The 55596-nt window shown below is 65.4% G+C and carries 57 protein-coding genes and 1 pseudogene (2 of these 58 only partly in view); 22 read left to right on the top strand and 36 right to left on the bottom strand.

The genetic code is table 11. The features are described from left to right. Together ACIBCN_RS26560 and ACIBCN_RS26555 are read right to left on the bottom strand one after the other, a co-directional pair. A protein-coding gene (locus ACIBCN_RS26560) for a lipase family protein (protein ID WP_396994354.1) crosses the window boundary here: on the bottom strand, positions 1-294 show its 5' end (the start). 906 nt of this gene lie to the left of the window's left edge; 294 of the gene's 1200 nt are visible here — the first part of the coding sequence; it begins with the start codon at positions 292-294; the stop codon falls past the left edge of the window. Between the two features lie 424 nt (positions 295-718). After that, entirely contained in the window at positions 719-1597 is an 879-nt protein-coding gene (locus ACIBCN_RS26555; protein ID WP_396994353.1) for a LysR family transcriptional regulator, read from the bottom strand. Positions 1598-1781: 184 nt separating this feature from the next. Between ACIBCN_RS26555 and ACIBCN_RS26550 the strand changes: the two genes are divergently transcribed. Together ACIBCN_RS26550 and ACIBCN_RS26545 are read left to right on the top strand one after the other, a co-directional pair. Then, positions 1782-2621 (top strand): SDR family oxidoreductase, encoded by an 840-nt coding sequence (locus ACIBCN_RS26550; RefSeq protein ID WP_396994352.1) that lies wholly within the window; start codon positions 1782-1784, stop codon positions 2619-2621. A gap of 111 nt (positions 2622-2732) precedes the next feature. Further along, positions 2733-3596, top strand: a complete 864-nt coding sequence (locus ACIBCN_RS26545) for a 3-hydroxyacyl-CoA dehydrogenase (protein ID WP_396994351.1) — start codon at positions 2733-2735, stop codon at positions 3594-3596. 95 nt (positions 3597-3691) lie between these two features. Here ACIBCN_RS26545 and ACIBCN_RS26540 read toward each other — a convergent pair whose 3' ends face one another. Continuing rightward, positions 3692-4174 carry a VOC family protein gene (locus ACIBCN_RS26540; RefSeq protein ID WP_396994350.1) on the bottom strand — a complete coding sequence of 161 codons (483 nt, stop codon included), beginning with the start codon at positions 4172-4174 and terminating at the stop codon, positions 3692-3694. Positions 4175-4493: 319 nt separating this feature from the next. Here ACIBCN_RS26540 and ACIBCN_RS26535 point away from each other — a divergent pair, with 319 nt between their 5' ends. Continuing rightward, complete coding sequence (locus tag ACIBCN_RS26535; RefSeq protein ID WP_396994349.1) at positions 4494-4631, top strand: hypothetical protein; 138 nt, start codon at positions 4494-4496, stop codon at positions 4629-4631. Positions 4632-4708: 77 nt separating this feature from the next. Here the strand turns inward: ACIBCN_RS26535 and ACIBCN_RS26530 are convergent, their stop codons facing one another. Further along, the gene (locus ACIBCN_RS26530) at positions 4709-5755 is read right to left on the bottom strand and encodes a hypothetical protein (protein ID WP_396994348.1); all 1047 of its coding nucleotides are present in this window, start codon (positions 5753-5755) and stop codon (positions 4709-4711) included. Between the two features lie 287 nt (positions 5756-6042). Here ACIBCN_RS26530 and ACIBCN_RS26525 point away from each other — a divergent pair, with 287 nt between their 5' ends. Next, entirely contained in the window at positions 6043-6447 is a 405-nt protein-coding gene (locus ACIBCN_RS26525) for a winged helix-turn-helix transcriptional regulator (RefSeq protein ID WP_396994347.1), read from the top strand. Positions 6448-6962: 515 nt separating this feature from the next. On the opposite strand, the gene ACIBCN_RS26520 is transcribed toward ACIBCN_RS26525, so the two are convergent. Both ACIBCN_RS26520 and ACIBCN_RS26515 read right to left on the bottom strand, forming a co-directional pair. Then, positions 6963-7238, bottom strand: coding sequence for a hypothetical protein (locus ACIBCN_RS26520; RefSeq protein ID WP_396994346.1), 276 nt, complete (start codon positions 7236-7238; stop codon positions 6963-6965). Positions 7239-7243: 5 nt separating this feature from the next. Further along, positions 7244-7516, bottom strand: a complete 273-nt coding sequence (locus ACIBCN_RS26515; protein WP_396994345.1) for a hypothetical protein — start codon at positions 7514-7516, stop codon at positions 7244-7246. A 107-nt stretch (positions 7517-7623) separates the two neighbouring features. Between ACIBCN_RS26515 and ACIBCN_RS26510 the strand changes: the two genes are divergently transcribed. Continuing rightward, a complete protein-coding gene (locus ACIBCN_RS26510; protein ID WP_396994344.1) occupies positions 7624-8142 on the top strand; it encodes a hypothetical protein in 519 nt (172 codons plus the stop codon). A gap of 770 nt (positions 8143-8912) precedes the next feature. Here the strand turns inward: ACIBCN_RS26510 and ACIBCN_RS26505 are convergent. Further along, positions 8913-9101: a hypothetical protein gene (locus ACIBCN_RS26505; protein WP_396994343.1), complete on the bottom strand. Its 189-nt coding sequence runs from the start codon at positions 9099-9101 to the stop codon at positions 8913-8915. A 49-nt stretch (positions 9102-9150) separates the two neighbouring features. Further along, complete coding sequence (locus ACIBCN_RS26500; protein WP_396994342.1) at positions 9151-9396, bottom strand: hypothetical protein; 246 nt, start codon at positions 9394-9396, stop codon at positions 9151-9153. A 214-nt stretch (positions 9397-9610) separates the two neighbouring features. On the opposite strand from ACIBCN_RS26500, the pseudogene ACIBCN_RS26495 reads away from it, so the two are divergent. Together ACIBCN_RS26495 and ACIBCN_RS26490 are read left to right on the top strand one after the other, a co-directional pair. Next, a pseudogene (locus ACIBCN_RS26495) lies at positions 9611-9817 on the top strand (DUF4172 domain-containing protein); the annotation flags it as partial. Positions 9818-9964: 147 nt separating this feature from the next. Then, the gene (locus tag ACIBCN_RS26490) at positions 9965-10729 is read left to right on the top strand and encodes a Fic family protein (protein ID WP_396994401.1); all 765 of its coding nucleotides are present in this window, start codon (positions 9965-9967) and stop codon (positions 10727-10729) included. A gap of 135 nt (positions 10730-10864) precedes the next feature. On the opposite strand, the gene ACIBCN_RS26485 is transcribed toward ACIBCN_RS26490, so the two are convergent. The 17 genes from ACIBCN_RS26485 to ACIBCN_RS26405 form a co-directional block, all read right to left on the bottom strand. Then, the gene (locus ACIBCN_RS26485) at positions 10865-11371 is read right to left on the bottom strand and encodes an O-acetyl-ADP-ribose deacetylase (protein ID WP_396994341.1); all 507 of its coding nucleotides are present in this window, start codon (positions 11369-11371) and stop codon (positions 10865-10867) included. A gap of 52 nt (positions 11372-11423) precedes the next feature. Next, positions 11424-12641 carry a CynX/NimT family MFS transporter gene (locus tag ACIBCN_RS26480; RefSeq protein WP_396994340.1) on the bottom strand — a complete coding sequence of 406 codons (1218 nt, stop codon included), beginning with the start codon at positions 12639-12641 and terminating at the stop codon, positions 11424-11426. Beyond that, entirely contained in the window at positions 12638-13642 is a 1005-nt protein-coding gene (locus ACIBCN_RS26475; RefSeq protein ID WP_396994339.1) for a diiron oxygenase, read from the bottom strand. Before ACIBCN_RS26475 ends, ACIBCN_RS26480 begins: the two co-directional genes overlap by 4 nt. Before the next feature lie 2 nt (positions 13643-13644). Next, the gene (locus tag ACIBCN_RS26470) at positions 13645-17346 is read right to left on the bottom strand and encodes an alpha/beta fold hydrolase (protein ID WP_396994338.1); all 3702 of its coding nucleotides are present in this window, start codon (positions 17344-17346) and stop codon (positions 13645-13647) included. Beyond that, positions 17343-18521 carry an acyl-CoA dehydrogenase family protein gene (locus tag ACIBCN_RS26465; protein WP_396994337.1) on the bottom strand — a complete coding sequence of 393 codons (1179 nt, stop codon included), beginning with the start codon at positions 18519-18521 and terminating at the stop codon, positions 17343-17345. Before ACIBCN_RS26465 ends, ACIBCN_RS26470 begins: the two co-directional genes overlap by 4 nt. Further along, the gene (locus ACIBCN_RS26460) at positions 18518-19564 is read right to left on the bottom strand and encodes a C45 family autoproteolytic acyltransferase/hydolase (protein WP_396994336.1); all 1047 of its coding nucleotides are present in this window, start codon (positions 19562-19564) and stop codon (positions 18518-18520) included. The genes ACIBCN_RS26465 and ACIBCN_RS26460 overlap by 4 nt, the downstream gene beginning before the upstream one ends. Beyond that, the gene (locus ACIBCN_RS26455; protein WP_396994335.1) at positions 19561-20175 is read right to left on the bottom strand and encodes a GNAT family N-acetyltransferase; all 615 of its coding nucleotides are present in this window, start codon (positions 20173-20175) and stop codon (positions 19561-19563) included. The genes ACIBCN_RS26460 and ACIBCN_RS26455 overlap by 4 nt, the downstream gene beginning before the upstream one ends. Before the next feature lies 1 nt (position 20176). Further along, a complete protein-coding gene (locus ACIBCN_RS26450; protein ID WP_396994334.1) occupies positions 20177-20437 on the bottom strand; it encodes a hypothetical protein in 261 nt (86 codons plus the stop codon). After that, positions 20430-21917, bottom strand: a complete 1488-nt coding sequence (locus ACIBCN_RS26445) for an AMP-binding protein (RefSeq protein ID WP_396994333.1) — start codon at positions 21915-21917, stop codon at positions 20430-20432. Before ACIBCN_RS26445 ends, ACIBCN_RS26450 begins: the two co-directional genes overlap by 8 nt. Beyond that, complete coding sequence (locus ACIBCN_RS26440; RefSeq protein ID WP_396994332.1) at positions 21917-23932, bottom strand: class I tRNA ligase family protein; 2016 nt, start codon at positions 23930-23932, stop codon at positions 21917-21919. Before ACIBCN_RS26440 ends, ACIBCN_RS26445 begins: the two co-directional genes overlap by 1 nt. Next, complete coding sequence (locus ACIBCN_RS26435) at positions 23929-25008, bottom strand: NAD(P)/FAD-dependent oxidoreductase (RefSeq protein ID WP_396994331.1); 1080 nt, start codon at positions 25006-25008, stop codon at positions 23929-23931. Before ACIBCN_RS26435 ends, ACIBCN_RS26440 begins: the two co-directional genes overlap by 4 nt. Then, the gene (locus tag ACIBCN_RS26430) at positions 25005-26324 is read right to left on the bottom strand and encodes a lysine N(6)-hydroxylase/L-ornithine N(5)-oxygenase family protein (RefSeq protein WP_396994330.1); all 1320 of its coding nucleotides are present in this window, start codon (positions 26322-26324) and stop codon (positions 25005-25007) included. The genes ACIBCN_RS26435 and ACIBCN_RS26430 overlap by 4 nt, the downstream gene beginning before the upstream one ends. A 482-nt stretch (positions 26325-26806) precedes the next feature. Next, a complete protein-coding gene (locus tag ACIBCN_RS26425) occupies positions 26807-27742 on the bottom strand; it encodes a ParB N-terminal domain-containing protein (protein WP_396994329.1) in 936 nt (311 codons plus the stop codon). A 540-nt stretch (positions 27743-28282) separates the two neighbouring features. Next, positions 28283-29131, bottom strand: coding sequence for an LLM class flavin-dependent oxidoreductase (locus ACIBCN_RS26420; protein WP_396994328.1), 849 nt, complete (start codon positions 29129-29131; stop codon positions 28283-28285). Positions 29132-29166: 35 nt separating this feature from the next. Then, the gene (locus tag ACIBCN_RS26415) at positions 29167-29433 is read right to left on the bottom strand and encodes a hypothetical protein (protein WP_396994327.1); all 267 of its coding nucleotides are present in this window, start codon (positions 29431-29433) and stop codon (positions 29167-29169) included. Further along, a complete protein-coding gene (locus tag ACIBCN_RS26410; RefSeq protein ID WP_396994326.1) occupies positions 29430-29888 on the bottom strand; it encodes an epoxide hydrolase N-terminal domain-containing protein in 459 nt (152 codons plus the stop codon). Before ACIBCN_RS26410 ends, ACIBCN_RS26415 begins: the two co-directional genes overlap by 4 nt. A gap of 4 nt (positions 29889-29892) precedes the next feature. Beyond that, positions 29893-30345, bottom strand: a complete 453-nt coding sequence (locus ACIBCN_RS26405; RefSeq protein ID WP_396994325.1) for an SRPBCC family protein — start codon at positions 30343-30345, stop codon at positions 29893-29895. A 171-nt stretch (positions 30346-30516) separates the two neighbouring features. Here ACIBCN_RS26405 and ACIBCN_RS26400 point away from each other — a divergent pair, with 171 nt between their 5' ends. The 3 genes from ACIBCN_RS26400 (at position 30517) to ACIBCN_RS26390 (ending at position 32605) form a co-directional block, all read left to right on the top strand. Beyond that, entirely contained in the window at positions 30517-31002 is a 486-nt protein-coding gene (locus ACIBCN_RS26400) for a MarR family winged helix-turn-helix transcriptional regulator (protein WP_396994324.1), read from the top strand. 203 nt (positions 31003-31205) lie between these two features. Continuing rightward, on the top strand, positions 31206-31814 hold the full coding sequence (locus ACIBCN_RS26395) for a nuclear transport factor 2 family protein (protein WP_396994323.1): 609 nt from the start codon (positions 31206-31208) through the stop codon (positions 31812-31814). Beyond that, a complete protein-coding gene (locus tag ACIBCN_RS26390) occupies positions 31781-32605 on the top strand; it encodes an AraC family transcriptional regulator (protein ID WP_396994322.1) in 825 nt (274 codons plus the stop codon). The genes ACIBCN_RS26395 and ACIBCN_RS26390 overlap by 34 nt, the downstream gene beginning before the upstream one ends. A 29-nt stretch (positions 32606-32634) precedes the next feature. Here ACIBCN_RS26390 and ACIBCN_RS26385 read toward each other — a convergent pair whose 3' ends face one another. After that, a complete protein-coding gene (locus tag ACIBCN_RS26385; protein ID WP_396994321.1) occupies positions 32635-33543 on the bottom strand; it encodes a class I SAM-dependent methyltransferase in 909 nt (302 codons plus the stop codon). A 318-nt stretch (positions 33544-33861) separates the two neighbouring features. Between ACIBCN_RS26385 and ACIBCN_RS26380 the strand changes: the two genes are divergently transcribed. From ACIBCN_RS26380 to ACIBCN_RS26365, 4 genes are all read left to right on the top strand, one after another. Next, positions 33862-34977, top strand: coding sequence for an FAD-dependent monooxygenase (locus ACIBCN_RS26380; RefSeq protein ID WP_396994320.1), 1116 nt, complete (start codon positions 33862-33864; stop codon positions 34975-34977). 60 nt (positions 34978-35037) lie between these two features. Beyond that, a complete protein-coding gene (locus tag ACIBCN_RS26375) occupies positions 35038-35661 on the top strand; it encodes a TetR/AcrR family transcriptional regulator C-terminal ligand-binding domain-containing protein (protein WP_396994319.1) in 624 nt (207 codons plus the stop codon). Positions 35662-35709: 48 nt separating this feature from the next. Further along, positions 35710-36552, top strand: a complete 843-nt coding sequence (locus tag ACIBCN_RS26370; protein WP_396994318.1) for a helix-turn-helix domain-containing protein — start codon at positions 35710-35712, stop codon at positions 36550-36552. 69 nt (positions 36553-36621) lie between these two features. Then, the gene (locus ACIBCN_RS26365) at positions 36622-37230 is read left to right on the top strand and encodes a dihydrofolate reductase family protein (protein WP_396994317.1); all 609 of its coding nucleotides are present in this window, start codon (positions 36622-36624) and stop codon (positions 37228-37230) included. A gap of 63 nt (positions 37231-37293) precedes the next feature. Here ACIBCN_RS26365 and ACIBCN_RS26360 read toward each other — a convergent pair whose 3' ends face one another. After that, the gene (locus ACIBCN_RS26360; RefSeq protein WP_396994316.1) at positions 37294-38232 is read right to left on the bottom strand and encodes an undecaprenyl-diphosphate phosphatase; all 939 of its coding nucleotides are present in this window, start codon (positions 38230-38232) and stop codon (positions 37294-37296) included. A 315-nt stretch (positions 38233-38547) separates the two neighbouring features. Between ACIBCN_RS26360 and thrS the strand changes: the two genes are divergently transcribed. Next, entirely contained in the window at positions 38548-39765 is a 1218-nt protein-coding gene (gene thrS / locus ACIBCN_RS26355) for a threonine--tRNA ligase (RefSeq protein WP_396994315.1), read from the top strand. A gap of 141 nt (positions 39766-39906) precedes the next feature. Here thrS and ACIBCN_RS26350 read toward each other — a convergent pair whose 3' ends face one another. Both ACIBCN_RS26350 and ACIBCN_RS26345 read right to left on the bottom strand, forming a co-directional pair. After that, positions 39907-41409 (bottom strand): peptidoglycan DD-metalloendopeptidase family protein, encoded by a 1503-nt coding sequence (locus ACIBCN_RS26350; protein WP_396994314.1) that lies wholly within the window; start codon positions 41407-41409, stop codon positions 39907-39909. 447 nt (positions 41410-41856) lie between these two features. After that, positions 41857-42333 (bottom strand): DUF3237 domain-containing protein, encoded by a 477-nt coding sequence (locus ACIBCN_RS26345; RefSeq protein ID WP_396994313.1) that lies wholly within the window; start codon positions 42331-42333, stop codon positions 41857-41859. A gap of 166 nt (positions 42334-42499) precedes the next feature. Here ACIBCN_RS26345 and ACIBCN_RS26340 point away from each other — a divergent pair, with 166 nt between their 5' ends. Continuing rightward, positions 42500-43090: a hypothetical protein gene (locus tag ACIBCN_RS26340; RefSeq protein ID WP_396994312.1), complete on the top strand. Its 591-nt coding sequence runs from the start codon at positions 42500-42502 to the stop codon at positions 43088-43090. A gap of 91 nt (positions 43091-43181) precedes the next feature. Here ACIBCN_RS26340 and ACIBCN_RS26335 read toward each other — a convergent pair whose 3' ends face one another. Beyond that, positions 43182-43721 carry a hypothetical protein gene (locus ACIBCN_RS26335; RefSeq protein ID WP_396994311.1) on the bottom strand — a complete coding sequence of 180 codons (540 nt, stop codon included), beginning with the start codon at positions 43719-43721 and terminating at the stop codon, positions 43182-43184. Between the two features lie 173 nt (positions 43722-43894). Beyond that, positions 43895-44794: an esterase/lipase family protein gene (locus ACIBCN_RS26330; protein ID WP_396994400.1), complete on the bottom strand. Its 900-nt coding sequence runs from the start codon at positions 44792-44794 to the stop codon at positions 43895-43897. 316 nt (positions 44795-45110) lie between these two features. On the opposite strand from ACIBCN_RS26330, the gene ACIBCN_RS26325 reads away from it, so the two are divergent. Both ACIBCN_RS26325 and ACIBCN_RS26320 read left to right on the top strand, forming a co-directional pair. Next, positions 45111-45704 carry a hypothetical protein gene (locus tag ACIBCN_RS26325; protein WP_396994310.1) on the top strand — a complete coding sequence of 198 codons (594 nt, stop codon included), beginning with the start codon at positions 45111-45113 and terminating at the stop codon, positions 45702-45704. A 67-nt stretch (positions 45705-45771) separates the two neighbouring features. Next, positions 45772-46596, top strand: coding sequence for a GNAT family N-acetyltransferase (locus ACIBCN_RS26320; RefSeq protein WP_396994399.1), 825 nt, complete (start codon positions 45772-45774; stop codon positions 46594-46596). A gap of 45 nt (positions 46597-46641) precedes the next feature. Here the strand turns inward: ACIBCN_RS26320 and ACIBCN_RS26315 are convergent, their stop codons facing one another. Then, positions 46642-47994 carry an FAD-binding protein gene (locus ACIBCN_RS26315; protein ID WP_396994309.1) on the bottom strand — a complete coding sequence of 451 codons (1353 nt, stop codon included), beginning with the start codon at positions 47992-47994 and terminating at the stop codon, positions 46642-46644. Positions 47995-48330: 336 nt separating this feature from the next. Between ACIBCN_RS26315 and ACIBCN_RS26310 the strand changes: the two genes are divergently transcribed. Then, the gene (locus ACIBCN_RS26310; RefSeq protein WP_396994308.1) at positions 48331-48774 is read left to right on the top strand and encodes a hypothetical protein; all 444 of its coding nucleotides are present in this window, start codon (positions 48331-48333) and stop codon (positions 48772-48774) included. A gap of 48 nt (positions 48775-48822) precedes the next feature. On the opposite strand, the gene ACIBCN_RS26305 is transcribed toward ACIBCN_RS26310, so the two are convergent. Both ACIBCN_RS26305 and ACIBCN_RS26300 read right to left on the bottom strand, forming a co-directional pair. Then, positions 48823-49797, bottom strand: coding sequence for a GlxA family transcriptional regulator (locus ACIBCN_RS26305; protein WP_396994398.1), 975 nt, complete (start codon positions 49795-49797; stop codon positions 48823-48825). After that, entirely contained in the window at positions 49794-50432 is a 639-nt protein-coding gene (locus tag ACIBCN_RS26300) for an HD domain-containing protein (RefSeq protein ID WP_396994307.1), read from the bottom strand. Before ACIBCN_RS26300 ends, ACIBCN_RS26305 begins: the two co-directional genes overlap by 4 nt. 203 nt (positions 50433-50635) lie before the next feature. Between ACIBCN_RS26300 and ACIBCN_RS26295 the strand changes: the two genes are divergently transcribed. Continuing rightward, positions 50636-51805 (top strand): alpha/beta hydrolase fold domain-containing protein, encoded by a 1170-nt coding sequence (locus tag ACIBCN_RS26295; protein WP_396994306.1) that lies wholly within the window; start codon positions 50636-50638, stop codon positions 51803-51805. On the opposite strand, the gene ACIBCN_RS26290 is transcribed toward ACIBCN_RS26295, so the two are convergent. Continuing rightward, complete coding sequence (locus ACIBCN_RS26290) at positions 51755-52852, bottom strand: ABC transporter permease (RefSeq protein WP_396994305.1); 1098 nt, start codon at positions 52850-52852, stop codon at positions 51755-51757. The two genes, ACIBCN_RS26295 and ACIBCN_RS26290, sit on opposite strands and share 51 nt — an antisense overlap. A 122-nt stretch (positions 52853-52974) precedes the next feature. Between ACIBCN_RS26290 and ACIBCN_RS26285 the strand changes: the two genes are divergently transcribed. Together ACIBCN_RS26285 and ACIBCN_RS26280 are read left to right on the top strand one after the other, a co-directional pair. Beyond that, on the top strand, positions 52975-53454 hold the full coding sequence (locus ACIBCN_RS26285; RefSeq protein WP_396994304.1) for a MarR family winged helix-turn-helix transcriptional regulator: 480 nt from the start codon (positions 52975-52977) through the stop codon (positions 53452-53454). Then, positions 53451-54671 carry an epoxide hydrolase family protein gene (locus ACIBCN_RS26280; RefSeq protein WP_396994303.1) on the top strand — a complete coding sequence of 407 codons (1221 nt, stop codon included), beginning with the start codon at positions 53451-53453 and terminating at the stop codon, positions 54669-54671. The genes ACIBCN_RS26285 and ACIBCN_RS26280 overlap by 4 nt, the downstream gene beginning before the upstream one ends. Here ACIBCN_RS26280 and ACIBCN_RS26275 read toward each other — a convergent pair. Beyond that, on the bottom strand, positions 54648-55596 hold the 3' portion of the coding sequence (locus ACIBCN_RS26275; RefSeq protein ID WP_396994302.1) for a cation:proton antiporter. Its footprint extends 311 nt past the window's final position; the window shows 949 of its 1260 coding nt (coding positions 312-1260); the start codon falls outside the window, past its right edge; its stop codon occupies positions 54648-54650. The genes ACIBCN_RS26280 and ACIBCN_RS26275 overlap by 24 nt on opposite strands.

The raw sequence follows: 55596 nt of genomic DNA, 5'->3' as shown, positions 1-55596 counted from the left end.
GCCGGAGGCGTCCTCGAACGGTTGCACCGACACCAACGGCCGGTCCGGTGCCACGTTATCGGGCAGGATCACCGTGGTGACCGTGACATCGGGACGGTCGAACATGTCGGTGGTGCGATACAGCAGCTGCCAGGACCGGGCCTGGCTGGGGAAGTTCAGCTCGATCGGCCGCGTCCGCAGCACGGTGCCCGGCGCTGCGGCCTCGAAATTCGGCGGCGGCTCGTAGAACGGGTCCTGATACGGCAGCAATGGTGCCGCAACAGCCGGGACCGGTTCAGCCAGCGACACCAACATCAATGCCATCACAGCCGTAGCTACCCCGATTCCCAGGCGGCCGACCTTTCCTTGTCGGCTTGTAGCAGTGAAGATCTCGCGCTCCTGCCCGACCCGCCAATCCCATGGCGCTACCATGAGCAGCAGGTCCGATTCAGTGGTGAGCCGCTCGAGTGCAGCGACCTCGGTCCGCGACCAATATCGACAGCATCCTCCCAGCAACAGTCGAGGTCCAGTACTGTCCCCTCGCGCGTTGATATGTGCGCACATGTCCCAGACGCTGCGGCGGTCGGAGCAATACGCAGCCGTGGCTTCACGGTGTCTTCGAGTGGAGCGCGATCTTGGAGGCATGAGGAAGAGAAACCTGCTCTGCCCGATCCGACGCCCGCACCGCAGCATAGAAGAACGTTCTGTGCGTTGCCGGGACAGGGACGATGTCGGGTGATCAGGCTGTCGGTAAGGGGTTGGTCGAGTAGGCGGCGACTACCGGGGTGAGCCAGGTGTCCGCGTTGCGGTGTAGCAGGTAGGTGGTCATCGTCGCGTCGAGGTCGGGTAGGGCGAGGATGGCGAAGTTGCGGCGGTCGACGTATTCGGCCATGTCCCAGTTCGGCATGACAATCGAGAATCGCTTTCGGCCTTGAAGGAGCAACTGCATGCCGGCGTGGTCGGCGACGCGAAGCCCTGGGTCGACGCTGATTCCGACGTCGGCCAGCTTGTGCTGGATTTCCGGTGCGACGGACCAGCTTTTGGAGCCCGGAATGTAGGTGAAACCGCGTAGTTCGCGGTATTCGAGCGCTGTGCGATCGGGGAAGTGGGTGGTGTCGAGGATGGCGGACATGGCTTCGGTGTAGAGGGTGGTCGTGGTGATTTCGGGATGGTTGGCAGGGACGTGAGAGATCGCGATGTCGACGTTGTGCGACAGCAGTTGGGCTGCCATACCGGTGGAGGGCAGTTGCTGGACTTCGAGGGCGTAGCCGGCGGACAGCGCGCGGTTGACCTGGAGCAGTTGGCGCCAGTGCTGCGGATTGAGCAGGTCGGGGATCGCCAGACGCAGCGGCGTTGGCGCCTCGGAGGTGCGCAATAGCGCGGGCAGCGCGTCGAACTCCGCGACGAGTGTGGTGGCCAGCGGCAGGAGTGTCTCCCCGGCCCTGGTCAGCCGGGTGTGGTGGGTGGATCGATCGAAAAGTTGCTGCCCGAGTTCGCGTTCCAGCGCCTTGATGCGCTGACTCAGCGGTGGGACCGACATTCGCAGTGCGGCCGCTGCCTTGGTGAAATTGAGGTCGCGGGCCACGGCGAGGAAGTAGCGCAGATGTCGAATCTCCACATCTGAGGGTAACTGCCAGTTCGCTCGATAAGGTGCGCGGCGTTATCGCTGTGGTCATACCGTTAGGTGACGAATAGTCATTCTCTTGCGATCAGCCACTGTTTAATGTGAATGGCGGGATACGCGTCCCGCAGTAGCAGGCTCGGTAAGAGTTGCTGTTTTCCGATTAGGAGGCGCAATCGATATGCGAGTTGTCGTGCATGGAGCCACCGGTGCTCAAGGCGGACCCGTGGCCGAGAAATTGACGGAACAGGGTGTCGATGTGGTGCGGGTCTCGCGGCACGCAGGCCCTTCGAACCTGCGTGCCGATCTCGACGAACCGGACTCGATGGAGGCGGCCTATCGTGGCGCTGACGGCGTCTTCTTCCATTTCCCCTTGGGCACTGCACCTGAACGCGAGCGCCGGTGGGTCGAAACCGTCGCCGCCGCGGCCCGCACGGCCGGGGTAGGCCAGGTGGTGGTGTCCACTAGCGGGCGCCGGCAGGGCACCCCGGCGGCCAAGTCGGTGGACCTGCTCGTCGACCGGCTCCGGATCCTTGGCATCACCACCACCGTGCTGGCGCCGTTGTACTACCTGGAGAACCTGTTGTTGCCGCCGGTGCTGGCGGGTGTGCGCGACGATTCGGAACTGCGCTATCCGATCAGCGACACCGTCGCCATGTCCTGGACCTCGCATTTGGACGTCGCCGATGCGGCCGCTGCGGTTTTTACGCAGGGTGCCGAAGCGCCCGCGCTCGTCGCGGTCGGACAGCTTCCGCCGTTGCGCGGCGCCGACCTGGCCGCGGGTTTCTCCGTTCGCGCGGGACGTCCGATCCGGTTTGTGCCGATCGCGCCGATCGATTTCGGGCACGAGATGGCGCCGATCATCGGGGCCCAGGCTGCCAAAAGTGTTGCCGCAGGGTATGAATCGATCGCGGCGGCTACCGAAATCGCCTTTCCGGAAGGTAATTCCGCCGCAGCATTGCTCGGTCTGAAGCCCCGCAACGTCGACGACTGGCTCGAGGAACTCGACGTGCCGCTGTAGCGCGGCCAACCGCACACCGGCGCAACTGATTTCAGCGCAGCTCTGTCCGTGACAGAAGTGGAAAGTTCCCGATCCGGAAAATGATCCGCAATCTAGGTCAGGAGAAAGATAATGAGTGAAATTCGGAAGGTGACGGTACTCGGCATCGGAATACTGGGTTCGCAGATAGCTTTTCAGACTGCCTTCAGCGGATTCGAGGTCACCGCATACGATATCGACGATGCCGCGCTCGCCGCAGCTCGTGACCGCTTCGCCGAACTCGTACCGAGGTACCGCCGGGAAGTCCCCGGCGCAGCCGAGAACGACAAAGCGGAACGCACCGCGGCGCAGATCACCCTGACCAGCGAACTCGCCGAAGCAGTTCGCGACGCGGATCTGGTGATCGAGGCGGTGCCGGAAATCCTCACCCTCAAACAAGACGTTTACAAGCGGATCGGTGACCTCGCGCCCGAACGGGCTATCTTCACCACGAACTCCTCCACCCTGCTGCCCAGCGACATCGAGGACTTCACCGGGCGGCCGGATAAATTCCTTGCCCTGCACTTCGCCAACCAGATCTGGAAGCACAACATCGCTGAGATCATGGGCACACCGGACACCGATCCCGCGGTATATGAGAAGGTGGTCGATTTCGCGACCGCGATCGGCATGATCCCGATCGAGCTGCACGATGAGATATCCGGCTACGTGCTCAACACCCTGCTGCGTCCCTTCATCAGCGCGGGCCTCACGCTTGTCGCTGATGGATACGCCACACCGGAGACGGTCGACAGAGCTTGGTGTATCGGCACCGGCGCAACCGAGGGTCCGCTGCAAATCGTCGACATATCCGGATTGAACACCTCGTACAACGTCTTCTCCCAAGGCACCGACGACGAACGCCAGCTAGCGGCGTGGCTGAAGGAAAACTACATCGACAAAGGCAAACTCGGTCGCTCCACTGGCGAAGGCTTCTACACGTACCCCGATCGGTAGAGCTGGCCGCGCAGTCGATGGCCGTGATGAATAATCCCCCTGTTCACCGATTGGGTCGGTAACGCTGCCTCGCCAAGGCCACCCCACGCAAGCGGCTACTGACCGCTACCGGCCAGGTCGGACCACTGCGGAATCAGGGCGTTCGTGCCGAGCTCCTGAATTTCGATCACGTTGCCATCGGGATCTAGACCATATGTGCTTGTCACACCCGGAGCGCCGACTCGAGGAGGACAGTGAAATACCATTCCGGCGGCAGACAAGCGCTGGTATTCGGCGTCGATATCCACTACATCGAGGCACAGATGGGTGAAACCCGGATCGCAGACCCGCCGGCCCCGGTTCACCGGGCCGGGCACGGGCGATCGGAACTCGAACATCTCGAGACAGGCGTTTCCGAGTCGTAACATAGCGAAACGTCCCGCAGTGTTATCCAGGCCGGTCACCATATCGACGGCTTTGGTACCTACCGGCCATCCCCCCTCGAATGCCACCTCGAAGCCGAGCAGTTCGCGGTAGAAACGGGTCAATCCATCCAGATCCTTGGTGGCAATAGTGATGTGATGTATTCCACGGATCATTTTCGCTCCTTCGGTTCGGAGGCCAGGTCCCTGTCGCTCGAAGAATGAGCTAGGTGTGAGCTTGACAGTACGACTGGATACTTCAATGCGCCTGGCGGCTGTGCATGGGTGGCGCGCTCATCCTGACCAGGCCGAACCGCACCCTCGGCGGCATGGGAGTTCCCGCCGGTGTTTCACAGGACCGATGCTGCTGAAATGCTTCAGTCGCTTCGCAGTGGGCCGCAAAACGCAGTGTGTCCTGTTAAAGCTTCATCCCGGCCGGCCCTACCCTGCAATCGACGCGCGCATCGTTCGAGCGGCCGGAGAGAAGGGGGCGAACATGAGTGAAGCCGAATTCATCATCGGCATGCTGTACTTCGATGGGATGACGTTGCTCGACACGGTCGGCCAGCGGATTTGTTCAGCCGAGTGCCCGAGGCGCGAGTTATCAGGTTCGCTTGCGACCCGGACGTGGTGAGCACCGACTCCGGTGCCCGCGTTCTGATCGACCTGCCGATGGCCGAGCTACCACCCAGGACCGGAACGACGGTGGCGTCACCAGGTGAACTGCGGAGTGATCCCCCACTGCGCGAGTTCGGCGTGGACAGGTTCATCCAGCGGCGAGGTTTGGATGCGTCCGGGGACAAACGTCAGGGAGGTGGCGTCAGGGCTCCCCACGACGTAGATGAAGACCGTCGCGGAATTCGACCGGGCGACCTCGCCATCCGACGGAACCATCACCGAGCGACCGGCGAACGCACACGCGGATCCGACGGCGTCGACGATGTCCTGGGACACCAGACCGACGGCGGAGACTGCGGCGTCGCAATCGCTGGGCGGGGATGTGCGGGGCGTTGCGACGGCATAGGCGGCTTTGCTGCGGCGGCGGACCTCGCGCAGGTCGGTGTACCGCGCGCCGCCGGAAGGCGGGAAGACCACCTCGGTGAACGCGACCTTGTTTCCGCTGCTCGTGTCGCCCTGCTCGCGGAGGCTGACCGGCATCACAATCCGTAGCTCTTCGACCTGTCGACCTCGCACGGATCGAACAACATTGGCGGTGATCGCAAGGATCAGACCGGTCACCGTGCCACCTTGGGTAGCCGCGATGTCGTCGAGCTGATCGTTTCCCAATCGCACGGCCGTGGACGGCGTGCCGGCCACCCGCGCATTTGCGCCACCACGCGGCACCGTCTTCACGTATCGCATCGCGGCTGACACGGCTGGTGTGCGCAGCCGGACCGATGTGTTCGCGGCGTCGGCCAGATCGGCGCGCAGCGTGGGCCGCGGTAGATCCGGTATCGCCTGCGACAGGTCGGAGCGAACCGCGAGATCCACGGCCGCGGCCATCCCCTGGGCATCGGTAACGCAGTGCGAGACCACCAACGACACCACCGACTCACCATTGTCCAGCCCAATCGCAGACAAGACCCACCCGCGCCCTGCGATGACATCCAGCGCTGGTGCGATCTGTCGTTGTGCCCACGCCATCACTTCGGTGGTGGGAAGCGGACCCCTGTCGATGATCAGCGGATAGTCGTGGTTGCTGCGTGCCCAGTGCGGCCTGGCCCCCGGCACGCGCGCGGGCATCAGCCGCCGCGACATCGGTCCGTGCTTCAAGGCGTGCTGTAGCCATTGAAGTCGCGCCCTCTCCACAGGGTGGTCGAGCCACCACAGGAACTGCATCGGCATCTGTTCGGTGGCGGGCAGCCACAAACCTCGGCGATTTCGAGACGATCGGCAGGCATTGGCACGCTCGGCGCCACTGGATGGACGGTCGTTTTCGTGCTCGAAGACCCCATTTGCCCTCCTGGTATCCGTACGTTTGCTGGCTACTCGTAGTAACTTGATAATCGCCAACGTGCGGAGAATGGACAAGAAGGCACTACTAAATGCCGAGCGAACATGAAGATAACCAGGTCGATGCCGCTGTGGTGGAGAGGGAGACCCTCACCCCGGAGGTGGCTCGTGATTTGCTCAATAGCCTGGCGGGCAAATGGGCCGCTCTGGTGGTCCGCCGACTCGACGAGCGGCCCCATCGGTTCGCCGAGCTTCGACGGTCCATCGACGGCATCAGCCAGCGCATGCTCAGTGTCACTTTGCGCGGTCTGGAACGAGATGGAATCGTCGAGCGCACCGTTCACACGACTGTGCCGCCGCAGGTGGAATACGCGCTCACCGATCTGGGCAGGACGCTGGAACAAGTCGTCAACCCGTTGCTGATCTGGATGCACAGCCACCTCGGGGAGGTCGAGCCGAACCGCGCTCGATACGATTCGCGGACAACCGCTCAATAGGCCACACGTCCAATTAGTCGCTCATGACGTCCGCTGAAATTCCTCTACCATGCTTGAAGTATGGGGCAGAGGTGCGCTGCGGACTGTGCAACTCCCCACACCCCGCCCGGCGGGCTCCGCCCCCGGACCCCCTTCCCAGCACGCCTCCCCGAGGGCATGCCCCCAAACCTCAACCCGGTTCGCCGGTCCCGATGCCGCCGCCCGCGCACCCCCTCTCAGGTCTGCCTCCCAAGACGGCGGTCCGCCCTGGGCCCCTCCATCCGAGCAGACGATCACGGTGGTGATGTGGTTGGCGACGGCAGTCAGGGTTGTTGTGTCGGGTGTGGTTGGTTCGTCGGTCAGAGTGGCTGTGACGGGTGTGCAGTTGTGTTGTCTTGGTGCGTAGTTCGGCTAGTCAGGCCCTGGGCGAGCACGGATAACACGATGGCCCGCTGCTTGGACATGTATCGCGCTTCGCGGCCGAGCTGTGTGAACGATGTCGCGACTCTATATGAACGATGTCGTGAACCTACACCCTAAGGAAGCTCACCATCGGGATCGATCGTGGTGATGGCATCGCCAGGCTCTACATTATCCGAGATGGATTCGGAAAAAATGAGCGAGAAATGATTCGGGGCGGCTGCGGACGTGTGAATATGCATTCCCGTCATTACCCCGCGGTAAACTCGGCCATCGGACTTGTTGAGCTCCACTTCCTGCCCGACGGTGAACTCCCCATGGACAAATCCGGTAACGATGGGCAGCTTTTGGAAGCTTACCCTGAATACGTCGTCCACCTCAAATTTACTCAACCCGCTCACTTTCCTCCGTTGGCGATGTATTTTGCCCAGAACGCATCCTCGGCGGCGTAGGCCTGAGCCTCTAGCCCAGCGCTTGTTCCCGTGCCGATTTGCGTGCCGCTGGCGTACTGATCCACGTGAACCTTCTCATGCGCCAGGGTGCGCATCAGCGTCTCAGGGTCGGAGAACGCTGAGGGTGCCAGCGTGATGTCGTTGCCGGTCGTGCTTCCGACCGCTTTCTCGGTATCGTAATTACCGGATGTCGTCAGCGGATGTGTCGAGGTGCACATTGACACCTTTGGGGTGCACGAAACTTTATCCGATGGCAAGAAGATTCAAATCTCAATGATTGAAGAAGGTGGCCCATTTGATTTCGGTCCCTATTTACAATAGTTCGATGGTCGATCGCGTATGTTATCTCGGTATTGATCTCTCGACTGGGGCAGATGTGGAGATTGGAGAGGAGGAAGCGTTAGCGGAGGCAATCCGGTCGGTAGGGGCGTTCGCCGGGCCCAGCCTTATTCAGCAGATCATCTACCGTGATGATTCTGCTATCAGCGTAAAGTATTTCGATGTAGTGGATCCTCCTGCGATCATAGATTGGCATAGTCGGCACTTTCCTACGGCCGTCGGGCAAGCGTGGTGCTCATATGTGCGGAACGGCACTGGTGCTTATAGGGTTGGCTATACTGCCTCTCCTGGTAAAGGCTCTATTGGCGACCAGGTAATCGAGCAACTGGACGCCGATAATGATATCGTTTCGGAAGAGCGACGCACGCTGGACGGTCGCCTCATCGAACGGCTGAAGTACGGGTACGGTGATGACAAGGAGATTGTCGAGACTCGAGTTTGCAACCATGATGATGTACTGATTCAAGCAGATCGCCATGACCTTGATGTGGATCGCCTCTATTGAGCAACCATTAAAGTGCATGCAATGTGTTTTTGTCGTTACGGGTCGAGATCGCTTGATGCCGTTTGAGGTCGATCGAACCATCATTCGATTACGGTGCGCAGTAGGTAAACAGGTCGGATAGAACGTCGGTGACCGGCACCGGCACAGCGACGTCGCTGAGACCGTGCGGCGTGGCATCGCTGCGCTCACTCACGGCGAACGGCAACCCCTCGACCTCGGTGCCCAACTGTCGGAATTCGTGGTTTCCCTCATCACCGTGGACGAGTCGACAACTGTTCAGCTCGGCTACGAATTGGCCCGAATCGCTACTGCGCCAAGCACTCTCATGCGCCTCGCCGCGATCGCTGCGTATGGGGGACACCGGCTAGCCGATCACTCGGTGAGTATCTCGGCTCCATCGGCGATGATCGGGTGCGGGCAAGTGGTGGCACAAACCACGGCGAGGCGGAACACGAGCTCCCGGTCTACTTCCCCGACCACCCTGACCCGGACACCGACAATCCTCGCACCTACCCGGCGAGCACGCCGCTGAAGACTGGCGACACCGCCCTTGCTATGCGGATACGGTTATGCGACGATTTCGCCTCCCAGTTCGGCCGAACCGGACCTATGACGTGATCTGGATGGACAATGAAAACTGACCAAACTCCCTGCGCCTGGCAAGAATTCATGGCAATTTTGATTGATTATCCAGTCGGTCACACAATGCTGAATAGAGCCGGGTCACCGCAAGACGCGATAGTTGGCAAGTAGGTGACCTGTGGGGGTTGTTACGTTGCGGAGTGATTCGAGGCGAATCGGCGGCAGTCCGTCCAGGAGTCGTCGTCCACTGCCGACGATCGCTGGTGCGACGACGAACCGAACTTGTCGATGGCGCCTGCTGTGAACAGCGCCTGGGCCACCGAGATGCTGGCGTGGATGCCGATATCACCGCCGGACGAGTTTTTGAGGTTGCGCACGAACGGGCCAACTCGCCGTCGATCGCTGTTGCGTTGTGCCACTGCCGCTTCAGGGGTGTGGACGTCGCGACGTACTTTGCGACGTCGTTGATGAACGGGCGAACGGCTTCTCGTTGCCCGGCCAGAACTCGGCCCATTCGTCGTAGCTGCGGCGGCCGAGAACGACTGCGTCCTGGGTGGCGACGACAGCGGCGAGGTTGGCCTCCATCACGTCATCCCACTCCATGATGAACTCGTTCGGGGTCTCGGCTACGCCATCGAAAGACAACAGCTGATACAACACGACCTTGCGCAAGCAAGCTCCTACGGTTGAGCGGGACGGTTCCTACTCTTGACGGCTCGACCTGTCGAAACTCATCGGCATATTCGGTCGAGGGCAGGCGATGACTACCGCTCAGGAGAAGACAGTGCGACGCCGGCACCGACCTACCGCCGAACAACGCCGGTGATGCGGGGAACGCGCCTATATTCACCGCATATTCTGCGGAGAATAGGGGTATATTCACCGCATGCCGGACGGAAAACGCTCATACATCTGGGAGGACCCGGACTGGCCCGACATGCAATACGGCGCGGAACGACTGGTTGGTCCGCTGGTCGACGTTGCGCAGCGGCAAGGGCATCTGCTCGGCAGGCTCGCCGACGCCGAGGATGCGGTTCGCGAGCAAGCCGGTCTCGCAGCTCTCACCTCGGATGTGGTCAAGACCAGCGAAATCGAGGGTGAACTGCTCGATGCCGCATCGGTCCGGTCGTCGATCGCCCGCCATCTCGGTGTGGATATCGGTGCACTCGCTCCCGCCGATCGGCACGTGGACGGTGTGGTTCAGATGGTGCTCGACGCCACTGTGCATCACGATCAGCCGATGACGGCCGACCGGCTCTTCGGCTGGCACGCCGGGCTCTTTCCCGCCGGGCATTCCGGCATCTCTCGCGTGCGGGTTGGCGGGTGGCGCACCGATGCCACCGGCCCGATGGAGGTTATGTCTGGGAGTTTCGGCAAACAACGCGTGCATTTCGAAGCGCCGCCCGCCGCGCGGCTCGACACCGAAATGCAGCGGTTTCTGGACTGGTTCAATCGCGACGCGACCGAGCCGCCGATCGTGAAAGCTGGTCTGGCACACCTGTGGTTTGTTATCGTGCACCCCTTCGATGACGGCAACGGGCGTATCGCCCGAGCGCTCGGCGACTTTTGGTTGGCGCGTGCCGACCGTAGTTCGCTTCGCTTCTATAGCCTTTCAGCGCAAATTCAACGAGATCGCAGCGCCTACTACGCGATTCTGGAGCGCACCCAGAAGAGCACGCTCGATGTGACCGAATGGTTGTTGTGGTTCCTCGCCGCGCTGGAACGCTCGATCGCCAACGCTGACGACACCGTGGACACAGGCTTGGCGAAAACCCGGTTCTGGCGGTATTGGGGGCAGACTGCCATGAATACCCGCCAGATCGCCATGCTCAACCGCCTGCTGGACGGATTCCACGGCAAGCTCACCAGCCGCAAATGGTCGATCATCACAAAATGCTCACAAGATTCTGCGCTTCGCGACATCAACGAACTCATCGAACTCGGCGTCCTACAGCGATCGAACTCCGGCGGTCGAAGTACCTCGTACGAGCTCGTTCAACGCTGACTCAAAGCGCTGAGCGTTTTACGATTGACGTAGCCGCGTGTAGTTCGCTTCGGTTGGCAATGAGCGACATCTCGCGCCCCCAGTTGCACGGTCAGGAGTGCGGAACTGGAGCCGAAGTGAGCGTTGGCGTCGGGATCACACTGTTGCGGCGAAGGTGTCGTAGGCATCTGGGCTGAACAGGACGAAACGCACTTCTCGGACCGCGGTTTCGGTGGACCGTACAGTCTCGATGGCGATGCGGGCGCCGTCGTCGATCGGCCACCCGAAGATGCCGGTGGAGATGGCTGGGAACGCTACAGTTTGTGCGCCCAATTCGTCTGCTACCCGGAGTGATTCGCGGTAGCAGGAGGCCAGCAGGTCCGAGCGGTCGTGTTGCGCCGACCACACTGGGCCGACGGTGTGGATCACCCATTGTGCGGGCAGGTTTCCGGCGGTCGTTGCGACGGCCTTGCCGGTGGCCAGCCCCTTTCCGTAGTGCGAGGCACGCAGGTCGCGGCAGGCGGACAGGATCGCGGGACCGCCCTTGCGGTGGATGGCGCCGTCGACGCCTCCGCCGCCGAGCAGTGACGAATTCGCTGCGTTCACCACCGCATCCACGTTCTGCTCGGTGATATCGCCGCGGATCAGCACGAGTTCAACCATGCAACCATTGTGTCCTGCGCACCGTTCGATCTTTCAGCAGCCAGAGTTTGATTCAGGAGACGAAGCGCGGGGTTCCGGCTCGCGTGCCTGACACGATTTGCACGACGGATAGCGCTACCAGCAAGACCAGTACCGCGGTCCAGGCGTGGGTGAGGTCGTGCAGGGCACCGGCTAGCACCGGACCGACCGCGCAGAGGGCGAAGCCGGCGATTTGGCTCATCGCGGTGAGTTTCGCTGTTGTTTGCGCGTCGTGCGAGCGGAGTATGGGGAGAGAGTAGCCGATCGCGGTGCCGGCGCCGAGTCCGGCGCCGAGCAGGATCATCCACACGACCGCGCCGCCGGTGGGTGAAATCAGTAGGCCCACAAAGGCGATGGCCGATACGGCGCCGGTCGATATCGCGGCCCAGACCTGCCGTTCGCTCCGGTTCACCAAGATGGACATGGCCAGTGCTGAGGGGACCGCGACCAGATTGGCTATCGAGAGCATGCCGCCTGCCCAGGAGGCGTTCATGCCCGCATCCACGAGAATCGTTGGGAGCCACGCGGAAACGGTGTAGAAGAGCAGCGCGGGCATAGCGAAGAAGATGGTCACCGCCCAGGCCAGCGGCTGTAGCCACAGGCTGCGCGGCGTGGCCTCCGGCGCTGGACCGGTGCCTGTGTCGCTCTGGACGCGTAACTGAGGCAGCCATACCAACCACGCGATAACGACGGGGACGGCCCACAGGCCCAAGGTGGCGCGCCAGCCGAAGCCGGTGACGTCCTGCAGGGGGAGTGTGATGCCGGAGGCCGCGGCCGCGCCGGTGTACAACGACATGGTGTACAGCCCGGTCAGTAGTCCGACGTGCGCCGGATGGTCGCGTTTGATCGCGGCGGGCACCAGCACGTTGCCGACGGTGATGGCCAAGCCGATGATCGCGGTCCCGGCGAACAGCGCGGGCACGCCGGGCAACAGCCGGATGCCGAAGCCGGCCAACAGCACCAGCAGCGCGAACCCGATGGTGCGGTTGAGTCCGAGTTTGCGCCCGATGCGCGGGGTCAGGCCGGAGAAACCCACCCAGCACGCGATCGGCACCGCCACCAGCAGACTGGCGACGGTGCTGTTGAAACCTTCCTGCCGCTGCACCTGGGGCATCAGCGTGGAAATCGCCGTGATGGGCGGCCGCAGGTTCAGCGCGACCAACGAGACACCGACGGCCACCAGCCAGATCGGCACCGCCGCAGCGTATTTCGCTGCGAGCGTGGTCGCGCCGACGGACGGCTCGGCCTTCATGGGCCCTCGATCGTCACCGTGGTCCAATCGAACGCGAGCTCCTCGAGTATGTCCAGCTCGCTGCAGAACTTGTGCAGCCCACTGAAATTGGACAGCAACCGCTTTGCCGACGGGTCGTGCTCGACCTCCCGCAGCATCTCGTGTCCGCCGTCGAAGCCCACCAGATCGACGATGCGATGCCAGGTGGGGAAGTTGTTCGCGGCGAACGCTTCCAGCCCGTCGACCATAGCCTCCCGGAACAGGGCGCGTTCGGCCGGACCGAGCCGGTGGTACACGGCCTTGGCGATCTCGTCGGCGATCGAGGAGTGGCAGTACTCGTCCCGGTTGTGCATGGTCGCGGTGACCTTGTTGATCGGCTGGATCTCGTCGTCCTCGGCGATCAGATCCAGGTAGGAGTTGATCGAGATCTCGGCGACCGTGGTGAAGGCGAGCGCGCTGAGATCGCGCTGCCAGCGTTGCTCGCTGTTGGCCATGCGCTGCCGGAGCCGGGATGCCTTGTGCCCGAGCGGGAGTGCCGTCTCGGGCATCCGCCAGCCGCGTCGGCGCCGCATCACCGAACTGGCGTTGAGGTGCATGAGGGTGTGGTATTGCTCGTCGAGCATGGCCTGGGTCATGGCGGTGGTCAGCGTTTCCATCGCCAAGCCCGTATCGAAGGTGTCCTCGATGACCAGCGCGAAGGTCGGGTTCACCACGTGCTGTTCGGTGTCCATGATGTGCTTGTTGAAGGCCACCCAGCCCCAGCCGAGCAGCCGCGCCCTGAGCTCGGGGTCCATCGCCTGGTAGGTCGGGTGGTCCCGGAACGGGATGAGGCCTTCCGGGTAGTCGGGGCGAGCGGGTTCGAACAGCTCGTCCAGGTCCGGCTCCGGGCGCTTCACCATCGCGCGCCGATGCCAATTCGCGGTGAGCCTGCTGATCACCGCGTTTTCGACCGGGTCGTCGGGGTCGTGGTCCGGTAGCGACGGCACGACGGGACCGCCTCCGGGATATTGCGGCAAAGACACGGCTATCCCTCCATTTCTTTCCGGCCACCCGCGTCAGGGCGGCCAGCGGTGATCGCCTCGACGAGGTCTTCGACGCTCGCCGCGAGCACCGCGCTCGACGAAATCTCGGTTCCCCACCGTTGTTCGAGCCGGGCCCGGATCTCGACGGCGGCCAGTGAGTCGCAACCGACGTCGCGCAACGGACGCCGGCGCGGAATCCGTTGCGCGGGAAGGCCGAGTGCCGCGCCGAGTTCGGCGGTCAGGGTGTCAAGCAGGCCGCCGCCGGCCGGGACCGCTTGCGGCGGGGCAGGTTCCGCGCGTGCCGGGGTATCCACCGCCACCGATTCGGCGGGTGTGAACCAGGTCCGCTGACGCTGCCATGGGTAGGTGGGCATCTCGTCTGGGACGGTGAGCGTCGGGTACATCGCGGTCCAATCCGGATCGACTCCGGCGGTGTAGAGCTGGGCGACGATCTCTGCGAGGCGAGCGGTTTCGGACGTGTCCCGGCGCAGCCCGGCGACCGCCGTACCGCTGGCACTGTCGGCGAGGCATTGCTCGATGGCCTGCGCAAGCACCGAATGTGGGCTGATCTCGAGAAAAACCGTTGGGCCGATGGCGTTTTCGGCGACGATCGCATCGGCGAATCGAACGGCGGACCGCAGGTTGTCGGCCCAGTACCGCGCGTCCAGATCCGGACCGGACATGCGCTCGCCGGTGACCGTGGACCGGAACGGCACGGCAACCGGTTCGGCCCGTAGTCCGGTGAGCGCGGCGATCAACTGCGGTTGCAGGGGATCCATGAACCGGCTGTGCGAGGCGAAGTTGATCCGCACCCGCCCGGCGCGCTTCCCGGCGCCCCGCAGATCGGCGAGCAATTCATCAAGCGCCTCGCTTTCGCCGGACAGCACGGTCAGGCGTGGGCTGTTGCGCGCGGCCACCACGATCCGGTCGCCATAGCGCGCGGCGGCCGCCTCCGCCTCGTCGACCGGCATTGCCGCAGCGACCATTCCGCCGAGCCCGTCCGCCTGCGTAGTGAGTTCGCCACGGCGACAAATGAGTTCGGTGGCGGTGTCGAGATCGATCGCCCCGGCGACCGTGGCGGCAGCCACCTCACCGAAACTATGACCGATGACGACATCGGGCCGGATTCCCCAGGCGCGCAGGTGTTGTGCCAGTCCCACCTGCATGGCCCAGACGGCCGGTTGGATCACCGCGGTCTTGGCCAGCTCCGTCCCGTCGTCGGCGAGCACCTTCAGCAGCGACCAGCCGACTACGGATCGGATCGCCGAGTCACAGTTTTCGATCGCCTCGCGGAACGCGGCCGAGGTGTACAGCAACTCGCGACCCATGCCGACCCACTGGCTGCCGTGTCCGGGAAAGACGAAGGCAACGCGGCGTCCGCCGGTGGGTTGCTGGGTGACCTCATCGAGCAGCCGGTCGCGTAACGCGGCGGCCAGTCCGTCGCCATCTAAAGCGGCTACCGCCGAACGCCATTCGTGGTGCGCACGGCCGCGTGCCGCGACGGCGCACACCTGCCGCACGGTATCCGGATCCGCGCCGTCCAGCCGGTCGGCGTAAGCAGACGTAAGTGCCTGTACCGCAACGGGATCACGCGCCGAGAGCGGCAGCACCAACGGCTGCGGCGCATCGTCGTCATCCGGTTCCGTGGCGGCGGGTGCAGCAGAGAGCACGACATGCACATTGGTTCCGGACAGACCGAAGGACGTCACACCTGCGATGGGGGGCGAATCCTCGGGCCACGCAATAGGTTCGGTGGGCACCCGCAGCGGTGTGTCCGGCTCGAGCAGGACCGGATGCGGCTCGGTCAGCAGCGGATTCCCCGGGATCACCCGATGATGCAGGCTGAGCACGGTTTTGATGAGTCCCGAGATACCGGCCGCTCCCTCGGGGTGACCGATATTGGTCTTCACCGAGCCCACCAGGCACGGCCGTCCGTCGGGGCGCGTTCCGCCGAACACTCGGGACAGTGCCCGCAGCTCGATGGCATCACCCGTATTCGTTCCCGTGCCATGGGCTTCCACATAATCCACCGCGGCAGGCTCGACGCCCGCCCGGTCCAATGCGTCGCGCAGCAGCCGCTCCTGCGCCTCCTGAGCCGGGGCGACCAGGGAACCGCCGCCGCTGCCGTCGTTGTTGCTCGCGCTACCCGCGATCACCGCGTACACCCGATTGCCGTCGGCGCGTGCTCGCGCCAGCGGTTTGAGCACCACCACGCCGACGCCTTCGGAACGGACGAAGCCGTCGCCGGTGGCGTCGCCGAAGCGGCAGCGGCCCCGCCGCGACATCAGCCCGACCTGCTCGTAGATGGCGGCCAGTTCGGGCAGCAGCACCAGATTCGCCCCGGCGGCCAGCGCCAGATCCGAGTCCCCGAGTTGCAGGCTCTGCCAGGCCAGATGCACCGCGGTCAGCGACGACGAGCACGCGGTGTCGACCGAGACGCTCGGGCCACGCAGATCGAGCGCGAACGAGACACGGCCGGACAGGAACGACGACAGTCCGCCACCGGTCAGTGCGTGCAGGTCGAGTGAACTCTGCCGCGCCTGCAATTCCCAGTAGTCCCGGCCCATCTGCCCGACGAAGACACCGGTGCGCGTGCCCGCCAGCGCGGTGGGCGCAATCCCGGCGTCCTCCAAGGCCTCCCAGGCCACCTCGAGCAGCAAGCGTTGTTGCGGATCCATCCGGTCGGCCTCGCGTGGCGAGATACCGAAGAACGCCGCGTCGAAACCCTCGACGTCGTCGAGGAATCCGCCGAAGCGGCGAAACCCGGACGGCACCGCGGGCAGCCGGCCGAACACGGTCGGGTGCTCGGCGCGCGCAGCAGGCACCTCGGTCACCGCATCCACGCCGTCGACCAGCATTCGCCACAGTGCCTGCGGGCCATCGGCACCCGGCAGGCGGCAGCCGATGCCGATAACGGCGACCGGTTCGATGCGTCCGCGTCGAGCGGGCTCCGGGCCCGACGTCCGTGGTCGATCGATCGGCGGCAGGTAGCGGCGCAGCTCGGCGGTGACCATCCGGGTCAGCTCGCGGCGATGGGTCCGGACGAAGAAGTGACCGCCGGGCAATTCGCGCGTTCGCACAGTCCCGTCGGTGAGTGCACCCCATGCGGAGGCGTCCTGCGGTGTCGCAAGGTCATCGTCGCGGCCGCTGAACACCACGATCGGGCACGCCAGCGGTGCGGCAGGCCGATGCCGGTAGGTGCAGAACATCGTCACGTCCGCGCGCAGCGCGGGCAACGCCGAACGCAGCAGCTCCCGCTCATCACGCAATTCGGCCGGGGTTCCGCCCATTTCGAAGATCCGATCGAGCAGATCGTCGTCGGACAGCTCGTGCATCGGCTCCGGCGCGAGCCGGTGCGGCGCGGCAAGGCCCGCCACCAACAGTGCCACCGGAGCCCGGTGCAGCCGCAACGCCACCTGGTATGCAAGCAGACCGCCCAGGCTGTGCCCGAACAACGCGAACGGCGCGTCGAGATGCGGACGGATCGCGTCGGCGATCGCGTCGGCCAATTCGTCCAAATCGGCTACCGGCGGCTCATCCGCGCGTTCGTCCCGACCGGGGAGCAGCACCGGCAGCACGTCGACCCAGCCCGGTAGCTCCTGCGGCCAACCACGGAAAACCGAAGCGCCGCCGCCGGAATGCGGGAGGCAGAACAGCCGCACCCGGGCCGAGCGACGCGGCGGCCGAGCGAGAAACGCACTCATGTCGCCCGCCCTCGGCCGCCGAGCGAGCCCGCGATGATCATCTTCTGCACCTCGGAGGTGCCCTCATAGATCCGCAGCGACCGAATCTGCCGGTACAACCGCTCCGGCACGCTGTCGGCGACCAACCCCGCGGCGCCGAACACCTGCACGCAGGCATCCACGATGTGCTGCGCCCGCTCGGTGGCATACAGCTTGGCGATGCTGGAGTGTTTCGCCGCTGCCGGATCGCCGCGGTCGGCCGCCCAGGCGGCACGGGCCACCAGCAATGCCGCGGCGTTCAGCTCGACCTCGATGTCCGCGAAGCTGGCCTTCACCAGCTGCAAGTCGAATTGCCGGGCGCCGTACATCTTTCGGCTCTTCGCGTGCGTCAGTGCGGCGTCGGTGGCCCGGCGCGCGAACCCGAGCGCCGCGGCGCCAACGGTCATCCGAAACCGCTCGAGCACCTCCATCGCGATCACGAAACCGGTGCCCGGCCTGCCGAGCACGCTGTCCTGCGGCAGGTGACAGTCGGCGAACTCGAGATCGGCGAACGACCGGGGCGCGATCAGCGGAACCCGCTGTCCCACTGTCAATCCCGGGGTAGTCGCGGGCACCAGGAACGCCGTCAAGCCCAAGGCGCCAGGGCCTTCGCCGGTCCGCGCGATGACGCAGAACACATCCGCGATACCGCCATTCGCGATCCACGCCTTGGCGCCGTTCAGCACATAACCGTCCGCGACCCGATCGGCACGCAGGCCGATCGCCGCGACGTCGGAGCCCGCCTCCGCCTCGGAGATGGCGAACGCGCCGCACAGGGTGCCCTTCGCCATCGGCGCGAGATACCGTCGCTGTTGTTCCTCGGTGCCATGGCGCACGATCGGCGTCGCGGCCAGCGCCTGGATCGAAAACGCGAAATCGGCGAGGTCGTCGGCGTAGGCCAGTGCCTCGCGCAGCAGGCATAGGGAGCGGCTGTCGCTCGCCGCCAGGCCCTCTGGTCCGGCGGCGGGATCCAGCGCGGCCAGCCAGCCGTGCTCGCCGAGCGCCCGAAGGATCCGTAGCCCGGTCGCGTCAGGGTCGGCGCCCGAGTCGTCCCACAGCTCAGTGTGTTCCGCGCACCAACTCTCGATCTGCCGCGCGCGCTGCACATGTCGCGGCTCGTAGAACGGGAGGGCGAGGATGCCCGCGTCGAAGCTCATCGTTGCTCCTCGGACAGCGTGAAGATTTCGGTGGGGTGCACCGCGGGGTTGCCTGCCCGCAGGTGCAGCCGACCAGGACTCAGGACGACAGCCGCCACCGTGTGTTCGCGGCGGATGTCACCGTTGTCCTTGACGTTGATCGGCGGCGCGGACAGCACGGCGAAATGGTCCTCCGGGTCGGCGCCCACGGTGGCGAGCCTGGTCCGGCACACCTCGAGCCTGCGAACGGAGGAATTGCGGGCGAATACGTTGATCTCGTCCCGCGGCGAGAAGTCGGGATGCAGGAAGTGGTTGGTGTGCAATATATTTCGTCCGTGCGCGACCCTGATTTCGGTGCCGAGTAGCTCGACGTAGGCGGCCGTGTCCCGGTCGCACAGCACGATGTTGCGGGAACTCGCCAGCGGCAGCTCCCGCAACAGGCGCACCGCTTCCTCGACGGTGCCCGCGTTGTCGAGCAGATGCCGAATAGCCAGGTAGGGCGGCACACCCGGCCCCCATTCCCCGCCGAGTACCAGATTCAATCCCACCGCGAGGCCGTCGCTGTTGAGGCCGAGGTAGCCGAGCAAGCCGCCGAAACTGAGCACAAGAACGCGCCGGGGTGTCCCGGCCCGCACGATTTCCAGCACACTGATCTGATCGTCCAGATTGCCGTTGAGATCCACCGTCTGCGCCAGCACCGGATCGGGACCGGCCAGTGCGAAGGTGGTGCAGTCCCCGGCGGCCGGGATCTTCTGGTAGCCAAGGATTTCGCGGCGTATCTGCAGCAGCACGGCCTCATGCGGGTGGAGGTCCGCCCCGACGGCGAGGCCGCGGATCTCCTCGGCCAGCTCCGGTGTCGCCGCGGTGATCTCGGCTAGGTAGGCGTCGATCGTCGGCCCCAACTCGGTCAGCGACACCGGCTCGGGAAGGATTCGGTTCAACCGGCACAGCCCGTCGTCCAGGAAGGCCCGCAAGTCGGCGGCTCTGGCCTTGCCGTGCTGGTAGCCGAGGGCGAAGGAATCACCCTCGACGCGAAGGAACGGAGTCCGCAGGACCGCGCTCATTCGACGGCGCCCGCCAACCGCACCTTCGGATAGGCCGCCAATTCGCTTTTGACACCGGCCCATTCGCCGCGCAGCACGCTGTAGAAAATGGCGTCCCGGCGACGGCCGCCCGGCATCGGATTGAAACTGCGCAGCACGCCCTCCTCGACCGCCCCGATATTGCGCAGGCCGTGGCGTGCCTGCTCGTTGAGGATGTCGGTCTTGAACTCCACCCGTTCCGCGCCGAGTCGTTCGAAGGCGTGTTCCAGCAGTAGATATTTCGCCCACCGGTTGAGCCCACGGCCCCGGAAGTCGCGGCCGAGCCAGGACCAGCCGATCTCGATCCGGCCGTCCCGCTCGGCCATGTTCCCGAAACTCATGCTGCCCGCGGCCCGGCCGCTGGCCTTGTCCATGATGTAGAAGACCACCCGGCGCCCGGCCCGCTGATCATCCAGTGCCGCATCGAAAAACGCGTCGAAGTCGGCCTCGGTCTCCACCAGCGAAACGAAGTACCGCCAGATATCCGGATCCAGCGCGATCTCGCACAGCGCCGCCCGGTCCGCAGGCTCGATCGGCCGGAGCAAGACATGGTCGTTCTCCAGCCGCGCAGGCGCAAGCTCAGCCCACCCCATCTCAGACCGCACTTTCCGCGTGCCTGGACAGCGCGGCGGTCACGTCGCGCAGGGTGCGCATGACGGCCACGTCCTCCTCGGTGAAGTTCGCCAGCGAGATGCCCGTGTCATCGCACACCGCGGTCAGGAAGAGCACCTTGTTCAGTGAGGTGAGCCCGTAGTCGTCGACCATGTCGAGGTCCTGATCGAGCTCACCTTGCGCGTTGTTCGACGCGATCACCTTCCGGAAGTTGTCGTGCACAGCCATTTCCACATCAGGCATGGGTTCTTCCTTTCTCACCGATTTCCCGTCGATACTGTTCGAGGATCTGCCCGCGTTTCGGTTTGTACTGCGAGCTGAGCAGTCCGTTGTCGATGCTGAACCGAGGGTGCGCGATCACGACCCTGCCGATGCGCTCATCGCGCTCCAGCTCCGCGTTGGTGTGCGCGAGGTGCTCGGCGATGGCCGCCTCGTCGGCGGGCTCGTGCGCCGGGGAGACGACGGCGACGAGCTGGGTCTGCGCGGGGCAGAACACCACGCAATGCTCGATCGCCGCGCTCGCCGCCATGCGCTCCTCGATCGGCCGGACGATGACCTTCTTCCCGTTCGCCAACACGATCACGTCGTCGGCGCGGCCACGGATGTAAAGAAAGCCGTCATCGTCGAGGTAGCCGATATCGCCGGTCCGGACCGTGCCATCCGCGGTGAACACGCCCATCGAATGCGTGGCCGCACCGTATTCGTACCGTCGTGCCACCGGGTAGTCGCTGCGGACACTGATGACTCCGTCGGCGTCGAAGAGCACCTCCTTGCCGGGCAGGACGCGCCCGACGCTGCCCTCCCTACTGGCGCCGGGATGATTCTTGGCGACGATGCAGGTCTCGTTCATGCCGTAGCCCTCATAGATGGGCACGCCTAGGCGGGTGAAGAAACGCAGCATGTCGGCACCCGCCGGTGCGGAACCGGTCCACAGGTAGCGGATTCGGTCGCCGAACAAGTCCTTGGCCGCGACCTGCGGATCGGCCTGTGCCGCCAGGTGCTGTTTCACGGTCTCGTAAAAACCCGGCACCCCCATCACCACGGTGGGCCGCACCTGCCGCATCGCGGTGAAGGCCGCCTCGTAGGTGCTGACCGTGACGTCGTGGCCGAAGCACAGCGCCGAATAGATCCAGTACCGCTGCTGCAACAGCGCCAGCGGCAGAAAGACGAACAGGTGATCGCCGGGACCGTGCGCGAACATGTCCTGGACGGCGCGCAGTGAGCTGTCGATGCTGCCCACGCTGGCCGCGAGTCCTTTCGGCACACCGGTGCTGCCCGAGGTGAACTTGAGCGCGGTCGCCTCCGCGCTGTCGTACCGGACCGCGGGCAGGGGACCCGCGGGCTGCTCGGCGAGTGTGCGAGCCTCGCTGATCGGCCGGACTCCGGCGGCAGCGGACGGCTGATCGGTGAACAGCAGCTTCAGGTCGTAGCGTGCGAGCAGTGCCGCGTCGGGCTCGAACTTGCCGGGTTCCAGGCCGGCGGTCACGGCTTTGCACCGCAGTGCGGCGAGATCCAGCAGCACCCACTCCAGACAGTTCGCGGCGAGGATCCCGATGCGATCCCCTGGCGCCACTCCCATCTCGCGGAGCCGAGCCGCCAAACATTCGGCCCGCGTGGACAACTCACGCAGTTCGATCGTTTCCGTCGTGCCGAGCCGCGCGAAGGTGGCGTGATAGCCGGCCGGCGGCGGCGTGCTGACGATCTGGTTGATCACCGAATCCATCACGCCCTCCCCACACCGACCGGCTCCGCCGCCGTGACCGATGGTTCGGCGAAGAACTCCCGCACCAGGTCGATCCGGGTGCCCGCGGGCACGAGTTGCACGGTGTGCGGCCATTCGGCCGGGCGCTGCCCGCCGAGCGCTTCGCCGAGCCGCCCGGCGAAGCGCGGCAGCATCGGCGTAGCGCAGTGGGCGAGCAACCGCGCCGCGGCCAGTTCCAACGCGACGGCGGTGCGGGCCTCGTCATGCCAGCCATCGACCGTCGCTACCACGCTTTCCCGATTGGCGAATCGGACTGTGTCGGTGACGATTCCGTGCAGTTCCGCGGCCGCGACCTCGACGGAGAACGCATCCGGACCGAGGGCGGCGGTCACGGCGGACAGCCGGTCGCCGAGGCGGCCCAGAAATGCGGTGTGCTCCGGTGTCCAGACACCGGCGTCCGGTGCCCGGCCCCCGTAGCGGGTCTGGATGCGGAGTCCCAGATCGTTGAGCCATTGCTGCCAGGTGCCGATCAGTTCCTCGCGCACGGCGGCCGCATAACCTTCGTGCGTGAAGTTGGTGCTCCGCGACTCCGGTCGAGTGCGGGACAGGAAGTACCGCACCCCGTCCACACTGTCCGGCGAAAGGATGTCCTTGCCCCACACCGCATGCCGACGGCTGGTGGAGAATTTGCCACCGTCGAGCAGATAGAACTCGTTGACGTGGTAGTCGATATCCGGATGCCAGTCGGGGAAGGCCAGCCGGTAGAGCGCCGGATACAGGATCGAGTGGTAGAAGCTGTTGTCGTAGCCGAAGAAATGCACGATCTTCCAGTCCTGCGCGGGCTCGTCCGCACGCCAGTCCCGGCCGAGACGACGCCCCAGCGCCGAAATGCCGTGCAGGAAACCGTAAGACATCTCCGGCCAGACCCAGATGACCTGTCCGTCCGCGCCGCTTTCGGTGGGCGGCACACCCCACGTCGCCGGATGGGTAATCGCCACGTCGAGTCGAGGACGGGCGAACAATCGCCCGGCCAGCTCGCGCAGCCGCGCCGGAACTCGGCCCAGGCGGTGGTGCGCCGCGAGTTCGGCCGCGAACTCGTGCAACGGCAAGGTGAACCGGGTGATCGTGTCGAGCTGCGGGGCCGCCTGCGACCGATTCGATCGCGGATCGACCAGATCGACACAGGAATTGGGCTCGCCGCAGCCCTCGCAGATATTGCCGCCGGTCGTGGCTCCGCATCCGGGGCAACCGCCCGACACGTCGACCTCGTACAGGTAGTCGTGCGTCGAGCCGTCGAACAGCGCCGAGCCCTCCTGGGGCGCAACGGATCCCGATGCCACGAGGCGAGCGAAGTACTCCTGGAGTCCGGCCCGGTAGGCGGGATCCGCGTCGGTCGCCGTGTACTGATCGGGTTCGATGTCCATCAGCCGCAGCGTTTCGGCGATCTCGGCGCTGTAGTGCGCCGCCGTCGCCGCGGGCTCGCTGCCCTCGCGCCGAGCCCGGTCGACCACATAACTCTGGTAGTCGTCGCTGCCGGTGAGGTGCCACGCCTCGGCACCGTTCATCCGCTGGAAACGGACGAAAACATCCGCACCCAAGTACGGGCCGGACAAATGCCCGAGATGCAGGTCGCCATTCGGCGTCGGCGGCGTGGAGAACACGAAGATCGGCCGCTCGCCGAACCGCCGCCGATCGCTGCGTCCGGCGGCCGCACGGGCGGCCCGGCCGGGGTCGCGCCAGTACAGGTCGAAGAACACCAGCTCCGTCGGCCCGGTGTTCTCGACGACGTGGGTCTCGAACGGATCGAATAGCACGGCCATGCCGGGCGCGACGGGATGGCGCGCGCCGTCCACCACGACGTCGCCGTGACCGCTGACGACCAGGAACAACTCGGTCTCGTCGTGCTGGTGCGGATCGGACTGCCCGCCGGGGGCCACCCGTGCCCAACCTGCGCCGAAGCCGAATCCGTCGATCGAACTCATGTCGATGCCGAATGCCGCGTGCAGTTCGGCCGTATCGAAACGATTGATGATCATGCGGGACTCATCTCCTTCGGTGGCTGACTTGTCTGCCCGTCCAGTGCGAGCAGGCCGACGGCCTCGGCCGCGATCGCCGGGGCGAGCCGGTAACCCGACCCGTTCGCGGCGCCGGCGAAGATCACCCGTCCGGCCGGGTCGAGCGCCCGCACCTGCGGCTGCCGATCGACGCTGTAGGCGTCACAGAACACCCGGCCGCCCACCACACGCTCGGCTAGCGTGGGCGAATACTGTTGCAGCAGCGGCATTGCCGCGGCGAATACGCTCTCGTCGAGCCCGCTGGATACGGTGTCCGGGTCGACATCCCACTCATCGTGGGTGTAGCTGAACAGCCAGTGCCCGCGGTGCCGTAGTGGCAGCAGGAAGGCGTCCTCGTCTTGGAACACGACGACCCCGTCAGCTGGCCCCGGCTCCTGTTCGAGGTGGATCGCGACCACCTTCTTGACTCGCGAATGCAGCGGGGCGACAAGGTCGCGCCACGCACGGTCGGTCAGCCACGGTCCAGGGGCCAGCACCACGCGTCCGGCCGTGCAGGTCTCCCCGGTGCTCAGCCGCAGCAGCACCTCCGACCCCGCGGCTTCGACGTCGGTGACTCGCACGCCTTCCCGGAAGGTGACGCGCGGGCGCAGCTCGCGGGCTATCGCCTGAGCCAGAGCGGGCACATCTGCGTAATGGCAGCCCTGGCCGCGCCAGACGCCGGCCTCGCGCGGCACCTGGACAAGCCCGCCCGGCACCGTGTCCGTCGGAGTCAGCGCCGCACGATCGAGGTAGATCTGCGCGAGGCTCGCCGCAGTGTGCGTCGCCACCACGGTCATGCCGAGCGAATGAATAGGCAGCGCAGGATGTTTCGCCGCGAGGTCCGCGTAGTAATCGTGGCTGTACGCGGACATTTGCCGCACCCGTTCGGTTGCTCCGCGCGGAAAATGCAGTCCCGCGGAGCGCCTGCTCGCTCCGCTGCCGATGCCATCCCGGTCGAACACCACGACGGGGGTATCGGGGGAGCGGGAAATCACCTCGCGCGCAATCAGGCAGCCGATGATGCCGCCGCCAACCACGGCGACGGTGCGACTCGTCATCGCTCTACGCTCCGGTCGTCGGGAGCCTTGGCCGACCATTCGAGGAAGGAATCGTGCGGATCGTCGGAGCGGACGCCGCGCAGGCGATCGGCTATCCGTTTGCTGCGCCAGGCCAGCAGGCTCAGATTGCTGTCGGCCAACCCGCGCTGGCGTCGGGCGCCGTTCTGCAGGAATATGTTTCGGTCGGCCGGGCCGTCCCAGCACACGGCGAAATCCGAGTCGATTTTGTATTCGTCGTTGTCCCGCTCCATGCGGTCCGCGAACGGGGACAGGAACGCCATGTCGTCGGCGCGGAAACCGGTCGCCCAGACGATCACATCCGTCTCGGCGTGCTCCCGCACGCCCGGCTGGTCGTTGTGCGTGAAGGTGATGTCCCATCCGGAGCCGGGATCGCCGGTCACGCGCAGCACCTCGCGGTTCGGATACAGGGCGACCAGATCGGTGGCACCGTCGACGAACTGGTGCAGGTAGATGCGCTGGTAGATCTCACGCAGCGTGGCCTCGGAGATGCCGTCACTGGTCAATACATGGGCGAAGTTGAGTGCGTCTCTGGCGGTGCCGGGTAAGCCGGAGAAGTACTCCGAGTAGCCCGGCATGTAGTAGTCGTTCGTGAACGGTGAGTCGTCCAGCGGAAAGTAGTTGCGGCGCCGGGATATCCAGCCAACCCGGCGCGGCAGCTCGGTGCGCGGCCGGGAGATCAGCTCGAGAAATGCCTCCGCTCCGGACTGGCCGCCACCGATCACCCAGACTCGTTTTCCCGCGAGTCCGCCCGCCTTGTCGGCGAATTCGCTGATGTGGAATTGGGTTGGCCCGAGCAGTTTTTCGGCTATCGGCGGAACATACGGCTTTCGGCCGACGCCGATCACGATGTTGTCGGCCGTCACGGTGCGATTGCCGGTGCGTAGCCGGAAGACGTCATCGAATTCGATCGAGCGCACTTCTTCGCCGAAAACAAGGTTCTCGTTCATGGAACTCACCCATTCGAGATAGTTCCGGAACTCGCTGCGCGGCACCGCATCGAATTGGGCGTTGAGATAATGGTAGATCCGGCCCTTGGCATGGAGATAAGACAGAAAAGTAAAACGATTCGTCGGGTCGGAGAGGCTGACCAGGTCCTTGAGCATCGAGACCTGGAGCGAGGTGTTGGGGAGCAATTGGCCGTCGTGCCACCGAAAGTCGCGCCGCTTTTCGAAAAACAGGTTCGAGACATCCGGCTGTTCGTAAAGCAGCGACGCCAGGCTCAGGTTTGCTGGTCCGATACCGATGCCCACGCATCGGTAATGTTCATGATTGTCGGTGAGCGATCTCTGACTCATTACGCCTCCTGCACCTCGAGACCAGTCCTCGGGGTGAATACCGAGAGAATCGTCGGTTGCTGATTCGCAGTACTCGCCTACCCGGGCGGCTTGGCATGCAATGAATAGAGAACCCCCGTCGATCGGCTGGCGGCCCTGTTTACCACTCGAGATTCCGCGGTAATATCCTCGAACTCAACGCTAGCGGGTAGTGGAGGTGTGCACAAGAACGGGTGAAAGTTTTTGTCGGGTTGTTTTGCGGCACTGATCATCTCGGACGCGTGCGCAGGAAGCGGTTGGTGCGGTAGGCCTTTGGGATGAGGCGCCGACGGCGTAACCTGGTAGTCGGGCGACGCTTGGTAGCAGGCCGCTCATCTCGCCATGGCGGCGGTCGCACTGTGATGCCGCGTTCGCGCCGCGGATCCTCTTGCGGGGCAGCGTGTTCGGAAGTGGGCGCGGTTTGTTAACCGATCGGCCTCATCGCGGCGACCAGCAAGGGGCCCTTACGCGGAGAAAGCTCCGCGGGTGTGCTGGTCGAGTTGCTGTGCCAGCCGATGCAAGTCCTGCGAGCGTCGTCGAGCGAGCTCGGCGATGCGAGGGGCACAGTGACTCGGGATATTGCCGACGACATGATCCCACTCGATGTCGTCATCGAACGGAAACTCCAACCACCGCAGTAGCTTTCGCCCGGTTTCGGAGAAGCGCAGCGACGGGTCCTTGCGCAGCTGATGCAACATCTCCGCGGTGATCATCCGCTGCTCGAGCGGGACCGGAGTCCGCTCGGACCTGTCGGCGGCTTCGAGGGTCGCGGTCGAACGGCGTGCCGAGCGGCGCAGCGGCACCGGATCCCGGCCGCTGTGTAGCCGTTTGCGCACATCCTTTGCCGTAGTGACCGAAATGCCCGCCGCCACAGCTACTTTCCGCGCCGACGCGGTGGGATCGGCGGTGAACAGCTCGGCGGCGCGTTGTCGACCCTGTGGTCCGGACCGATGCCGCACACCGTTCCGAGCAATCCGACCGGTCGACTGTGGAACTTCCACAGGCGACCGCCTGCGGATGGCGGAGACGGTCTTCGGTGAGACCGCGGCGATGGCGGCAACCGCTCGATCCGACCAGTCCGGATAGGAGATCAGAATGCGTAGCGCGGCGGCCTTCCGTTCGGCCAGCGACAGCGGCAGGCCATGCGTCGTGTTCAGTTTGACCGCCAGCACGAACGCGTCCTCGGGCCCGCCGTCGAAAAATACTGCCGCGATGGTCTTTTCGCCGCGCAGTCGAGCCGCGCACAGACGGTGCCAGCCGTCGACCACCTGCATTGTCGCGCGGCGGACGACGATGGGCGCGGCTGCGGCCGTCGACTCGGCGAGTAGGCGGGTGTGCGCCGTGTTCTCGCCCGCTGCGCGTGGTGGCGAATCCGACGGCCGCAGCTCGCTGGTCGGCACTTCGACGATCTCCGAGCAATATGACTGTGCCCCAAGGAAATTCGGTACGGATAGGGTCCCTGCCCGGGACGAACCGGCATTACCCCCACTGGTCATAGATTCCCCTCCCGGGTCCGTATGCTTCCGATACGCCGCGCAGCCGAGTGCACTGACGGCTACGGCGCAGGCAATCCGGGATCGCGTCCCAACTTCAGGGTAACCAGCGGTACCGGCGGCCGGGTCCCCCGATCGGGGGGTATCGCGCCGTGAGCGGGGCGGGCCGTCGCGCTGTTCCGCGACCCCCTTTCTCATCGCCGCGACCCCTGGCAGCCCCTGACGATGGCGTCGTGTCCGCATGACGCCATCGCCTCTGAAAAGTTACCGCATGGAACCACCTGCGGGGTGCGGTCTGGCGCATCTGCGACGGATTTCCGTGTCCGCTCTGCCATGCGCCCTGCCCCTTTCCAGGTTCGCCGGCCTCGAAGCTGTTGCCCCGAATCCCTCCTGGGTTCGCCGGTCCGGTGGCAATCGTGGACTTCAGTTCAAGGCCCCGACGACCGTTCAGCTGACGACGTCGGCGAGCCGGGCGATGTCGTCGAGGTCGTCGGTGGCGGGGACGAAGATGATCTCGTCTACACCGAGGTCGGTGTAGTCCGCGACGGTCTGCTTGATGGTTTTCGGGGTGGTGCGCAGGACCGCGTTGTCGGCGATGGCTTTGGGGGCCAGCCGATAGAAGTCCCGGATGTTCGTCCGGCCGGTCTCGGTGTCGCCCAGTGCGAAGTACGTGAGTACGACGAGTTTCGGGGCTCCTCGGCGGCCTGCCTCCCGCCAGGCTCGTCTCGCCGCCTCGAAGCTGGGCGCCGTCATGGCCGTCGGTAGCGAACCGCCGATATAGCCTTCGCCCCAGCGCGCCATGCGGTTCAGCGTGGCGGTGGAGTAGCCGCCGAACAGCATGGGGACTTGCCGAGTCCCCGCTGGCACAGCCGGATTCGGCCCGCCGCCGACCGGCTTGCCGCCCCATACATCGCGGTAGGTCGCCAGGTCGGCGGCCAAGCGCGCGCCGCGACCGTGCAGCCCGTGTCCCGGCGCGGTGAATTCGTCCTCGCGCGAGCCGACTCCGATGCCGAGGGTGAGGCGGCCGCCGGAGATGCCGTCGATGCTCGCGATTTCCTTGGCGAGCAAGGCACTTGGCCATGTCGGGGCCAGCAGGACCGCGCTCAGCAGGTCGATCGTGGTGGTCGCTCCGGCAGCGGCCGCCAGCGCGACGGTGTCACTCACGCCTGGATAAGCGAAGCGCCCGGTGGTGGCGAGGGTGGAAAACCCGGCTTCCTCGGCCCGCGCCGCCCAGCGCGGAATGATCGACGAGGTGAGGTCGCGTACCTGATTGGGCAGTCCGATGCCTATCCGCACCAGCGATTCCTTTCTACAAGAGGACAATTCGTGCGTCACAGCGTGTGTGGAAGGGAGCCGAAGAACTCCCGGATGTCGGAGATGAGTTCTCGCGGTGCCTGCAACGCGGGGAAATGCCCGCCGCGGTCGTACTCGCGCCAGCGCGTGACGGTATTGGATAGTCGTGCCAGATCCTGAATGGCGTTGTCCCCGGGGAAGTTCGCCACCGCAGTGGGCACCGCCGATGGCGCGGGCCGCCCTGTCGGTAGCTCGAGTCCGGTCTCGAAATAGAGCCGTGCGGCCGAGCCCGCGGTGGCGGTCAACAGCCGCGTTCCTGGGTCGGGCCGGAGAAGGCGAAGCCGGGCAGCGACGGGGCGACGATGTGAAAGGCGTCGGCCGGATCGCCGCCGTGTGCGCGGGGATCGGTGAGCGGTCCGAGGATCGCCTGGAAGTCGGCGATCGTGCTCGGCCAGCCGTGCGTGATGAGCAGCGGTGTCGCGTCCGGTTCGGGGGAGCGGACGTGCAGGAAGTGAATGTGCTGCCCGTCGATATCGACGGTGAACTGCGGGTGCGCGTTCAGCGCGGCTTCGTGCGCCCGCCAATCGTAGCCGTTACGCCAATGGTCGACCAGATCCCGCAGCCACTCCTTACTGACGCCGTATGACCAACCGGCCCCGGGCAATTCGTCGGGCCATCGGGTGCGGTCCAGGCGTTGGGCCAGATCCGCGAGATCTGCTTCGGGGATGTCGATCCGGAATGGACGAGGTGCGGAAGGCATTGGTTCAGACGCCCTTCTCGACCAGGGTCTTGAGGCGCGGCAGGGTCTTCTCGATGCCTTCGGCGTTGCGGCGGGGCCACGGGGTGCGCACGAGCAGTCCGCGGATCGGCGACGTAGTCAGGTCGAAGGTTTCGGTCACCCGGGTGCCGCCGTCGACCTCGTCGAGTTCGTAACGCCAGCGGTGCTTGCCGGGGTGGCACCACGCGATGCGCCGATCCGCCTCGAACTCGACCACCGTGTTCAGGATCCGGTAGCGCACCCCGAACAGTTTCATGGCGGCCCGGAACGTCGCGTCCATGCTCAGCCGGTCCGGTCCCGTGATCATGTTTCGCACGGTGCCGGATCCGTCGAAATCGGCGTGGCGGTGCGGATTCGCGAGCACCGAGAACACCGCAGACGGGGGTGCGGCGATGACGATGTCGCGCGAGATTCGGAGGGGGCGGGGTGCGGATGACATGGGGTTCTCCTGGTTCACCTGGTGGTTGCCTGTGCGCATCGGCGTCCTTCTACCGAGCCGCACTGCGGGGCAGCCTTGAACATACGAGTTGAGATAGTTTGAGTCAAGATAATCTGAGTCCAGCTGATTTGCTCTTTGACCTAACTCGCTCGACCAGCTACCGTGCATTTCATGGAGACTTCGCGGCCGTCCGACCTGGTAGCGAACGGCCAGATCTCCGACATGTACGGCCGCCCGGCCGACCTCGCCTTCCTGCTGCACGCGGCGAACTCGCGAATGGCGGACCATCTCGACCGTGCCGCCGTCGAGATCGGGTTGAAGGACATGCGGGACTGGCTCGTGCTCGCGGCACTCGCCGACGGGGAGCACGCGAACCAGCTCGAACTGAGCCGCATCGTGTGCGTCGACAAGTCGACGCTGATCAGCGTGCTCGACCGCCTCGAGCGGCGAGAACTCGTCACGCGCACTGTCGATCCGACCGACCGGCGCGTGCGCATCCCCCGCATCACCGCCGCGGGTAAGCGCGCCCACGCCGAGTTCGCCGTCGCCCGCGACGCCGCCGAAGCCCGCGCGTTCGACGGTGTCCCCGCCACCCACCGCGATCTGGTGCTGAGCCTGCTGGCACTGGTCGCGGAGCGCGACCTCGCCGGGACCTAGCCGGGTCAGCTGGCGCGGCTGGCCGGTGTGGTCCACGCGCCAACCTCCGTCGAGATCGAGAGGAACCCATTCGACCGGTAGCTCAGCTGCCTCGCGTTGTTGAGGCCAGAGTCGGGCGTGCGCCGGAACGAATTGGCGGGTTTCTGGCACAGAATGTCGATCTATCAGTTGTTGTCGGCGGGCAGATCAACAACAGTTGAGGTATGGGTGACAACCGAATCGAAGACCGTTGGGCGATCGGCGAATTGATGACCGGTTGGATCCACCGGGACAAGGAGCAGTGGGACGAGCTGGCAGGCTTGTTCCATGCGGACGCCACGCTGCGGATCCTGTGGTTCGCCGGCTCTGCCCGCGAATTCATCGACGGCTCTCGTCGGATGGGGCACGGGCCACTGCGGAGCAAGCACTTCATCGGCGCTCCCACCATCCGCTTCGCGGGCGACAGCGCGTTCGTCGAGACCAATGCGATTCTCCTCGCGGAACTCACCGACGCGGGGATCGGCGCGACCATCCACAACCGATTCCTCGACCGCGTGAGCCGACGTGACGGGATCTGGCGCATCGAGCATCGCGACTCCGTCTACGACATGGGCGGATTCACCTACCCGTTCGGCGTCGCAGGCGCCCCGGACATCGACGCGGAGTCGCTTTCCGGTCGTTATCCTCGGGAGTACGCTGCGCTGGCCTACCTGCTCGAAACCGCCGGTCATTCGGTTACCGGCACCTACCCGACCCGCTTCAGCGCGCAGGAGGCGGCGATCCTCGAAGCAGGCAGCGCATGGCTGACCGAGTCGAACGTCGCACAGAGCTGACGTGCGGGCCGGGGAGCGCCGACCTGAGTGCCTCGACTCGACCGGAGTCGCCGATCCTGAGCATCGTCCGGAACGGAGCGGAGGCTCGCCGAACCATCGACTGGCATTCGCACGACCACGCGATGTTGCTGTGGTCGGCCACCGCCACCGTGACGATGAGTACCCCGGCGCGCGACTGGCTCGTGCCGCCCGGCTACGGCCTCTGGGTTCCGCCTCGGATCGTGCACGCGGAGAAAGCATTACGGGCCGGAGAGCTCTGCATCGTGCGATTCGCGCCGGACCTCTGTCCAATCCGCTGGTCCGAACCGTTCGGCATCGCGGTGGGGCCCCTGCTGCGCGAGCTCGTGCTGCACCTGCAGGCAGCGGCGTCGGACGACCCGAGTCGCGCACACGCCGAGCCGCTCGTCTTCGACCTGCTCACACCGCTTCCGGTCAACGCCATCGACGTGTCCATGCCGACCGATCCGCGACTACGGGCAATCGCCGAGCAGCTCATCGCCGACCCGAGCGACACCCGCGAGCTGACCTGCTGGGCACATCAGGTTCATGCCGGAATCCGCACGCTGTCCCGGCTGTTCGTCAACGAGACCGGCCTGACGTTTGCGCAGTGGCGAACGCACGTCCGCATGCGGGCCGCTGCCGAGCACCTGGCCGATGGACGATCCGTGAACGCCACCGCGCGGGCCGTCGGCTACCGCAAGCCCAGCGCGTTCATCACGGCGTTCCGCCGATCGACCGGCCGAACGCCCGGCACCTATCTGCACGTGGGAGCGGCAACCGACCTCGAGTAATCGGCATGGGCCGATTCGGGTACTTGGTGCTACGTGCGGGTGCCGCTGACATAGCGCACGTCGCCCATGCGCAAGTCGTCTTCGTTCATGGGCGCAAGGTTGTTGGCGGCCAACAGATCTCGGGCGCTTGTTTCGTTCAGCGTCCAGCCGCGATCGGTCAGGTAGGGGGCGGCTTCGTTGCGTTCACCGAAATATCGCAGCCTCGCCATGTCGGGGTCGTAACCGTGCGCGCGCCAGCGTTCGGAGATGCGGTGCAGGCGTTCCTTCGTCTTGTCCTCCTCGCCCGGTTGTGGGTTGGGTCTGCTTTCGGTGGCCACTCGACTGCCCGGCACGCTGAGTTTGGTGATGGTGTCCAGCAGGCGATCCTGCGCCTCGGGCGGCAGGTAGCCGAGCAGGCCCTCGGCGCTCCACGCGGTCGGCTGGGCCGGGTCGAATCCGGCGGTGCGCAGTGCGGTTGGCCAATCGTCGCGCAGATCGACCGCGGCCACTCTTCGGTCGGCGGTGGGTGCGGCGTCCAAATGCGCCAGCGTGCGGGTCTTGAATTCGATGACCTGCGGCTGGTCGAGCTCGTACACCACGGTCCCGGCCGGCCATGGCAGTCGGTACGCGCGAGAATCCAGCCCCGAGGCCAGGATTACGACCTGTCTGATGCCCGCGTTCGTCGCGTCGAGGAAGAACTCGTCGTAGAACTTGGTACGTACAACGCCTATGTCGATCGAAATCTGCTCGACCAAGTCGTTGGAGGTATCTTCGCCGGTCGCCAGCCGGGTGAGGAGGTCGATGCCGACCGCCCGGACGAGTGGTTCGGCGAATCGGTCGTCGATGAGCGGACGATCCGCGCGGGTCGCGATCGCCCGGACCGCCGCGGCCATGGTGGCGGTCGCGCCGACGCTGGACGCGAGGTCCCAGGTGTCTCCGTCGTGTCTGATGGAAGTCATGTTCTGCCCTTCTCGTTCGTCGGACCAGGTTCTCCGGCGGCCCTCGACCCGCTCGGCCGAAACACATTCGAATCCCTCTGAGCAGCAATCACTTCCACCACTTCGGCGCCATCGGTGGTGCAGCCCGCTGATCGGTTGTGCCGCTGAATCTATCGGCTGGGTCCGACAACATCGGCCGACCAGCGGGCCACCTCCACGAACGGCCGACTAGCCAGCCGATGGCGGTGAGCATGTGAGGTTGCGCCCGCATTAAAGCAACTGATAGTTGCTATAGTGTGGTTGACAGTGAAGACGCGACCTCGAGGAGAGGAGGCCGGGATGCGAATTCTGGTCAGTGGAGCAGGAGTGGCCGGGCTGAGCGCGGGCATCGATCTGGCGCGTGCCGGGCACACGGTCGAGATCGTCGAGCGCGCCGGACATCTGCGTACCAACGGCTCCCCCATCGACGTGCGTGGTGACGCCATCGGCGTCATCGAGGACATGGGGCTGCTGGACAAGGTGGTCGAGCATGCCATCACGATGACCGAAGGGGCGAAGTTCGTAGACCAGGACGGCAATGTGGTTGCGGCCCTGCCGATCGCGGAGGTCAACGAATCCGACGGCGACATCGAGATTCCGCGCGAAGATCTGATGCGGGTGCTGCGGGAAGCTCTGCCTGCGCAAGCGCAGCTGCGGTTCGAGGACTCGGTGCGGACGTTGTTCGACGACGGTGACCAGGTCACCGTCGACTTCGAATCGGGACGTGAAGCCGAGTACGACCTCATCGTCGGCGCGGACGGCGCGCACTCGACGGTGCGTCGAATGGTGTTCGGTCCGGAGCGGAACTACGCGAGACATCTCGGCTTGTACACCGCGATCGCCGACGCGCCTTCGGAAGCCGCGGCGGCCGGTGCCCCGGCCTCGGTGCTCAACCTCAATCTGCCGGGCCGGATGGCGGCGCTCGCCCGGTATCGCGATCAGGCCCTCGCGGTATTCACGTTCCGTTCGGCACCCATCGAGTACGACCATCGTGACCTGGCCGCGCAGAAACGCATCCTCACCGACTTCTACGGTGCGGACCGGGAGTGGAAGGTTCCGCAGTTATTGGGTGCCGCCCAAGCAGATCCCGAGCTGTACTTCGACGCCGTCGTCCAGATCCACATGCCCACCTGGCACCACGGACGTGTGGTCCTCCTCGGCGACGCCGCGCACTGCGCGACTCCGATGGCCGGCCGCGGCACCTCGCTGGCGCTGACCGGGGCCTGGATCCTGACCGAAGAACTCGCCCGCCACGAAGGCGACTACGCGGCGGCGTTCGCCGAGTACGAGCGGCGGCAACGGCCCCATTCGGATGCGGCGCAGCAGTTCGCCTATGGCGGCGCCGATCTCATTGTCCCGGCCACCTGGGAAGACATCGAGCGGCGTAATGCGCGGCTGCGGTTGCTGCCCGCATAGGAGTGGCGCCTCGGCATGATCAAATAACCGCTGCGCAGCGAGCTTTCAGGAGGAGAGACGGTGGCCGAAGAGGATACGGCGAAAAAGGGCGCCGGGGACGCGACGCCGGCCCGCCGACCGGGTGGGCGGACCGCCCGCGTGCGCGAGCGCATCCTCGCCGCGACCACCGAGTTGGTGGCGCTGCACGGCATCGACGGGTTCCGCTACGAGCAGGTGGCCGAGCTCGCCGACGTGAACAAGACCAGCGTCTATCGCAATTGGCCGAACCGGGTTCAGCTGGTCATCGACGCGTTGGCCGCATTCGCCGCGGACGCCGTTTCGATAAAAGACTCCGGTGATATCCGCGCAGACCTGGTCGACTTCCTCCTTGGTCTCGCCGATTCCCTGTCCACCCCGCATGGTCGTGCCCTGTCGAACGTCGTGATGACGGCCCCGGAGAACTCGGAAGTGAACGCGATCGTCGACACCGCGTACGAACGGCGGATGACATCCATTCGGCTGCGGGTGGAAAAGGCGGTCGACCGTGACGAACTACCGCCGATAGACGTCTACTTCCTCACTGAAATGCTTTCCGGCCCAGTGCATTTGTTCCGCCGCCGTGGCCAGCGATCTTTCACCCGCGCGGACGCGGAGCGGGTCACCGATGTGGTGCTGGCAGGCGTTCGCGCCGTCTACCGCACCTAGGCCTGCTCACCTGGTGCATCGCGAACTTTTATCGGCAACACTGAGTGGATGCAATACGTCGGACGGGTGCCTGGTGCGCCGCTCGACCGGTTCATCGACGACATCTACTGTCTGACCGGAATGCCGCGTCATCGCCGGATGAATGTTCCGCCGATGCCTTCGGCGCATCTGTTCATCAATCTGGGCGGACCTGCTCGACTGTGGGATTCCGATCCTTCGGTGCCGCCCGCGACGTTTATCGATGGGTGGTTCATGGGGGTGTGGACCAGGCGGTTCGTCTTCGAATACCCGGCTTGGGTGCGGCTGGTGGGAGTGCATTTCAAGCCTTGGGGGATTTCGCCGTTCATCGATATGCCCGCGAGCGAGTTGCGGGATCGGTGGGTGCCGGTCGATGCCGTCTGGCAACGGTCGGTGGATCGGATCCGTAATCAGGTCGGCGATATCGCATCAGCCGCCGAGACACTGCGGGTGGTGGAGGAGGAGTTGCGAGCACGACTTGTCGAGGCGCCCTCGCGTGGGCTCGACCTGGTCCAGCACACAGGTGGGCGGTTGGCGATTTCGCACGGCGCGGTCCCGGTCGGTGCGCTGACCGACGCCGCCGGGGTGAGCGTCAATCACCTTGCCACCCAGTTCAAGTCACATGTCGGGGTCACGCCGAAGCGGGTAGCGCGGATCTACCGGTTCGCCCGGCTGATCTTGTCCGTAGATGCCAGGCGTCCGGTTGACTGGCCGGAGCTCGCGCACACGGCGGGCTACTTCGACCAGGCCCACTTCAGCAAGGAGTTCAAGGACTTCACCGGGCACACCCCGACGGAGTACCTGGCGCTGCGGCGCCGATTCCCCGCCGAGCTCGGGTTCCCGCCGGACAATGGTCCGATGCCGGCTGAGTGATTTTTTACAAGCCCCATCGCCCGCGAGGCGACAAGATCGGAGCGGATACCAGCGATTCGAGGAGAGCCTGTGGGCACAGTGATCATGCACAATGTAGCGTCGGTGGACGGCTTCATCGCCGACAAAAACGACGATGTCGGGCCACTCCACGACTGGTACTTCAACGGAGACACCCCGATCATCGAAAGTGACGACCAGTTCGACCATTCCGGAACCGGCAGCAGCTTTAAGGTCTCGCGTGCGTCGGCGGAGTACGTCCGGTCGACATGGGCGACGATCGGCACGATCGTGATGGGCCGCAACCTATTCGATCTGGTGAATGGTTGGGAGGGTAAGCCACCCACGGGTGATCACGTGGTCGTCGTATCCCACCGGCCGAAGCCCGAGGGCTGGCACCCCGAGGCGTCCTACCATTTCGTCGACGACGTAACAGCGGCGATCACCAAGGCCAAAGAACTCGCCGGTGACCGAACCATCGCCGTGAACGCCGGCGAGGTAGGCGGCCAGATCCTCGCCGCCGGCCTCGTCGACGAGGTAGCGATGGACATAGTGCCGGTGGTCTTCGGCTCCGGCAAACGCTTCTTCGGCAGCATCGACGGACAACATCTCCTAGAGGACCCCCACGTGGTCATCCAGGGCGAAGGGGTACTCCACCTGAGGTACAAGGTCCGCCGCTAGGGTCGCCGACCCCAGCACAGTGCAAGCGGGTTCCCGTCGCTGCAGCTTGTCGGGCGCAGCATTTCAGCTGAAGTGGACGATGGAGAGGAGGCCGGCTGCTACGCAGTAGGTGGCGAAGGGGAGGAGGGTTCGGGTTTGGAAGTAGCGTTCTAGGAAGTGGACGGCTAGCCAGGAGGAGAGGCCGGAGATGATGGCGCCGAAGAGGATTGGGCCTCGGATGCCGTGGGTTTCGGGGCCGACTAGTTCGGGGAGTTCGAGTATTCCGGCGCCGAGGATGGCCGGGGTGGCGAGGAGGAAGGCGAATTTGGCGGCGTGGTCGTTTTCGAGGCCGCGCCACAGGCCGCCGACCATGGTGAGACCGGCTCGGCTGAAGCCGGTGACCAGCGCGCCGGCTTGAGCGAAGCCGATGCCGATGGCGTCTCGGACGTCGAGGGCGGCCAGTTGACGGTCGGATTGGCGGCGCGGCGGTGCTTCGAGGGTGAGAACTGTTGTGCGGGTTTGCTGTCGGGCGAATCGGCGACCGTATTCGGCGAGTGTCGGTTCGTTGCGGCGGCGTAGTCCCTCGCCGATGACCAGGACGACACCGTTCAGTACCAGGAAGACGCTGGCACAGATGGGGGCGGCGAACAGCGCGTGTAGTGGGTGTTCGAGTAATGGTCCGAGGATGGCGACGGGCAGGGTGGCGATCACGATCAGCAATGCCATCCGCTGCGCGACGGTGTCCAAGCGCCTGGTTCGCACCATGGTGACGAGACCGGCGACGATGCCGCACCAGGTCCGCCAGTAGTAGCCGATGAGTGCCAGCGCCGTCGCGACGTGCAAGGCCACCACGAAGGCTAGATACGGTGTGCCAGGGCCTGATTCGCTCGGGCTGACCATTTTCTGCCAGCTCCCGCCGAGCCACGCGGCAACCAGTACGGAATGCCCGAGGCTCGAGATGGGGAACAGTTCGGTGACACCCTGCACCGCACCGATGACGGCCGCTTGAAAGTAGGTGAGCATCGCGACGAGTTTCGCATGCGCCCAACGGCACCTCGGCAGGGCCCCGCACGCCGACCGATATGCCCGAATCGTGCCTCTCCCAGCATCTTTCGTCCGAAACGCGCCATCGTAGTCGATCTTGAAACCGGCGAAAAGGCTCGATTTTCGGTTGTACCGCGAAACGCCTCGGGTGTAGCGTCCCCGGTATGCAGCGCGCTCAGTTCACCACGACGCCGGACGACGTCCCGGCGCGCTGAACCCTGTTCTGCAAGAGCCCCGGGCGGATGCCCGGGGCTTTTCGCTGTGGTCATCCGTCCTCGACGACGAGGAGACCCCATGTATGACCATCGAAAGCTCGGCCGCGAACTCGGCTTGTTCGACACCGATCCGTTGATCGGAGCCGGTTTACCGTACTGGCTACCCGACGGCGCGATCGTGCGCCACAGCCTGGAGGAATATATCCGCACCGCGGAACGGCAGGCGGGCTACCAGCATGTGTACTCCCCGGTGCTCGGAAAACGCGAACTGTACGAAATCTCTGGACACTGGGCGCATTACAACGACGACATGTACCCGCCGATGGACCTCGGCAGCGAGCAGGTGGTGCTGCGTCCCAGTCTGTGCCCGCACCACGCGGTGATATATCGGTCCCGCTCGCACAGCTACCGGGAACTTCCGCTGCGGATGGCCGAACTCGGCGGGATGTACCGCTCTGAATTGTCCGGAGTGCTGGGCGGTTTGACCCGGGTGCGGTGTATCCAGCTCAACGACGCACATATCTTCTGCACCCTCGACCAGGTCGCCGACGAGGCCGCCGCCGCGCTGGCGCTGATCGGCTCCGCGTATCGGGCGATGGGGATCAGCACCGCCCGATACCGGCTGTCACTGCCCGGTGCCAGCGGTAAATATGTTGTGGCACCAGACATGTGGCAGCGTGCGAGCAAAATCCTGAGCGAGGTACTCGACCGGTCCGGGGTGCCGTACGAGGCAGTCGAGGGCGAGGCCGCGTTCTACGGTCCGAAGGTCGATGTCCAGGTGACCGATCACGCGGGCCGCGAATCGACCCTGTCCACCGTGCAGGTCGACTTCTACCAGCCCGAACAGTTCGACCTGCACTACACCGGCGCCGATGGTGCGAAGCATCGACCGGTCATGGTGCACCGCAGCATCATCGGGAGCGTCGAGCGAGCGGTCGCGCACCTGATCGAACAGCACGGCGGCGCATTTCCGGCCTGGCTGGCCCCGCTTCAGGTGGCGGTGCTGCCGATCTCCGATGCCGGGGAACCGGCCGCCGCGGAGCTTCGAGACCGATGCCTGCGCGCGGGCTTGCGCGTACAGGTTGTCGATGCGGCAGCGGGCAGCCTGGGCGCGCGGGTGCGGGAAACCCGTTTGGTGCCATACCAATTCATTCTCGGGCCGGCCGAAACCGCGAACGACGAGGTGGCGGTGCGGTTGCGAGACGGTCGCCGCCTGCCTGCCCAAGCCGCCGATCGTGCAGTCGCACGGATTCGTGCGCTGGTCGAAAGCAACGACCCCCGTTTGTGGACTGACTGATCCCAGTAAAGGGGCCCTTGTGTATCCGTCGGCAGGATAGGCCTGAGTTTCGAGGGCCCGGTTCAGGACTCGGCGCGGCGGAGGCCATGGTGCTGCCTCCACCGCGCCGATCGGGTCAGCCGAACGGCTGCGGATCGCTCGTCATTCTGTCCACCAGCTGTCGGTCCAATCGCCGCCGGCCCAATCGCCCGGCCATTCATCCGCTGTCCAATCATCATCAGGCAATTCGTCGTCCGTCCATTCGTCTTTTGTGCCTTCATTGTTCGGCTGCTGGCCGTCCGTCCCCTTGGGCGGCTTCGGCGGCTCGTTCTGCTGGCATGCGGGCGCGACCGGGCCATTGCTTCCGGTGTCGAGGAAGCCGTCGCTGACCCACTTGCCGTTGTCCAGCTTGTTCCACAGATCGGTGGCGCCCCACTTGCCGTTCAGCCGGTCACCGCGGGCCGTGCAGGTGATCTTCACGACGTCGCCGTTACGGACCGTGCCGGCGACCGAATTCCGAGTGCCAGGACCGGAACGCAGGTTGACGTTCCGATTGCGATCGGGATAGGGGCGGACGACGCCCTTGGCCAGTGTCGGATTGGGTTTGGGATCCGTCGGTGGCTTCGGATCCGTCGGTGGCTTGGGCTCGGCCGGCTTGGGGGTCGTCGGTGGTTTCGGATCCGTCGGTGGTTTGGGATCCGTTGGGGGAGTCGAATCGTCCCCGCCACCGAAGTTCGTCAGCCTGCCGCCGGCACGCACCTGCTGGCCCTCGTGCTGGGCATATCCGCCGTAAGCTTCGGGACCTTCATGGAAGGTCCAGCCGCCGAGGGTCACACCGTTGACGGGCACCGGCTGCGCACCCTTGTAGAGCGACATATGCACGTGTGCCCCGCTGGCGAACCCGCCGCACGGCAGCTGAGTACCGGTGTGGCCCAAGTAGGTACCCGCGGCGATCTGGGTGCCGTCGGCGGCGCCGATGATGTCGGTCATGTGGTAGTAGGTGGTGGTGAAACCGTTGTTGTGCACGATCTTCACCTCGGCGCTTCCGTTGCGCACGCACGTCTTGTAGATCCGGCCCGCCGCAGGGGCCATCACCCGGCCGTCGCCGCCGTTGAAGTCGATAGAGTTGTACGGTCGGCTGGTACCACTGATGCCGTGCGGTCCGCCGCCCATGTACCAGGCCTGGCCCTGTTTCCACGGGAGGGACAGCGCGGTGTTTCCCGAACGTGGTTGCGGCGCAGTCAAAGCCGCCTTCTCGCCGCCGCTCACCACCGATTCGGGCGCGTCGCCGACCATGCTGCCGAACTCGGGGGTGCCTTCCAGCGCGACCGCCCAATCGCCTTCGTCGTCGAGTTTCGCGACATATAGCGTGGATTTCGGCGTTTCCTCGCTCTCGCTGTCCTGCGGGACGGTCGCGGCGCCGAAGACCCATTCGCCGTCGCTGCGGATGCGGTCGATGACCGGAGGCTTGTCGCTGGTGACGTCCTTAGTGGTGGGTTGCGTCGCGAGGGTGTCGGTGATCGCGTCGTCCAGGCCGTCCGCGGTGGGTTCCGCCGCGACCGGGCCGATGGTGATCGTCAAGCCGATGGCGGTCGCGAGGACGAGTGTGGTGATGGCACTGGGGAATATCCAACGTCCGAGGCGGCGTGGATTGATCGATCTCAAGATGAGGCAACTTTCTCCGTCGGTCGTGATAATCGTCTATCGAGGGCCGAAACGGCCGGTGGGAGAGGGGTGTCGGCATATTACGTATCGGTCACGCTTGCCGGATCGGATGTCCACTTCCCAGCCGAAAGTGTAGGGTAGGCGATTAGCGAAGTGTGGAAAGATTAGCCATTCTATAAATAGAGTTAAGCCAGGGATTCAATAATTATGAGTCCCTGGCTTCGATATGTTATGGGCATCGTCGAGAATTGGGCAGTGACGCATGGATCGCATTGCGCTTGCGGGCTGGATCCACCCGGTGCGCCGCCCCTGGAGAGCACTCCTGCCTGGGTGCTTGCCTCGGCCTTGGGTCGGCGCGAGGCTGTGCCCGGTCAGTAAGTGGGGCTACGAATTCAGTATAGTTATCGTTCCTGGCGTATTCTCGCGGCCCGCTCTCTATGGCGGGTACTAGAGGACTTGGGAAACCTTATAAGCAACCCCACCTTTGATCAGATACCCCGATCCGACGCACACGATATCGTTCAGCCATGCATATTGTGCCGCACCGGTTTCAAAGAGCGGTGCGGTCCGAAAGTAATACCGCGCAGGATCGATCCCACGGCTTTTGATGGGATCGGCGATATCGGTGCGAAGTTCGGGCGGGACGGTCCACCGCCCTCCGTATGACATATGAATCAACGCATCGTCGTGCGTATGCAGCGTGAGCCGGACATCCACGGTCATCGCCCGGTCGGGGCGAAACAACGTCCAATCACCGCCGCCCGGCACCACTTCGCCGCGTAGCCTCGGCCCCTCGAACGACCCGCCCGCGGCGCCGAACAGGATGCGCCGACCGTACGGCCCGGCGCCCATGTCCAGCGGCGGGTTCAAGTCGACGACCACGTCGAACAGGTGCGTCGTCCGAACCTCGCCGACATCCTGCACTCGTGGGTCCTTCGTCATGTCTCGGCCGCTGCCGGTATCTAGGGTCATCATCTAAACGTACGGCCGTACGTATTTATAGTCAAGGGCAGGCTGAGATGCTGTAGACATCACTCGAGTACGCCTAGGGCATTGGTCTTTTCATGGGCTCGCGCGATAACTTGATCGGGTGATCAGCAATTCGGTACCCACGACGGCGGGAGCATGGCGGGCGGGTGACGACGCCGCGGTGTCGTTGCGGGAGGCGACGGTGGCGTGGGCGCTGGCCGCGCACGCGGAACTGTCCGAGATCGCCACGGGGTACGGGCATTTCATCACCGTCGGCGAGCTGGCCGAGCGGGTGCAGGAGGTGTCCGGGGTGCATACCGGGGCACCGACGCGCACCTGGATGGATGCCATCCTGCGCAAGATCGCGCGACGCTGCCACAAAGCGGGGGAGCCGCCGCTCACCGCGCTCTGCGTGCGGCAGAACCACACGGTCGGCGACACCTACAAGTACGTGCTGGAGCTTGCCGGACTGCCGATTCCGGACGACCTCGAGTTGCACGCCGCCTACGCCCGCTGGCAGTGCTACGAGTTCTACGGCGCCGCAATGCCCGCCGACATGGCGGTCCCGCCGCTCACGCCCAAGGTGGCTGGGCGTCGCGCGCCGAGCACCGTCGCGCAGGTCGAAACCAAACCGCAGCCGACCCGTCCGGCTGTGTGCGCACAGTGCTTTATCCAGTTGCCCGCCAACGGAACCTGCGAATACTGCGGGTAGCGGCATTCGTCCGCACAAACAATAGGCCCGCGCTCGCAATGAGCACGGGCCTCTCGTTTCCCGATTCTCGGGGTGCGTCGTCACCTATCGATCACGAAACCGCGCCGATGAATCCGCCGATGGCGGCACCGATGGCGCAACCGAAGATGGCGCCGACCAGGAAGAACCAGATTCCGATCAGAATGCCGACCAGGCAGCCGACGAAAGCGCCGGCCAGGATGGCTCCGCCGCCGCCGACGGTGTGCACGAACGGCAGGTCCTGTGAGCTGGTCGCGGCGACCGTCGGACCACCCACCGGGGTGAGGGTCAGCGCGGTATCACTGGTCAAAGCCGGTGTGACGGACATGGTTTGGCCCGTCTCGGCCCGCAGCGTCGTGGGGATCGCGCCGATGACGGCGCCGTCGTCGGCGACCACCTGAACCGCGTCCGGCGTCAGGACGAACCTGCCGGAGGCCAAAGTGACCAGGGCTTGCGAATGATCCGCCGCCAACGTCGTCGTGTAGCCGACCGAGCCGTCCATTCCGCTGACACTGATGTCGGCCAATTCGGCTTCGCCGTGCGCCGTCGCCATCGTGATTCCGGTGGCCGCTATGGCGAATATCGCTGTCGCCACCAACTTCTTAACAAACATGGTCTTTCCAATCCGTGCGGGTTTCCTTTGACGTTCCCCCGACAAACGGCACCGGACGTAAGATCATGATGCGCTGGTGGCTGACTACTGTCTATTAGGCATTTCCCCTGATCAAAGCATATTTTTGGTTTGGTTTGATCCCCTGACGTTGGGGGTCGTCGCCCCCCGCCCGGTCACGGCGACGTCTGCTGATCGGCGCTGGGCGCGGGGCATGGATCGCCGGTGAAGGGCAGGCCGAGTGCCCGATGCACCAGAAAGCCGACGGCCGGGGAATCGGGGAGGATGCCGTGGTGGAAAATGTCGGTCGGGCATAGGTCTTGTACCCAGAGATTTTCTACGGTGGCATCGCGTCCGGCACGCAGGAATGTCGCTTCGGGCGGCGTGACGACGTGATCGACACGGGTCGCGATCGCCGTGTAATGCACGCCGGGTTCGGTGTCGCCGCCCGCGTTGAGGGTGCGGATGAATTCGCTGCCCGTCAACTGTTGCGCCGCCGACGTGCCGAGCACCCTGGCGATCACGCCGTCCGAGATTCCGGACGCGCTCCCCGAAGGCAGAAAGGCCCCGAGTCCATCGGCCGTGGTGCCGTGGTTGGTGCCTGCGATGGTGACGAGGTGATCGACCTTGTTGCGGCTCGGGTCGCCGCGATACGCGCCCCCGTCGAACCGCAGGTATTGCCGGGTCAGCGGCGCGCCCTGCGAATGCGCGACGATATCGACCTTCGCCGCACCGGTAACGCCACGCACCCGATCGATGAACGCCGCGAGCTCCTTGGCGGACGTGCGGATATCCGCGGTGCCGAACACTCCGGGGGCCGCGCCGCGCACACTGAACGGCGCGTGTCCGTAATTGAGTGAAAACACGCATACGCCAGCAGCTTTCAGCTCCGGAGCCAATGTATCCCAGGAGTTTTGATTGCCCCACGTGCCATGCACGAGCACCACCGGTTCCGGCCGTTTCGTATTCGGGACGCAGGTCCAATCGTTCGCCCCGGTCGGCGCGACGCTGCCGTCCTCGACGACTTCGGCGAAAGCCGGAACGGCCGCAACCATTCCGGTGACCGCGAGCGCCACGGTCAAACTGATTCTCCAGCGATACCGACGTGATTCACCCGCATGCATCGAGACACAGTTCCTTTCACCGGCCAAACAGCTCTGCGCGGCAAATCAGACGCCAATCTCGTCACCAGGTATCGATGGCTCATGCAACCATCGGAGCGAATGAGTGGCAAACATGCGGCCGGAGTGGCGCGATAAAGGTTTCGCGTTCGACCGATCCACGGACCTCGCAACCGAGCGCCATGACCCCTGGAGGTCGCTACGGATTCTCAGGCTGGAACCAGGGTTTTCCCGGAGGTCACGGCTTCGTCGCCCTGTCAAGCTTTGAAGCGTGAAATCCCCTGGAGTGCTGCTGATCTCCGCACCGCTGTTCTTCTCCGGATACGGCGTGATCCGGCTGTTCGGCCTGGCGGACGGCCGGTACGGGCCCGGCGTTGATTGGCAGGCCGCGCATATCGTCGGGCTGATCGGCATGGTGCTGTTCATCCCCGCGGTGCTCGGCCTGCAACGTTTGCTCCCCCAGGGCAATTGGCGAACCGGGACGGTGATCGTCACTCTGGTCGGGCTGGCGGCGTCGATTGTTCAGTTCGGCGCGGATATCGCGTTCGCGGCCATGGCCGAGGACAAGGCCGACATGTCCAGGCTGAGCCATGAGTTCTCGGCTATACCCGGTGTTCGGCCTGCGTTCTACGAGGTTGGTCCGCCGCTGTTTTTTCTCGGCCTGATCGTGCTGACCGTGCTGCTCGCCCGCGCCGGCCGGTTGCCGTGGTGGAGCCCGGTGGTGCTGGCGGTCAGCACGATGATGCCGATGCTTACGCTCGATCTGATTCCGCTCGCGGGCATCGGCATTGTTGCGTCGGTCGTCGCACTCAGGACGGACGCCGACGAATTCGACGCGACATCGGCGGTCCAGGCCAACGCCTGAGCGGAAAAGGATTGTCGCCTCGGCGGTTCACCCTGGTAGGAATGCGTTCATGTCGCCTGAACCCAGCCTGTTCGCGGGAACTGACCTTGCGGCCCGCGTCGAGCGCGCCGAACGGTCGCTGATGGAAGAGGGCGCTCGCGCCGCCGCGCAGCGGGAGCCGAGGGTGCTGCTACTCCCCATCGGCAGCGGCTTGGCCGTGTGGGCCGGGCCGAACTCGCCCCTCGACAAGGTTGTCGGAATCGGCATGGGCGACGAGTTCGACGACAGCGCGCTGGACGCGGTGGAAGCGGCTTTCGCTGAGCGCGACGCACCGGTTCAGTTCGAGGTCTCGACCCTGGCCGATCCTGCCGTGGTCGAACGACTGACTCGCCGCGGCTACCTGCTGACCGGTTTCGAGAACGTGCTCGGCCTGGGACTCGACCAGGGCAGACAGGCGAATGTTGCTGCGGAAGTCGACATTTCGGCTGTTGCCCCTGACGAGTTCGACACCTGGCTGGATGTCGTCGCCGAGAGCTTCGGCGCGCCGGACACCCAGGGCGTGGCATCTCACGAGGAGTTTCCCCGTGCGGCCCTCGACAACTCGATTCGCGACATCGCCTCCGCCACCGGCTTTTCCGGCTCGCTCGCCCGCATCGATGGCGTCCCCGTCGGTGGCGCCAGCCTGCGCCTCGCCGATGGCATCGCCCAGTTCTGTGGTGCGGCAACCCTTCCCGCCTTCCGTCGCCGCGGCGTGCAAGCCTCGCTGCTCTCGGCCCGGCTGGCCGCGGCCGCGTCGGCAGGCTGCGACCTCGCCGTCGTCACCACGCTTCCCGGTTCGAAGTCGCAGCAGAACGTGCAAAAGCTCGGGTTCCAACTCCTGTACGCCCGAGCGATTCTCGTCCGTCAGGTCTAGCTTCCCGCGAATCGGCCGCGTGGTTCCGTCGCCCGAACCGCGAATTCAGCTGACAAGCACCGTGTGTATTCGTTTCTGCGGGTCCACCTTTCGGCGGATTTCATCGAGCAGTGGGTAGTTGTGCGCGTAGTAGCGCTCCATCGGGTCGCCGGATTCGAGATAGTTGACGTACGCGCCCGCCGAGTAGGGCGCGACGAGGTGGTGTGCCTCGGCGATCCAGGCGGCGGCCTGCTCGTGCGGGATCTGCTGGTAGTTGCCCCATTCCACGAGGGCGGCGTGCTCGCGCCACGGGAAGGCGGTTTCCGTGGCGAGGGTGTCGCGGACGGCACCGTCGAGCGTGTTGATCTGGACCCAGCCGGTGCCGCCCGCGCGGGAGTGCGCGGTGATCGCCTCGATGATCGCGGCGATGGCGTCCGCGGCGAGCTCGGTGACCACGTCGGAGCCGCAGGTGAAGGTGGCGCGCGGCTGGGTGGCACTGCCGCCCGCCAGATACATGACCGTGTCCATGTGGTTCAGGCTCCGGTACTCCACATTGAGCGGCTTCGCGGTGGCCGCCATCAACGCGACCGCGGCCCGGATGCCCTCTTTCGCGGGACAGACCAGCTGCATCCAGCATTTCAGTCCGCCCTTCCCGTCCGCGTCCACGCTGACGCAGGCCCACTCGGCGGGGTCGGCGGTGCCGAGCCAGGTCGACCAACCGGCGATCACCTGCGCGGCGAGCTCACCGGGGAAGGCCAGTTGCACAACATCTTTCGGCGTCGTGGGACAGGTCCGGTAGGTGAGTGAGGTGACCACGCCGAGATGGGAGCCGCCGCCGCGGACCGCCCAGAACAGATCCGGCCGGGTGGTCGGCGAGACCTCGGTCACGGTGCCGTCGGGCAGCACCATCGTCGCAGCGGCGAGCCGGTCGCAGGTCAGCCCGTGGCGGCGCGATTCGAAGCCGAGGCCGCCGCCGAGGGTGAGCCCGGCGATGCCGACCATCGGGCACATCCCCGTGGGAATCGTCTGCCCGAACCGGTCGAGCTCGCGGTACACGGCGTTGAGCGTCATGCCCGGCGCGACAACGGCTTCGCCGTCGCGATAGGTCACCCCGGACAACTTGCGCAGGTCGATGATCATCGCCCCGGTCGCCGAGGAGGCGCCCACATAGGAATGGCCGCCCGCTCGGGTCGACATGACCAGCTCGTTCTCGGCGGCGAAGCTGACCGCGGCGGCGACGTCCTCGACCGTGTCGGCACGCACCACGGCGGTCGGCTTTTCTTCGTCGAACCGCATGTTGAAGATCTGCTTCGCCGTCGGATAATCCGCGTCGTTCGCCAGGAAGACGCGGCCACGCATCCGCTGGTCGAGCTTGCTCCAATCCACGCCCGCGGCAATGCGGCTGGACGTCAACGGCATCGGCTCGGCGCGCGCGATCCGAGCGCTGGACGGGCCCGGCAGACCCGCCGATGCCCAGCCGGTCAGGCCGATGCCGAGTGCGCTCCGCAGGAAGGTGCCGCGCGAGAAGTTGGTGTCGATCTTGCTAGCCTAGGGGCGTGAGCACCTAAAACAGCGGTACGACACCTGCTGAGGACGCCCAGGCGCGCCCTTCAGAGGCGAGATCCGAAGCCAGTACGGGACTCGGTCCGGTGGTCCGCTACACCTGGCCGCAACGCACGTATTCGAGCGACTCCGGGCTACGGTGGTGTCCTCCTCTCGGAGTAGGGGTGTGGCCGGAAGTAGTTCTTACGAGGGATGCCGAAAGCGGTCGTCCGGGCGATGTGCACAATCCCTGCAGGCAAGACAATTCTCGGTATGCGAAGTGCACGCTACATCGCCGCCACCGTTGCAGAATTGCGCCAGCACACCGCCGCCGACAAGGCAGCCTGCATGGTCAGCCAACGTGCGATGTTCCCGCGCCGCGGTCGCATCGAACTCAGCGACAAAGGTCTGGTGTTGTCCGACTGGAGCGACGCCGGCGATCTGACACTGTCGCGGGAGGCGATCGTCTCGCTGCGCCGCGAATTCACCTCGCTCTACGGCAGATTCATGGGTGGCCTGCTCAACGCGGGCAAGCCGCTGATTCTGCAAACGACCACGGCCGGCGAGATCTACATCCTGATCAATCGCCGCGAGATTTCCGAGTTCACCAACAATCGCCGGTGGGAAGCCGCGATCGCCGCGTGGTGCGAGTCGTAGCGGTCTGCGCGAAACGGTCTACAGTTCAAGCGAATTGATCACCGCAGACTAGTCGCGCTCGGTAGTAGTGGTGAATCGGTGCTGATAGGTGCTCGGCGGGATACCGAGGTGGTGCTGGAAGGCGCGCCGGAGGGTGTCGTCGCTGCCGAAGCCGCTGCGGGCGGCGGTGGTCGTGACGGAATGTCCTTGGTCCAAGAGCATTTGGGCTTGTTCGAGGCGAACCCGCTCGAGGTAGCGCGCGGGGGTGGTGCCCAGTTCGCGACGGAACAGGCGGGTGAGCTGGCGCGGACTGGTGTTGGCGAGCCCGGCGAGCACGGAAACGGTGTAGTCCCGGGTCGGGTCGGTGTGAATGGTGTCGAGCAGGGTGCGCAGGGTGTTGTCCCGCGGTGCGGGCGTGCTGATCGGGACGGAGAACTGGGATTGGCCGCCGGGTCGCTGCAGGAAGACGACCAAGGAGCGCGCCACGTCGCGGGCGTGTGCCGGGCCGTGGTCCTGTTCCACCAGGTGCAGAGTGAGATCGATGCCCGCGCTGATGCCCGCCGACGTCATGATCGGGCCGTCGGTGACGAAGATGGCGTCGGGATCGACCTCGACGGTGGGGTTGCGTCGTTGCAGGGTCGCGGCGTGCCGCCAATGCGTGGTTGCTCTGCGGCCATCGAGCAGACCCGCGGCGGCGAGCGCGAACGCTCCTGTGCAGACCGACACGACCCGCGACGCACGTTCAGCCAATCGTGTTACGGCGCAAACGAGTTCGTCCGGCAGCGGCGCGGAGACCAGTTCCTCGGAGCCGGGCACCACGAGGGTGTCCAGCTTGCGGAGGTCCCCGGCGGCGTGGTCGACGTCGAAACGCAACCCGGTAGACGAGCGCACCGATGCGCCATCGGGAGAGATCAGCGTGATCCGGTAGTTCGCACCGCACCGGTTGGCCTCGGTAAATACCTCGCTCGGCCCGGCCACATCGAGCAGCGTGACACCGGGAAACACCAGCACGCCGACCACGTGCGGACGGGGCCGCCCGCTCATTCGGGCCACGAATTGGATTGGATGACCTCGACGAAATCGGTACGGACAAAGCCCGGCAGGAAGTGCGCGAGCACGTCGGCGTTGACGGTCCCAAAGGTGCTGCCGGGGCGATCGGCGAACCCGTTCGTGAACGCGGCCAGGATCTGTCGCTTGAAATCGGGTCGCGGATGCGCCCCGATGACCGCCGCGATGTCGGCGGGATCGAGGTCGCGGTAACCGATACCGAGGACATCGGTTTCTACCCCGGCCGTCACCAGCGCGATCTCGGGTGCCATGTGCTCGGGTATGCCCGGCGTGGTGTGCAACGCGATGGCCGTCCACACCCGCTGCGCCGCCTCGTCATCGATGCCGTGCGTGGCCAGGAATCGGCGGGCCTCGTCGGCCCCGTCGACCTCGAAACGCTGATGCGCGGTGCGATAGGTGTCGGTGAGCCCGAGGTCGTGGAACATCGCGCCGACGTACAGCAGCTCGGGGTCGGGCTTCAGCCCGCGTCGCTGTCCCTGCAGCATCCCGAACAGATAGACGCGCCGGGAGTGGTGGAACAGCAGCGGCGGCGCGCTGGCCCGCACCAGTTCGGTGGCCTCGGCGACCAGGCGGCTGTCCGGAATCGCGATGCCTGCGACCTGCTCTGTCATGGGAACGCTCCTGTAAACGACGGTGGCTGACCTGTCCCAGAATGCGTGCTGCGGCGGCTCGGCCGCCGTGTCCGTTCGGACCGATACGCCGCAGATCGGGACATCCTCCGCCTTCCTGGCGCGCGTATCAAGTGCGCCTCGGTGACCACGGGCGGTCGGCGTGCCATGGGTGCTGGTGTGGGCGGTCGTGGGTTAATGAGCGCATGGTCATTCGCTGGCTGGTTGCGGCATCGGCGGCCGGGGTCGCCGCGCTGATGGTGCTGTTCATTTACGTGATCATCGCGGTGCGGATTCCCGCGCCCTTTGTGGTGCTGACGCATGTGGTGAGTGACTATGGGCTGTATCTGATCCCGCTCGGGCTGGCCGGATTCGTGTTGTCGCTGATCGCTTTCGGGAAGAAGGGCCGGGTCGGCGTGCGCCGGGTGGCGGGGGCGACCGGGCTGGTGTGCCTGCTCGGCGTGGTCGCCGCGGGCTTTCCGATGGCCGCGTCGTGGGGGACGGCCGTGCGGCAGGACGCGACGCTGTCGATCGGCGACTACCTGTCTGGCGGCACGAACACCGGCGCACCGGTCGAATCGTTGAGCACCGTGTACAACACGGTCGACGGTCAAGGCCTGAAGCTCGATGTGAAACTTCCCGAGGGCGCCTCGGATCGACCGCGACCCGCGGTGGTCTGGGTGCACGGTGGCGGCTGGCGCAACGGCGATCGCGGGGAGGTGCCGCTGTGGCATAAGTGGTTGAACGACAAGGGATACGCGGTCTTCGCCATCGAATACCGGATGACGCCGCCTGCGCGCTGGAATCAAGCGCCCGCGGACGTGAAGTGTGCCGTCGGCTGGGTCAAGCTGCAGGCGGCGAAGTACGGGATCGATCCCGAGCGGGTGATGCTCGCGGGCGGTTCGGCGGGCGGCAATCTCGCGCTGATGGGTGCCTACAGCGACGATCGGATCGCGCCGAGCTGCGCGGTCACCGACACGGCGGTCAAGGCGGTCGCGGCGTTCTACCCGGTCCCCGACCTGGTCGAGGCATGGCGCGACACCGGTCTGCCGGGGCGGATGCACACGTTTCTGCAGGACTACACCGGCGGCACCCCGGACCAGGTGCCCGACCGCTACAAGGCGGCCTCGCCGGTCACCTATGTCCGCCCGAATGTGCCGCCGACGCTGCTCATGCACGGCAATCGAGACCATGTCGCGCCGTACCGCGGCTCAGCCGAACTCGCCGAACGGCTGCGCCGGGTCGGCGTCGAAAACCAGTTGCTCGCAGTGCCTTACGGCGAACATATCTACGATTTCACCTGGGAGAACTGGGGCACTCAGCTGTCACGGCAGGTCTTCGGCAAGTTCCTCGCCGAGCACTTCCCTGCTCCTTGACCTCGCGTGCGCGTTGTCGGTCGACCGCCCGCCAGGATGACGGCTGCGCCAGATCCAGAACACCGCACACGCGACGAGTGCCCAGCCCGCGAGCACCAGGAACGGCAGCAGGTGTTGGTGCGCGTGGAAATACACCGCGGTGTGCTGCGCGTTCACCGACGCGCCCGGCGGCAGCCAGCGGCCGATATGGCCGAGCAACGAGGGGAGCAGCGGCCAGGACACCGCACCGCCGGACGACGGGTTGCCGAGCAGCACCATCAGACCCCAGGTCGGCAGGATCGCCCACCGCCCGAACAGGGTGTTGAACATGGTGAACACCATGCCGGAGGTGAACATTGTCAACGACAGAATCCCCCAGGACTCCAGGAACGGCAGGCGGACCGCGCCGAGCACCCAATCCGCCACTGCCGCAATGGCGAAGCCGCCGGACACCGCGTAGAGCGCGGTGCAGCCGATCCGTTCGACGGGGTTCAGAGCCGACGCGTGCACACTGAATTGGGTCGCGCCGACGAATCCGATGATCACCGCGGCCAGCGAGATATAGAAGATCGCGAGCCCGCGCGGATCGCCGCGCTGCAACGGCACGACATCGGTCACCTCGGCCGGCATCCCCAGCGCCGGACCGGCCGCCGTGGCGTCCTGGGCGATCAGCTGTGCGACCGATTGCCCGGACGCGCTGGAGATATCGAGGCGCACACCGGACGGCCGCTCGGTGACGATGGCGAAGACCTGCTGATCCTCGATAGCCGACCGCGCCGCCGCGGCAGTGTCGTAGTGGCGAATAGTCAGCGAATCATCCAGCGAGCGTTGCATCTCCGCGAGGAACCGCTGCACCGAAGCATCCTGCTCCGGCCCGATCACGGCGATCGGAATCTGGCGCGGCGTCGGATTCGCCAACGCGTAGGTGTACGACCCGGCGAACAACCCCGCCGCGGCGGTCACCAACAGCACCAGCACCATCGCGGGCAGGTACGGCGAAGCCCGCACCATCGCCCACCACTCGGCCCGTGTCCGTCGCCGCTCATGCTGACCATGCGGGTTAGCCATCCCCGCACACTAGGTCCCACCAGTGGAGATGCCCACTACCCGCGCGGCCTGTCGGCCGAGGGTAGGCCGGGCAACGCGAAATTACATAAGCAACTTAGATAAATCAGTGATACATTCCGGCCATGTCAGCACAGCGGCGTGGCCTCGAGGCCGACGACCTCGCTCGGGTGATGGGTGCGTTCACGCGGGGGTCCATCCGACTCCCGAGTGCGGAGAAGCATTCCTTCACCACGCTTTCGGTGCTGCATACGTTGGCCGGTAAAGGGCCGATGCGGGTGTCCGCGCTGAAGGTGACCGAGCAGATCACTCAGCCCGCTATCACCCAGCTCGTCAGCAGGCTCGAACGCGATGGGCTGGTCGAGCGTCGGCCCGACGTCGAGGACGGCCGGGCGGTGCTGGTTCAGATCACCGAGGCGGGGGCGCGGATCGTGCGGACCCGTCATCGAGAGCGGGTTCGTCGATTCACCGAGCTGATGGCGACTTTGACGCCCGAGGAACGAGCGACGATCAGCGCGGCACTGCCCGCGCTCGAACGCATGGCAACGCTGATGGACACCGAGCGTGAGCCCACGGTTGCCGCTGTGCCGGAAGGACTTTCATGACATCGACATTTCCACTCCAGGCGTCGCCGATCCACGTCGCCGATGACGTACTCGACGATCTCGCAACGCGGCTTCGGCTGACCAGATGGCCCGACGACGTCGGCAACGACGACTGGCACTACGGCGTGAGCCGCCGGTATCTCCAGGAGCTTGTCGACTACTGGATCGACGAATACGACTGGCGCAAAGCCGAATCCGCGATCAACGCCTACGAGCACTACCACGTGCACATCGAGGGCGTGCCGATCCACTTCCTGCGCAAACCAGGTGTCGGCCCGAACCCGACCCCGTTGATCCTCACCCACGGCTGGCCATGGACCTTCTGGCACTGGTCCAAGGTGATCGACCCGCTCGCCGACCCGGCGGCCTTCGGCGGCGACCCGGCCGAAGCGTTCGACGTCATCGTCCCCTCGCTCCCCGGTTTCGGCTTCTCCACCCCGCTGCCGAAGAACCCCGACATGAACTTCTGGAAGGTCGCCGACCTCTGGCACACGCTGATGACCGATACCCTCGGCCATCCGAAGTATGCCGCCGCGGGATGCGACGTCGGCGCCCTCGTCACCGGTCAACTCGGCCACAAGTACGCCGACGAGCTGCACGGCATCCATATCGGCTCCGGCCAGAAACTCACCCTCTTCACCGGTGATCGCGCCTGGGATCTCAGTGGGGGACAACCGATTCCGTCCGGACTGTCCGAGTCTGCCTACCGGCAGTTGCTCTCCCTGGAGCATCGCTTCGCCGTTCACCTCGCCGCCCATGTGCTCGAACCGAGCACCCTCGCCTACGGTCTCACCGACTCACCCGTCGGCCTGCTCGCCTGGATCCTGCAACGCTGGGTCACCTGGAGCGCGAACCACGGCGATATCGAGACCGTCTTCAGCAAAGACGACCTGCTCACCCACACCATGATCTTCTGGGTCAACAACGCCATCGGCACCTCGATCCGCTACTACGCCAACGCGAATCGCTACCCATGGACGCCCGCGCACGACCGCCTGCCGATTGTCCAGGCGCGCACCGGTATCACCTTCGTCGGCCACGAAAACCCGCCTGGGGTAAGCACTCCCGAGCAACGAGTGCGGAGCTGGCTCGGCAGCGACCGCGCCGACTGGTACAACCACGTGAACCTCACCGCGCACGAAGCGGGCGGCCACTTCATCCCGTGGGAGGTCCCCGATGCGTGGATCGACGACCTACGCCGCACCTTCCGGCGTTAATCGGGCCGCCGGCCGGGTGTGCGCCGTTACCGGGATCGGCAGGCGGCCGAGCTCGGGCGTCACTTTGAGCAGTCGCAGCAATGGCGATGTCATGGCCGTGGTCACCAGGGCCATCATGACCAGGATCGAATACAGCTGCACCCCGATGAGTCCCGTGGTCAGACCGATGTTCAGGATGATGAGCTCGGTGAGCCCCCTGGTGTTCATGAGGCTCGCCAGCGCACCGGCCTCGCGCGGTGCGATGCGGTTGGCGCGCGCGGCAAGGTAGGTGCCGCCGAGCTTGCCGGCCAGCGCGGTCGCCAGGATCGCCAGCATCTCGACCATGCCTGCGCGGTCGAGCGAGGTGAGGTCCACCTGGAGCCCCGCGATGACGAAAAAGGCGGGCAGGAAGACCGAACTGAGTAGTTGCGCACCGGTTTCCACCACCGGCCGGTGGGTGCGCGGGAAGATGACGCCGAACAGGAAGGCGCCGAAGATCAGGTGCAGGCCGATCCATTCGGTGGCCGCGCCGAAGCTCAGCGCGCCGCAGACGGCCAGGAAGATCATCGTATTGTTGCTGGTCATCGAGGTGGAACGCGCGGCGCGGGCAAGCAAGGGGCGCACCAGCCACCACATCGCCAGCACCAGCGGCACGAACAGCAGTAGCTTCCACTGCGTGCTCGCGCCGGGCCGGGCGAGACCGATGACGAAGGCGAGCACGGTCCAGGCGAAGATATCGTCGATGGCCGCGCTGGCCATGCTGAGCTGCCCGATCCTGGTGCCCATCAGGTCGCGCTCGATCAAGATGCGGGCCAGCACCGGGAACGCCGTGACGGCGAGCGCGCAGCCGATGAACAAGGCGAAGGTCAGCCGGTTGTCCTGGTGGTATCTCGACAGCACGACGAGCGCGACCCCGCAGCCGAGCACGAACGGCACGAAGTACGCG

The organism is Nocardia sp. NPDC051052, assembly GCF_044456045.1.
GTDB lineage: Bacteria > Actinomycetota > Actinomycetes > Mycobacteriales > Mycobacteriaceae > Nocardia.
The sequence above is the reverse complement of the archived record's forward strand: the minus strand, read 5'-3'. Positions and strand labels throughout refer to the sequence as shown.

Excerpts from the sequence above, each read along its gene's own strand:
- ACIBCN_RS26540 (WP_396994350.1), bottom strand. The coding sequence starts at position 4,174 with ATGATCCGTGGAATACATCACATCACTATTGCCACCAAGGATCTGGAT.
- ACIBCN_RS26380 (WP_396994320.1), top strand. The coding sequence starts at position 33,862 with ATGCGAATTCTGGTCAGTGGAGCAGGAGTGGCCGGGCTGAGCGCGGGC.
- ACIBCN_RS26410 (WP_396994326.1), bottom strand. The coding sequence starts at position 29,888 with ATGCCTTCCGCACCTCGTCCATTCCGGATCGACATCCCCGAAGCAGAT.
- ACIBCN_RS26290 (WP_396994305.1), bottom strand. The coding sequence starts at position 52,852 with ATGGCTAACCCGCATGGTCAGCATGAGCGGCGACGGACACGGGCCGAG.
- ACIBCN_RS26515 (WP_396994345.1), bottom strand. The coding sequence starts at position 7,516 with ATGTGCACCTCGACACATCCGCTGACGACATCCGGTAATTACGATACC.
- ACIBCN_RS26455 (WP_396994335.1), bottom strand. The coding sequence starts at position 20,175 with ATGGGGTGGGCTGAGCTTGCGCCTGCGCGGCTGGAGAACGACCATGTC.
- ACIBCN_RS26525 (WP_396994347.1), top strand. The coding sequence starts at position 6,043 with ATGCCGAGCGAACATGAAGATAACCAGGTCGATGCCGCTGTGGTGGAG.
- ACIBCN_RS26280 (WP_396994303.1), top strand. The coding sequence starts at position 53,451 with ATGACATCGACATTTCCACTCCAGGCGTCGCCGATCCACGTCGCCGAT.
- ACIBCN_RS26545 (WP_396994351.1), top strand. The coding sequence starts at position 2,733 with ATGAGTGAAATTCGGAAGGTGACGGTACTCGGCATCGGAATACTGGGT.
- ACIBCN_RS26550 (WP_396994352.1), top strand. The coding sequence starts at position 1,782 with ATGCGAGTTGTCGTGCATGGAGCCACCGGTGCTCAAGGCGGACCCGTG.
- ACIBCN_RS26485 (WP_396994341.1), bottom strand. The coding sequence starts at position 11,371 with ATGGTTGAACTCGTGCTGATCCGCGGCGATATCACCGAGCAGAACGTG.
- ACIBCN_RS26530 (WP_396994348.1), bottom strand. The coding sequence starts at position 5,755 with ATGTCGCGGCGGCTGATGCCCGCGCGCGTGCCGGGGGCCAGGCCGCAC.
- ACIBCN_RS26535 (WP_396994349.1), top strand. The coding sequence starts at position 4,494 with ATGAGTGAAGCCGAATTCATCATCGGCATGCTGTACTTCGATGGGATG.
- ACIBCN_RS26480 (WP_396994340.1), bottom strand. The coding sequence starts at position 12,641 with ATGAAGGCCGAGCCGTCCGTCGGCGCGACCACGCTCGCAGCGAAATAC.
- ACIBCN_RS26465 (WP_396994337.1), bottom strand. The coding sequence starts at position 18,521 with ATGAGCTTCGACGCGGGCATCCTCGCCCTCCCGTTCTACGAGCCGCGA.
- ACIBCN_RS26400 (WP_396994324.1), top strand. The coding sequence starts at position 30,517 with ATGGAGACTTCGCGGCCGTCCGACCTGGTAGCGAACGGCCAGATCTCC.
- ACIBCN_RS26490 (WP_396994401.1), top strand. The coding sequence starts at position 9,965 with ATGACGGCCGACCGGCTCTTCGGCTGGCACGCCGGGCTCTTTCCCGCC.
- ACIBCN_RS26440 (WP_396994332.1), bottom strand. The coding sequence starts at position 23,932 with ATGATCATCAATCGTTTCGATACGGCCGAACTGCACGCGGCATTCGGC.
- ACIBCN_RS26385 (WP_396994321.1), bottom strand. The coding sequence starts at position 33,543 with ATGACTTCCATCAGACACGACGGAGACACCTGGGACCTCGCGTCCAGC.
- ACIBCN_RS26295 (WP_396994306.1), top strand. The coding sequence starts at position 50,636 with ATGGTCATTCGCTGGCTGGTTGCGGCATCGGCGGCCGGGGTCGCCGCG.
- ACIBCN_RS26460 (WP_396994336.1), bottom strand. The coding sequence starts at position 19,564 with ATGAGCGCGGTCCTGCGGACTCCGTTCCTTCGCGTCGAGGGTGATTCC.
- ACIBCN_RS26300 (WP_396994307.1), bottom strand. The coding sequence starts at position 50,432 with ATGACAGAGCAGGTCGCAGGCATCGCGATTCCGGACAGCCGCCTGGTC.
- ACIBCN_RS26315 (WP_396994309.1), bottom strand. The coding sequence starts at position 47,994 with ATGCCGTTGACGTCCAGCCGCATTGCCGCGGGCGTGGATTGGAGCAAG.
- ACIBCN_RS26370 (WP_396994318.1), top strand. The coding sequence starts at position 35,710 with ATGCAATACGTCGGACGGGTGCCTGGTGCGCCGCTCGACCGGTTCATC.
- ACIBCN_RS26510 (WP_396994344.1), top strand. The coding sequence starts at position 7,624 with ATGGTCGATCGCGTATGTTATCTCGGTATTGATCTCTCGACTGGGGCA.
- ACIBCN_RS26435 (WP_396994331.1), bottom strand. The coding sequence starts at position 25,008 with ATGACGAGTCGCACCGTCGCCGTGGTTGGCGGCGGCATCATCGGCTGC.
- ACIBCN_RS26335 (WP_396994311.1), bottom strand. The coding sequence starts at position 43,721 with ATGTTTGTTAAGAAGTTGGTGGCGACAGCGATATTCGCCATAGCGGCC.
- ACIBCN_RS26360 (WP_396994316.1), bottom strand. The coding sequence starts at position 38,232 with ATGCTCACCTACTTTCAAGCGGCCGTCATCGGTGCGGTGCAGGGTGTC.
- ACIBCN_RS26390 (WP_396994322.1), top strand. The coding sequence starts at position 31,781 with ATGGCTGACCGAGTCGAACGTCGCACAGAGCTGACGTGCGGGCCGGGG.
- ACIBCN_RS26430 (WP_396994330.1), bottom strand. The coding sequence starts at position 26,324 with ATGAGTCAGAGATCGCTCACCGACAATCATGAACATTACCGATGCGTG.
- ACIBCN_RS26445 (WP_396994333.1), bottom strand. The coding sequence starts at position 21,917 with ATGGATTCGGTGATCAACCAGATCGTCAGCACGCCGCCGCCGGCCGGC.
- ACIBCN_RS26470 (WP_396994338.1), bottom strand. The coding sequence starts at position 17,346 with ATGAGTGCGTTTCTCGCTCGGCCGCCGCGTCGCTCGGCCCGGGTGCGG.
- ACIBCN_RS26405 (WP_396994325.1), bottom strand. The coding sequence starts at position 30,345 with ATGTCATCCGCACCCCGCCCCCTCCGAATCTCGCGCGACATCGTCATC.
- ACIBCN_RS26305 (WP_396994398.1), bottom strand. The coding sequence starts at position 49,797 with ATGAGCGGGCGGCCCCGTCCGCACGTGGTCGGCGTGCTGGTGTTTCCC.
- thrS (WP_396994315.1), top strand. The coding sequence starts at position 38,548 with ATGTATGACCATCGAAAGCTCGGCCGCGAACTCGGCTTGTTCGACACC.
- ACIBCN_RS26310 (WP_396994308.1), top strand. The coding sequence starts at position 48,331 with ATGCCGAAAGCGGTCGTCCGGGCGATGTGCACAATCCCTGCAGGCAAG.
- ACIBCN_RS26450 (WP_396994334.1), bottom strand. The coding sequence starts at position 20,437 with ATGCCTGATGTGGAAATGGCTGTGCACGACAACTTCCGGAAGGTGATC.
- ACIBCN_RS26395 (WP_396994323.1), top strand. The coding sequence starts at position 31,206 with ATGGGTGACAACCGAATCGAAGACCGTTGGGCGATCGGCGAATTGATG.
- ACIBCN_RS26285 (WP_396994304.1), top strand. The coding sequence starts at position 52,975 with ATGTCAGCACAGCGGCGTGGCCTCGAGGCCGACGACCTCGCTCGGGTG.